The sequence below is a fragment of the Amycolatopsis speibonae genome (assembly GCF_042647925.1).
Lineage (GTDB): Bacteria > Actinomycetota > Actinomycetes > Mycobacteriales > Pseudonocardiaceae > Amycolatopsis > Amycolatopsis speibonae.
Genome location: NZ_JBHRWK010000042.1, coordinates 1 through 54,489 on the forward strand (window position 1 = coordinate 1; position 54,489 = coordinate 54,489).

60 protein-coding genes and 2 pseudogenes (1 of these 62 only partly in view) are annotated in these 54,489 nt (G+C 68.6%); 33 read left to right on the forward strand and 29 right to left on the reverse strand.

Annotated elements, in window-relative coordinates:
* Positions 1–168 precede the first annotated feature (168 nt).
* Positions 169–1,284 (reverse strand): FAD-dependent oxidoreductase, encoded by a 1,116-nt coding sequence (locus ACFOSH_RS25675; protein ID WP_378241615.1) that lies wholly within the window; start codon positions 1,282–1,284, stop codon positions 169–171.
* 89 nt (positions 1,285–1,373) lie between these two features.
* Here ACFOSH_RS25675 and ACFOSH_RS25680 point away from each other — a divergent pair, with 89 nt between their 5' ends.
* Positions 1,374–2,099, forward strand: a complete 726-nt coding sequence (locus tag ACFOSH_RS25680; protein WP_378241616.1) for a TetR/AcrR family transcriptional regulator — start codon at positions 1,374–1,376, stop codon at positions 2,097–2,099.
* 60 nt (positions 2,100–2,159) lie between these two features.
* Positions 2,160–2,582 carry a site-2 protease family protein gene (locus ACFOSH_RS25685; protein ID WP_378241617.1) on the forward strand — a complete coding sequence of 141 codons (423 nt, stop codon included), beginning with the start codon at positions 2,160–2,162 and terminating at the stop codon, positions 2,580–2,582.
* Here the strand turns inward: ACFOSH_RS25685 and ACFOSH_RS25690 are convergent.
* The 3 genes from ACFOSH_RS25690 to ACFOSH_RS25700 are packed head-to-tail and all read right to left on the reverse strand — an operon-like array spanning position 2,509 to position 4,084.
* The gene (locus ACFOSH_RS25690; RefSeq protein ID WP_378241618.1) at positions 2,509–3,264 is read right to left on the reverse strand and encodes a hypothetical protein; all 756 of its coding nucleotides are present in this window, start codon (positions 3,262–3,264) and stop codon (positions 2,509–2,511) included. The two genes, ACFOSH_RS25685 and ACFOSH_RS25690, sit on opposite strands and share 74 nt — an antisense overlap.
* Before the next feature lie 49 nt (positions 3,265–3,313).
* Complete coding sequence (locus ACFOSH_RS25695) at positions 3,314–3,685, reverse strand: hypothetical protein (RefSeq protein WP_005157656.1); 372 nt, start codon at positions 3,683–3,685, stop codon at positions 3,314–3,316.
* Positions 3,686–3,715: 30 nt separating this feature from the next.
* Entirely contained in the window at positions 3,716–4,084 is a 369-nt protein-coding gene (locus tag ACFOSH_RS25700) for a roadblock/LC7 domain-containing protein (protein ID WP_378241619.1), read from the reverse strand.
* Between the two features lie 389 nt (positions 4,085–4,473).
* On the opposite strand from ACFOSH_RS25700, the pseudogene ACFOSH_RS25705 reads away from it, so the two are divergent.
* From ACFOSH_RS25705 to ACFOSH_RS25725, 5 genes and pseudogenes are all read left to right on the forward strand, one after another.
* Positions 4,474–5,189, forward strand: a pseudogene (locus ACFOSH_RS25705) (aldo/keto reductase); the annotation flags it as partial.
* A 323-nt stretch (positions 5,190–5,512) separates the two neighbouring features.
* The gene (locus tag ACFOSH_RS25710; RefSeq protein ID WP_378241620.1) at positions 5,513–5,914 is read left to right on the forward strand and encodes a hypothetical protein; all 402 of its coding nucleotides are present in this window, start codon (positions 5,513–5,515) and stop codon (positions 5,912–5,914) included.
* Entirely contained in the window at positions 5,914–7,293 is a 1,380-nt protein-coding gene (locus ACFOSH_RS25715; RefSeq protein WP_378241621.1) for an FAD-binding oxidoreductase, read from the forward strand. Before ACFOSH_RS25710 ends, ACFOSH_RS25715 begins: the two co-directional genes overlap by 1 nt.
* Positions 7,290–7,952: a DUF6875 domain-containing protein gene (locus ACFOSH_RS25720; RefSeq protein ID WP_378241622.1), complete on the forward strand. Its 663-nt coding sequence runs from the start codon at positions 7,290–7,292 to the stop codon at positions 7,950–7,952. Before ACFOSH_RS25715 ends, ACFOSH_RS25720 begins: the two co-directional genes overlap by 4 nt.
* A gap of 18 nt (positions 7,953–7,970) precedes the next feature.
* Positions 7,971–8,588 (forward strand): dimethylarginine dimethylaminohydrolase family protein, encoded by a 618-nt coding sequence (locus ACFOSH_RS25725; RefSeq protein ID WP_378241623.1) that lies wholly within the window; start codon positions 7,971–7,973, stop codon positions 8,586–8,588.
* Positions 8,589–8,600: 12 nt separating this feature from the next.
* Here the strand turns inward: ACFOSH_RS25725 and ACFOSH_RS25730 are convergent, their stop codons facing one another.
* On the reverse strand, positions 8,601–9,476 hold the full coding sequence (locus tag ACFOSH_RS25730) for an alpha/beta fold hydrolase (RefSeq protein WP_378241624.1): 876 nt from the start codon (positions 9,474–9,476) through the stop codon (positions 8,601–8,603).
* Positions 9,477–9,728: 252 nt separating this feature from the next.
* Between ACFOSH_RS25730 and ACFOSH_RS25735 the strand changes: the two genes are divergently transcribed.
* Positions 9,729–10,562: an SAM-dependent methyltransferase gene (locus ACFOSH_RS25735; protein ID WP_378241625.1), complete on the forward strand. Its 834-nt coding sequence runs from the start codon at positions 9,729–9,731 to the stop codon at positions 10,560–10,562.
* A 15-nt stretch (positions 10,563–10,577) separates the two neighbouring features.
* Here the strand turns inward: ACFOSH_RS25735 and ACFOSH_RS25740 are convergent, their stop codons facing one another.
* A complete protein-coding gene (locus ACFOSH_RS25740) occupies positions 10,578–11,204 on the reverse strand; it encodes a response regulator (protein WP_378241626.1) in 627 nt (208 codons plus the stop codon).
* Positions 11,201–12,370, reverse strand: a complete 1,170-nt coding sequence (locus ACFOSH_RS25745; protein WP_378241627.1) for a sensor histidine kinase — start codon at positions 12,368–12,370, stop codon at positions 11,201–11,203. The genes ACFOSH_RS25740 and ACFOSH_RS25745 overlap by 4 nt, the downstream gene beginning before the upstream one ends.
* A 186-nt stretch (positions 12,371–12,556) precedes the next feature.
* On the opposite strand from ACFOSH_RS25745, the gene ACFOSH_RS25750 reads away from it, so the two are divergent.
* The 4 genes from ACFOSH_RS25750 (at position 12,557) to sigJ (ending at position 15,741) form a co-directional block, all read left to right on the forward strand.
* The gene (locus ACFOSH_RS25750) at positions 12,557–13,102 is read left to right on the forward strand and encodes a GlcG/HbpS family heme-binding protein (protein ID WP_378241628.1); all 546 of its coding nucleotides are present in this window, start codon (positions 12,557–12,559) and stop codon (positions 13,100–13,102) included.
* Positions 13,102–13,824, forward strand: a complete 723-nt coding sequence (locus tag ACFOSH_RS25755) for an ankyrin repeat domain-containing protein (protein ID WP_378241629.1) — start codon at positions 13,102–13,104, stop codon at positions 13,822–13,824. The genes ACFOSH_RS25750 and ACFOSH_RS25755 overlap by 1 nt, the downstream gene beginning before the upstream one ends.
* 60 nt (positions 13,825–13,884) lie before the next feature.
* Positions 13,885–14,703 (forward strand): hypothetical protein, encoded by an 819-nt coding sequence (locus ACFOSH_RS25760; protein WP_378241630.1) that lies wholly within the window; start codon positions 13,885–13,887, stop codon positions 14,701–14,703.
* A gap of 108 nt (positions 14,704–14,811) precedes the next feature.
* Positions 14,812–15,741, forward strand: coding sequence for an RNA polymerase sigma factor SigJ (gene sigJ, locus ACFOSH_RS25765; protein WP_378241631.1), 930 nt, complete (start codon positions 14,812–14,814; stop codon positions 15,739–15,741).
* A gap of 3 nt (positions 15,742–15,744) precedes the next feature.
* Here sigJ and ACFOSH_RS25770 read toward each other — a convergent pair whose 3' ends face one another.
* The 7 genes from ACFOSH_RS25770 to ACFOSH_RS25800 form a co-directional block, all read right to left on the reverse strand.
* On the reverse strand, positions 15,745–16,179 hold the full coding sequence (locus ACFOSH_RS25770) for an ester cyclase (protein WP_378241632.1): 435 nt from the start codon (positions 16,177–16,179) through the stop codon (positions 15,745–15,747).
* Positions 16,180–16,271: 92 nt separating this feature from the next.
* Positions 16,272–16,742, reverse strand: a complete 471-nt coding sequence (locus tag ACFOSH_RS25775) for a carboxymuconolactone decarboxylase family protein (protein ID WP_378241633.1) — start codon at positions 16,740–16,742, stop codon at positions 16,272–16,274.
* Positions 16,743–16,833: 91 nt separating this feature from the next.
* Positions 16,834–17,358 (reverse strand): hypothetical protein, encoded by a 525-nt coding sequence (locus tag ACFOSH_RS25780; protein ID WP_378241634.1) that lies wholly within the window; start codon positions 17,356–17,358, stop codon positions 16,834–16,836.
* A gap of 201 nt (positions 17,359–17,559) precedes the next feature.
* A complete protein-coding gene (locus ACFOSH_RS25785) occupies positions 17,560–17,751 on the reverse strand; it encodes a hypothetical protein (RefSeq protein WP_378241635.1) in 192 nt (63 codons plus the stop codon).
* A gap of 122 nt (positions 17,752–17,873) precedes the next feature.
* The gene (locus ACFOSH_RS25790) at positions 17,874–18,725 is read right to left on the reverse strand and encodes an NHL domain-containing protein (RefSeq protein ID WP_378241636.1); all 852 of its coding nucleotides are present in this window, start codon (positions 18,723–18,725) and stop codon (positions 17,874–17,876) included.
* Between the two features lie 132 nt (positions 18,726–18,857).
* A complete protein-coding gene (locus ACFOSH_RS25795) occupies positions 18,858–19,310 on the reverse strand; it encodes a hypothetical protein (RefSeq protein WP_378241637.1) in 453 nt (150 codons plus the stop codon).
* A gap of 114 nt (positions 19,311–19,424) precedes the next feature.
* A complete protein-coding gene (locus ACFOSH_RS25800; protein WP_378241638.1) occupies positions 19,425–19,856 on the reverse strand; it encodes a hypothetical protein in 432 nt (143 codons plus the stop codon).
* Positions 19,857–19,892: 36 nt separating this feature from the next.
* On the opposite strand from ACFOSH_RS25800, the gene ACFOSH_RS25805 reads away from it, so the two are divergent.
* Both ACFOSH_RS25805 and ACFOSH_RS25810 read left to right on the forward strand, forming a co-directional pair.
* Positions 19,893–20,450 (forward strand): hypothetical protein, encoded by a 558-nt coding sequence (locus ACFOSH_RS25805; RefSeq protein WP_378241639.1) that lies wholly within the window; start codon positions 19,893–19,895, stop codon positions 20,448–20,450.
* 115 nt (positions 20,451–20,565) lie between these two features.
* The gene (locus tag ACFOSH_RS25810) at positions 20,566–21,417 is read left to right on the forward strand and encodes a class I SAM-dependent methyltransferase (RefSeq protein WP_378241640.1); all 852 of its coding nucleotides are present in this window, start codon (positions 20,566–20,568) and stop codon (positions 21,415–21,417) included.
* A gap of 140 nt (positions 21,418–21,557) precedes the next feature.
* Here the strand turns inward: ACFOSH_RS25810 and ACFOSH_RS25815 are convergent, their stop codons facing one another.
* The 4 genes and pseudogenes from ACFOSH_RS25815 to ACFOSH_RS25830 form a co-directional block, all read right to left on the reverse strand.
* Positions 21,558–22,877, reverse strand: coding sequence for an MFS transporter (locus tag ACFOSH_RS25815; RefSeq protein ID WP_378241641.1), 1,320 nt, complete (start codon positions 22,875–22,877; stop codon positions 21,558–21,560).
* 5 nt (positions 22,878–22,882) lie between these two features.
* Positions 22,883–24,046 carry a galactonate dehydratase gene (gene dgoD, locus ACFOSH_RS25820; RefSeq protein ID WP_378241642.1) on the reverse strand — a complete coding sequence of 388 codons (1,164 nt, stop codon included), beginning with the start codon at positions 24,044–24,046 and terminating at the stop codon, positions 22,883–22,885.
* A 23-nt stretch (positions 24,047–24,069) separates the two neighbouring features.
* Positions 24,070–24,672, reverse strand: a complete 603-nt coding sequence (locus ACFOSH_RS25825) for a 2-dehydro-3-deoxy-6-phosphogalactonate aldolase (RefSeq protein WP_378241643.1) — start codon at positions 24,670–24,672, stop codon at positions 24,070–24,072.
* A pseudogene (locus ACFOSH_RS25830) lies at positions 24,669–25,628 on the reverse strand (2-dehydro-3-deoxygalactonokinase). Before ACFOSH_RS25830 ends, ACFOSH_RS25825 begins: the two are co-directional and overlap by 4 nt.
* Before the next feature lie 55 nt (positions 25,629–25,683).
* Between ACFOSH_RS25830 and ACFOSH_RS25835 the strand changes: the two are divergent.
* Both ACFOSH_RS25835 and ACFOSH_RS25840 read left to right on the forward strand, forming a co-directional pair.
* Positions 25,684–26,445: an IclR family transcriptional regulator gene (locus ACFOSH_RS25835; RefSeq protein WP_378241644.1), complete on the forward strand. Its 762-nt coding sequence runs from the start codon at positions 25,684–25,686 to the stop codon at positions 26,443–26,445.
* Between the two features lie 16 nt (positions 26,446–26,461).
* On the forward strand, positions 26,462–27,373 hold the full coding sequence (locus ACFOSH_RS25840) for a LysR substrate-binding domain-containing protein (RefSeq protein ID WP_378241645.1): 912 nt from the start codon (positions 26,462–26,464) through the stop codon (positions 27,371–27,373).
* A 3-nt stretch (positions 27,374–27,376) separates the two neighbouring features.
* On the opposite strand, the gene ACFOSH_RS25845 is transcribed toward ACFOSH_RS25840, so the two are convergent.
* Positions 27,377–28,621: a flavin-containing monooxygenase gene (locus ACFOSH_RS25845; protein WP_378241646.1), complete on the reverse strand. Its 1,245-nt coding sequence runs from the start codon at positions 28,619–28,621 to the stop codon at positions 27,377–27,379.
* 264 nt (positions 28,622–28,885) lie between these two features.
* Here ACFOSH_RS25845 and ACFOSH_RS25850 point away from each other — a divergent pair, with 264 nt between their 5' ends.
* From ACFOSH_RS25850 to ACFOSH_RS25865, 4 genes are read left to right on the forward strand one after another with little or no spacing between them, the layout of a single operon-like run.
* The gene (locus ACFOSH_RS25850) at positions 28,886–29,308 is read left to right on the forward strand and encodes a RidA family protein (protein ID WP_378241647.1); all 423 of its coding nucleotides are present in this window, start codon (positions 28,886–28,888) and stop codon (positions 29,306–29,308) included.
* Entirely contained in the window at positions 29,305–29,985 is a 681-nt protein-coding gene (locus ACFOSH_RS25855) for a DUF1028 domain-containing protein (protein WP_378241648.1), read from the forward strand. Before ACFOSH_RS25850 ends, ACFOSH_RS25855 begins: the two co-directional genes overlap by 4 nt.
* The gene (locus tag ACFOSH_RS25860) at positions 29,982–31,106 is read left to right on the forward strand and encodes a M20 family metallopeptidase (RefSeq protein ID WP_378241649.1); all 1,125 of its coding nucleotides are present in this window, start codon (positions 29,982–29,984) and stop codon (positions 31,104–31,106) included. Before ACFOSH_RS25855 ends, ACFOSH_RS25860 begins: the two co-directional genes overlap by 4 nt.
* A gap of 33 nt (positions 31,107–31,139) precedes the next feature.
* Positions 31,140–32,468 (forward strand): MFS transporter, encoded by a 1,329-nt coding sequence (locus ACFOSH_RS25865; RefSeq protein ID WP_378241650.1) that lies wholly within the window; start codon positions 31,140–31,142, stop codon positions 32,466–32,468.
* 12 nt (positions 32,469–32,480) lie between these two features.
* Here the strand turns inward: ACFOSH_RS25865 and ACFOSH_RS25870 are convergent, their stop codons facing one another.
* Positions 32,481–33,626 carry an 8-amino-7-oxononanoate synthase gene (locus ACFOSH_RS25870; protein ID WP_378241651.1) on the reverse strand — a complete coding sequence of 382 codons (1,146 nt, stop codon included), beginning with the start codon at positions 33,624–33,626 and terminating at the stop codon, positions 32,481–32,483.
* Positions 33,623–34,663: a biotin synthase BioB gene (gene bioB / locus ACFOSH_RS25875; RefSeq protein ID WP_378241652.1), complete on the reverse strand. Its 1,041-nt coding sequence runs from the start codon at positions 34,661–34,663 to the stop codon at positions 33,623–33,625. Before bioB ends, ACFOSH_RS25870 begins: the two co-directional genes overlap by 4 nt.
* Before the next feature lie 80 nt (positions 34,664–34,743).
* On the opposite strand from bioB, the gene ACFOSH_RS25880 reads away from it, so the two are divergent.
* The gene (locus ACFOSH_RS25880) at positions 34,744–35,286 is read left to right on the forward strand and encodes a TetR family transcriptional regulator (RefSeq protein ID WP_378241653.1); all 543 of its coding nucleotides are present in this window, start codon (positions 34,744–34,746) and stop codon (positions 35,284–35,286) included.
* A gap of 240 nt (positions 35,287–35,526) precedes the next feature.
* Positions 35,527–36,285, forward strand: a complete 759-nt coding sequence (locus ACFOSH_RS25885; protein ID WP_378241654.1) for a hypothetical protein — start codon at positions 35,527–35,529, stop codon at positions 36,283–36,285.
* An 11-nt stretch (positions 36,286–36,296) separates the two neighbouring features.
* On the opposite strand, the gene ACFOSH_RS25890 is transcribed toward ACFOSH_RS25885, so the two are convergent.
* Positions 36,297–36,929, reverse strand: coding sequence for an MBL fold metallo-hydrolase (locus ACFOSH_RS25890; RefSeq protein WP_378241655.1), 633 nt, complete (start codon positions 36,927–36,929; stop codon positions 36,297–36,299).
* A complete protein-coding gene (locus ACFOSH_RS25895) occupies positions 36,926–38,011 on the reverse strand; it encodes an S-(hydroxymethyl)mycothiol dehydrogenase (RefSeq protein WP_378241656.1) in 1,086 nt (361 codons plus the stop codon). The genes ACFOSH_RS25890 and ACFOSH_RS25895 overlap by 4 nt, the downstream gene beginning before the upstream one ends.
* A gap of 151 nt (positions 38,012–38,162) precedes the next feature.
* Between ACFOSH_RS25895 and ACFOSH_RS25900 the strand changes: the two genes are divergently transcribed.
* From ACFOSH_RS25900 to ACFOSH_RS25910, 3 genes are all read left to right on the forward strand, one after another.
* On the forward strand, positions 38,163–39,422 hold the full coding sequence (locus ACFOSH_RS25900; protein ID WP_378241657.1) for a helix-turn-helix transcriptional regulator: 1,260 nt from the start codon (positions 38,163–38,165) through the stop codon (positions 39,420–39,422).
* Positions 39,423–39,698: 276 nt separating this feature from the next.
* The gene (locus tag ACFOSH_RS25905; RefSeq protein WP_378241658.1) at positions 39,699–40,523 is read left to right on the forward strand and encodes a L,D-transpeptidase family protein; all 825 of its coding nucleotides are present in this window, start codon (positions 39,699–39,701) and stop codon (positions 40,521–40,523) included.
* A gap of 26 nt (positions 40,524–40,549) precedes the next feature.
* The gene (locus ACFOSH_RS25910) at positions 40,550–41,236 is read left to right on the forward strand and encodes a choice-of-anchor P family protein (RefSeq protein ID WP_378241659.1); all 687 of its coding nucleotides are present in this window, start codon (positions 40,550–40,552) and stop codon (positions 41,234–41,236) included.
* A 200-nt stretch (positions 41,237–41,436) separates the two neighbouring features.
* Here ACFOSH_RS25910 and ACFOSH_RS25915 read toward each other — a convergent pair whose 3' ends face one another.
* The 3 genes from ACFOSH_RS25915 to ACFOSH_RS25925 form a co-directional block, all read right to left on the reverse strand.
* A complete protein-coding gene (locus tag ACFOSH_RS25915; protein ID WP_378241660.1) occupies positions 41,437–43,467 on the reverse strand; it encodes a hypothetical protein in 2,031 nt (676 codons plus the stop codon).
* Positions 43,468–43,504: 37 nt separating this feature from the next.
* The gene (locus tag ACFOSH_RS25920; protein ID WP_378241661.1) at positions 43,505–44,746 is read right to left on the reverse strand and encodes an ATP-grasp domain-containing protein; all 1,242 of its coding nucleotides are present in this window, start codon (positions 44,744–44,746) and stop codon (positions 43,505–43,507) included.
* A gap of 222 nt (positions 44,747–44,968) precedes the next feature.
* A complete protein-coding gene (locus tag ACFOSH_RS25925) occupies positions 44,969–45,850 on the reverse strand; it encodes an EamA family transporter (protein WP_378241662.1) in 882 nt (293 codons plus the stop codon).
* A gap of 58 nt (positions 45,851–45,908) precedes the next feature.
* Between ACFOSH_RS25925 and ACFOSH_RS25930 the strand changes: the two genes are divergently transcribed.
* The gene (locus tag ACFOSH_RS25930; protein ID WP_378241663.1) at positions 45,909–46,379 is read left to right on the forward strand and encodes a MarR family winged helix-turn-helix transcriptional regulator; all 471 of its coding nucleotides are present in this window, start codon (positions 45,909–45,911) and stop codon (positions 46,377–46,379) included.
* Between the two features lie 6 nt (positions 46,380–46,385).
* On the opposite strand, the gene ACFOSH_RS25935 is transcribed toward ACFOSH_RS25930, so the two are convergent.
* The 3 genes from ACFOSH_RS25935 to ACFOSH_RS25945 form a co-directional block, all read right to left on the reverse strand.
* Positions 46,386–47,210, reverse strand: coding sequence for an SAM-dependent methyltransferase (locus tag ACFOSH_RS25935; RefSeq protein ID WP_378241693.1), 825 nt, complete (start codon positions 47,208–47,210; stop codon positions 46,386–46,388).
* Positions 47,211–47,594: 384 nt separating this feature from the next.
* Positions 47,595–48,029: a GbsR/MarR family transcriptional regulator gene (locus ACFOSH_RS25940; RefSeq protein WP_378241664.1), complete on the reverse strand. Its 435-nt coding sequence runs from the start codon at positions 48,027–48,029 to the stop codon at positions 47,595–47,597.
* Positions 48,026–48,850 (reverse strand): alpha/beta fold hydrolase, encoded by an 825-nt coding sequence (locus ACFOSH_RS25945; RefSeq protein WP_378241665.1) that lies wholly within the window; start codon positions 48,848–48,850, stop codon positions 48,026–48,028. Before ACFOSH_RS25945 ends, ACFOSH_RS25940 begins: the two co-directional genes overlap by 4 nt.
* A 107-nt stretch (positions 48,851–48,957) precedes the next feature.
* Here ACFOSH_RS25945 and ACFOSH_RS25950 point away from each other — a divergent pair, with 107 nt between their 5' ends.
* The 7 genes from ACFOSH_RS25950 to ACFOSH_RS25980 all read left to right on the forward strand — a co-directional run.
* Positions 48,958–49,419, forward strand: a complete 462-nt coding sequence (locus ACFOSH_RS25950; RefSeq protein ID WP_378241666.1) for an STAS domain-containing protein — start codon at positions 48,958–48,960, stop codon at positions 49,417–49,419.
* A gap of 12 nt (positions 49,420–49,431) precedes the next feature.
* Entirely contained in the window at positions 49,432–49,806 is a 375-nt protein-coding gene (locus ACFOSH_RS25955) for a hypothetical protein (protein WP_378241667.1), read from the forward strand.
* An 86-nt stretch (positions 49,807–49,892) separates the two neighbouring features.
* Positions 49,893–51,062: a hypothetical protein gene (locus tag ACFOSH_RS25960; RefSeq protein ID WP_378241668.1), complete on the forward strand. Its 1,170-nt coding sequence runs from the start codon at positions 49,893–49,895 to the stop codon at positions 51,060–51,062.
* Positions 51,063–51,072: 10 nt separating this feature from the next.
* Positions 51,073–51,663 carry a nucleotidyltransferase domain-containing protein gene (locus tag ACFOSH_RS25965; RefSeq protein WP_378241669.1) on the forward strand — a complete coding sequence of 197 codons (591 nt, stop codon included), beginning with the start codon at positions 51,073–51,075 and terminating at the stop codon, positions 51,661–51,663.
* Positions 51,664–51,757: 94 nt separating this feature from the next.
* Entirely contained in the window at positions 51,758–52,372 is a 615-nt protein-coding gene (locus tag ACFOSH_RS25970) for a hypothetical protein (RefSeq protein WP_378241670.1), read from the forward strand.
* 471 nt (positions 52,373–52,843) lie between these two features.
* Positions 52,844–54,022, forward strand: a complete 1,179-nt coding sequence (locus ACFOSH_RS25975; protein ID WP_378241671.1) for a DUF418 domain-containing protein — start codon at positions 52,844–52,846, stop codon at positions 54,020–54,022.
* 233 nt (positions 54,023–54,255) lie between these two features.
* Positions 54,256–54,489: the beginning of a hypothetical protein gene (locus ACFOSH_RS25980; RefSeq protein WP_378241672.1), read on the forward strand. Its footprint extends 714 nt past the window's final position; 234 of the gene's 948 nt are visible here — the first part of the coding sequence; the start codon lies at positions 54,256–54,258; its stop codon lies off the right edge, out of view.

Consider the following 54,489-nt stretch of genomic DNA (forward strand, 5'->3'; position numbering starts at 1 on the left):
GTGGACGCGCTGGACCAGCCAGCACACCCCAGCACGCCCACACCCACCAACAAGATCAACAAACCCCACCAAGATCACCAACAAAACCCACCGGTGGATCCAGGTCTGGCGTCCCGAAAGTGGCTTTCGTGACACAACCCTCCACAGTGGACCTCGGCGCCAGAACGGCTACGGTTGCGGCACGTAGGCGGGCAACGCGTCAAGACTGTGCTGCACGGCCTCGGCACCGTACTCGAACATCTGACGTTCGTACTCGCCGACGGCGCCGACGAGGTCCCGGCGTCCCTCTGCGGCCTCGATCAGGCAGCGGCGCAGCAGATCCGCGTCGCGCAGGGCGGTGTTCGCGCCGTTGCCACCGGTCGGCGAGGTGGCGTGGATCGCGTCGCCGAGCAGAGTTACCGGACCGGGAGCCCAGCGCTCGCCGGGCTCGACCACCCGAATGGAGAGCAGAGTGCTGTTGTCCGGATCGGACTGCTCGACGAGCGCCCGCAGCTCCGGATGCCATCCGTCCATTCTGGACAGAGCGGCTTCCTGGGGCGTCGAAGCGCCGAGCGAGCCGTTCGGCGGCAGGATCATCGCCCAGCGCACGTAGTCACGGACGTCGGGAAGGGTCACCTCGGGCGCCAACCGCTCGGCCGCCTCCTTCGGCGGAGTGCGGAACCGCATCGCCCCGAGCAGCAGGCTCACCCCGTCCCCGGCGATCTTCGAACCGAAAGCCTTCGACAGTCCGGAAAAGCGCTCGGTCAGCGTCGTGCGGCCGATGACGAACCGGACGCCCGTGTCGGTCGGAGCGGTCCGCGGCGCAAGCGTGGCGCGAACGGCGGAGTTGACCCCGTCCGCCCCGACGAGCAAATCGGAGGTGACCGGGTCACCTTGTGCGAAGCGCGCGTCGACCTTGCCCTCGCCCAGGACTCCGTACCCGGTCAGCGCGGCACCGGTGTGCACGGTGAGCCCGGTCAGCAGCAGATGCCGGAGGACGTGCCTGTCGACCACGGTCCCGGTCCGGCCGGGGCCGAGTTCGCCGATCGTGTTCAGCCGCGGGTCGAGGATCAGGCGCTCGCCGTAGGCGTCACCGACGATCGCGTCCAGCAGCGGATGCCAGCGTGACGGCAAGCAGCCTCGCACCGCTTCGAGACCCGCCGGGTTCAGCACGAGCCGGTAGCCCTGGAACCGCGCGGTGATCGCCGGATCCCGCTCGTACACGGCGGCTTCGATCCCGGCGCCACGCAGGCCCTGCGCCAAGGCGAGGCCTCCCAGCCCGGCTCCGGCAATCGAAACTCGCATCACAAACCTCCCGAAGACGACGCAACGAACTAAGTTCGTTCTGTACGAACTAAGTTCTACTTGGCGAACTAAGTTCGTGTCAAGCTAGAGTGACCGGCATGGCCTCCGATCCCCGGCAACGCCGAGCAGCCCGTCACGCCCAGCCCGCCGGAGAACCCGGGACACCGCCACGCAAGAAGCCCATCACGGTCGACCGGATCACCGACGCCGCCCTGCAGGTCGTGGCCACCGAGGGCTACGACGCGCTGACCATCCGCCGGGTCGCCGCGGTGCTGGGCGCCGGGCCGTCGTCGCTGTACGCGCATATCGTCAACAAGGACGACATCGACGATCTGCTGGTCGGAAGGCTCTACGCCGAGGTCGTACTCCCCGAACCCGACCCGGCCGAATGGCGGCGGCAGCTCCGCGACGTCTACACTCAAATCCGCGATCAATACCTGAAGTACCCCGGGGTCTCCCGCGCCGTACTGGGCACGGTCCCCACCAACCTGCACACCCTGAAGGTGCGCGAAGGACTTCTGACGATCCTGCTCGCCGCCGGGATCGAACCGCGGACAGCCGCCTGGGCGCTGGACGCCTTGTCCCTCTACGTCAGCGCCTACGCCCTGGAACAGTCGCTGGTCCAGCAGCGGCGAAAGGACCCGGAGCAAGAATGGGTCGTCAGCCGCGAGGAGCTGCTGAGCCGGTTCGCCGCCCTGCCCGCCGACGCGTTCCCGCAGACCCGGCGCCATGCCGCCGAGCTGACGTCGGGCAGCGGCCACGATCGTTTCGACTTCACCCTCGGCCTGATCATGAACAATCTAAGCCGACCTTAGGCGCGGAACCGGTCCATTCCCGCGAAACACCGGTCAACGGCGCCCGGGGAAAGGGATCCGATGTTCCGCACCGCCATCCCGGTCGGCCGGTGGGCCGGAATCGCCGTACGAGTCCACTGGTCGGTCCTCATCGTGCTCTTCCTGATCACCGATCTCCTCGCCTCGGCGGTCCTCCCCCTGGCCGCGCCCGGAGCGAGCGCCGGGTGGTACTGGGTGACCGGCGGGCTCACCGCCGTGGGTTTCCTCGCCTCGCTGCTGCTTCACGAGCTGTCCCACGCCGCGGTGGCGCGGCGGCACGGTGTCGGGGTCAAGAAGATCACGCTGTGGATGCTCGGTGGCGCCGCGGAACTGAAAGACGAACCCTCGACGCCGAGGGCCGACTTCCAGATCGCGGTGGCGGTGAGCCCTCTCATTTCGCCGCGCCGGGCGCTGCGCGGGGCCGCAGCAAGAGCCCGGGCGGCAGTTCCACCTCGAGCCCCATGATCGTCGCGGTCGGCCTGCGGCGGGGCCACCACCCCGTCGTCGTGACGTCGATCAGGTCGTCGGTGAACGCCTTGCGCTGCGCCGGTGTCACCGCGTGCCAGCGCATCTTGAACGCGGGCCGCACCGGCGCGATGAACGGCCGCACCTGTTCGTGGGCACGGGCGAACACGGCTTCGAAGTTCCGGTCCGGCACGTAGCCCAGCTCCAGGTCGATCAACGGCTCCGGCCCCCCTGCCCGGTGATGACACCGCGCGAGGATCCGGGCGATCTCGTCGACCGCCAGCCGCACGGAACCGGGGATCTGATCCTGCCACCAGCCGAGGAAGGGCGCGTTCAGCGACTGAGCGGTGAGTTCGTCCGGCAGCACGATCACCGCCCGGACCGCGGTACCGGTGAGCTCCACGTGGAGCCGCGTCCATCGGCTGTCGGTGTCGAGGAAGAACCGCGGCAGCGGCACCGAGGTGTCGGCGCCGAGCCGGATCCGCTCCTTCACCGCGACGAACGGGTGGTCCGACGGTTCGGGATCCGTCGCGTGACGGCCGTTCCGGCCGTCCGGCAGGACGAACACGAATTCGAGGCGATCTCCGGCAAGCTTCAACCCGGCAGGGAACAGCGAACCGAGACCACCCATGAGCGCCGAGCCGGTGACGAGTGCGTTATGGCTGGACGCGCCTGCGGTCATCGCCGGCTCCCTCCGATCCGGGTGGTCGCCGCCGTACCCGCGCCCGCCTTCAGACCTGCAGTTCCGTCTCGATGCGCTTGAGATAGTGCCGGGCCAGCGCGAGATTCGCCTGGTCCCGGTCCAGCACCAGGTACAGGAAAAGGGAACTCCGGGCGCTCACCGAATCCAGCAGGCGGATCAGGTGGTACTGGCGGTGCAAAGTGATGAGGATGTCTTCGATGCTGTCGTTGAGCGCGAGAGCGGACATGACGCGGAGCTTCGACCTGACGACATCGGTGTTACCCGCAGCCGCGACCTCCAGGTTGAGCCAGTCACCGCCCCCGCTGGTGCCGAGCGACATCCCGCTCTCGTAGTCGACCAAGGCGACGCCGACGGCCCCGGCGATCGACATGGATTCCTTCATGGCGTTTTCGATGTTCATCAAACTCCACTTCTTCGTTTCGATCGACGCCTAAGCGGCCAGGATCGAGCTGATCCGGTCGATGACCGGACGGCATTCGAAAAGAAGGCGGCCGACATTCAGCTGCCGGTCTCCCATGATGACCATGAGTGCCATCCGGTCGATGGCGTACACGGCCATGTATCCCTCACTGCTGAACACCACTGTCTGCCTGAGCGTGCCCTTGCCGGTCACCTCGGCCGCCTGGCGCGCGATCCCGAGATTCGCGGCGGCGAGCGCGGAGACCTCCGCGGGATCGATACTCTTCGCCGCGTCAGCGACGATGGGTATTCCGTCGACCGCGGCTATCACCGTGTCGGTCACTCCGGCGACGTTGTCCCGCAGGGTCCGCAGTTCGGCGATCAGTGCATCGAAATCCACTACTCATACTTCCTGTTTCAGAGGGCCCATCAGGAGATTCCACGACGAACAGCACTCTGACGACCGTTCCGAAAGAATCTTCGAAACGGCACGGAATTCACATCTCAGGGCCACTCCGCGTGAACTCGATTCATTGAAGCCGGGACGGGCAATGATCACTCGATGGGGTTTCTCGACCGCGAAGGACCGTACCACCGGCATTAGCCACCATCTATGCGTTTCCCGCACCCGGCATGGGTATCACGCGATCGGTCCAAACACTTTCCGTGTACGCACCAGGTCGTCAGATCATCCGCCACGGCACCACCCGAAACCAGGACGGTACGCGAATTCCCGACGATCCGGGAAAGGCGTCCGGCGGCGGTCAGTGAAGTCCTCGCACACCTGGTCGCGAAAGTCTCGTAGTGGCGACGAAGTACACGACGCTGCGCCGGCCCGGCGACCCGAATTCCGGCGGCGGCCACCGGAAAGCCTGTTCGCGTCGGTGGAAGCCAGCCTGCGGCAGCTGAACACGGACTACATCGACCTGCTCTACCTGCACCTGTGGGACTTCACGACGCCTGTCGAAGAGATCCTGCGCGGCTGGTCGCCGCTGGTCGCGCTGCAGATCGAGTACAACCTGATCGAGCGCACCGGGGAACGAGACCTGATCCCCATGGCCCGCGAGATGGGGCTGGGCGTCGTCCCGTGGTCACCGCCGGCGGGCGGGGTGCTGACGGGCGAATACAGCCGGGGCGACGTGTCGCCGGTCGAAGACGGCACCCGCAAGAACTTCAACGCCGCCTTGGGCACTCTCACCGAGCGGAACCTCACCATCGTGGATGTCGTGAAGGAGGTCGCCGCGAAACTCGGCCGCACCCCCGCGCAGATCGGGCTGGCGTGGACGCTGCGCAACCCCGGGGTGACGGCACCGATCATCGGGGCCCGCACTCCCGCCCAACTCGAGGACAACCTGGGCGCGCTGGAAGTCGACTTCACCGCCTCGCAACGGGCCCGCCTCGACGAGGTCAGCACGATCGACCTCGGCTTCCCGCACGCCACGCTCGCCCGGGACACGACCCTCGCGATGACCCGGAGCGACATGACCATCGAAGCCCGCCGCTGACCCCGGTTCCGCCCAGTGCGCTAGGCGCAACGAAGGGGGCCTTCACGTACTTCAGGCGACCAACGCGCCCCCGCACCCCCTCCGGACCGGCGCGAGATTCCCGAGTCGACGGGAACGCTTCCCCTACCTCCCGGGAAAGATCCGGACCTAGCCTTGGCGGCACCGGTCGGCCATGTCGGCAACATTCCTTGTCTCCCAACGGACTGGACCCGCGCCGGGATGTCTCGTGAACCACCGCGGGTATCCGACCATGGAGGATGTGTGACTGAACGGGAAATCGACGGCACGGGACTGATCGGCCGGGCGATGACGGGCGTGACGGCATGACCGGCGCCACGAGGACAGGCGTTTTCGCGGTGCTGCGATCGACCCCCGCCCCCGTCCGGTATCTGCTCGGCGGCGTACTGGTCAACCAACTGGGCGCTTTCGTCCAGACGTTCCTCATCCTGTACCTGACTTTTCGGGGCACGTCGGTCGGCTTCGCCGGGATCTGCCTCGCCGCGTACAGCGTCGGGGCGATCTTCGGCGCCATGCTCGGTGGCGAGCTGACCCACCGGTTCGGCGGCCGGGCGACGATGGTGCTCGCCACCGGTGAGGTGATCTGCGGGCACACGGTGAACACCCCGGAGGTGGCCGAAGACGGTCACCTCCGGTTGCGTGAGGTGTGGGAACGCTACGGCCCGCACGCCGCGACCGGCGTCTCCTACCTCGACGAGGTGAGCTAGTGTCCCGCAGCCTCTCCGACGCGGACTGGCGACGCCTCGACCGAGCCGTGGACGGCCGCGTGCGGCGCCCCGGGGGAGTCGGTTTCGGCGAAGCCAGCACGCCGTTCAACAAACGGTTCGCCGGAATCACCCCCCGCGGCGTCGTTTCCGTGGCGAACACCGAAGACGTGCGGCGTGCCATCGAGTGGGCGCGGGACGCCGGCGTCGACGTCGTCGTGCGCTGTGGCGGGCACAGCTACGCGGGCCATTCGGTCAACACCGGCCTCGTGATCGACCTCAGCGCGATGAACACCGTGTCCGCCGACGGGGCGAACGGGCTCGTGACGGTCGCGGGCGGCGCGCGGATGGCGGAGGTCTATGCCGCCATCCAGCCGCACGAAATGGCGTTCGCGCTGGGCAACGGCGCCTTGGTCGGCATCGCGGGCCTCACCCTCGGCGGCGGCTGCGGGGCCACCTCACACGGGCTCGGGCTCACCGCGGACGCGCTGGTGGAGACCACGCTGGTGACCGCGGACGGCCAGGTGCTGCGCTGCGACGCGGACACCAACGCCGACCTGTTCCGGGCGTGCCGCGGTGGCGGCGGCGGGAACTTCGGCGTCAACGTGTCCTTCACCTTCCAGGCGAGGCCGGTCACCGACTGCGCCAGCTACCTGCTGCTGTGGGATCGCGCGGACGCGCCGAAGGTCTTCTCGTCGCTGCAGGAGATCGCACGGGAGGCACCGGACGAGTTCGCGGTCAGGATCGGCGTCAGCAAGGCGGGCGAATCGGAAGGCATCGTGTCGGCCATCGGGCAGCATCTCGGCCCCGCCAAGGAGTTGCGCGAGATCCTCGACCCCGTCCTGTCCCTCGCCCAGCCGATCCGCATGGACCTCGCGGACCGGACCTTCTGGGAGGCCAAGGACGATCTGCTGCACGAGACCGCGGAGGGCGCGTTCGCGGCGCGGACCAGCATCGTCACCGAACCGCTGCCCGAAGAGGCGATCGCCACGATGCTCTCGTTCGTCGACCGCCTGCCCGGCAGCGGAAACCCGGACGGTGGTGGTGCGGCCCTGTTCTCGTGGGGTGGCGCGATCAACCGGGTGGGCGCGACGGAGACCGCGTTCGCCCACCGGAACGCGCTTTTCCTGCTGTCCATGGACACTTCGTGGGCCGAGAGCGACGAGCCCGCCGTGGCCGAAGCCAACCTCCGCTGGCTGGCGGACTTGGGGGACGCGATGTCGCCGTATGTGTCCGACGGCGCTTTCCAGAACTTCATCGACCCGGATCTCGTGGACTGGCGCAAGGCGTACTACGGCGTCAACTACCCACGGCTGAAGGAGATCAAGGAACGGCACGACCCCGACGGCGTCTTCACCTTCGCGCAAAGCATCGGATCATGATCGGCGACGACAAGGTTCTCATCTGGACGGCGGCCGAGGTCGAGAACGGCGCCGTACCGCCGGAACATCTACCGTACACCAGGGAAATCCTGGCCTGGGCGGGACGCTATCTGGTGTCCCCGCATCCGGAACTGGGCCGCAACGGCCCGGTGTGCCCCTACACCCAACCATCACTCCACAAAGGACTGTTCCACCTGGCGGCCTTGACGGCCGCGAACGGCGGGACGGACGTCCGCGACGCGATCGAGAGCCTGCGCTCGTGGTACGAACGGCTGTCGGCCAGGATCTCGCCCGCGGACCGGGAACTGCTGACGATCCTTCTCGTGCTGCCGCGGCTGGACTATCAGGACTCCACCGGACTGGACGGCCTGCAGCGCGAGGCGAAGGACAAGTTCGTCAACGACGGCCTGATGATCGGGCAGTTCCACCCGGTCTGCGACCAGCCCGGCCTGTGGAACGACAAGTTCAAGGCGCTGCGCGCGCCGGTGCCGTTGCTGGCCATCCGCAAACTGGTCGTCTTCGACCTGCCGTTCCTGATGGACGACGCGGTGCACGCCGAAAGCTACCTCCGGCGGTTCGCCCCGGACATCCCGCCCCGCATCCGCGACCAGCTGGTCAAACGGTTGGTGGGCACCGAAAAGTCCTTGCAGACCGCCTGAACACCCGGGGGAAGACAGATGCGGCACTATCTCATGGTCCGGCCGGCGTACTTCGACGTCGAGTACTCGATCAATCCGTGGATGGATCCCGGCAAACCCACCGACACCCGGCTCGCGATCACCCAGTGGGAGTGGCTGCGTGACCTTTACGTCGAGCTGGGGCACCGGGTGGACCTGCTCGATCCGGTGCCGGGTCTGCCGGACATGGTGTACGCGGCCAACGGCGCCACCGTGGTGAACGGGCGGGCACTGGTCGCGCGCTTCCGGATCTTGGCGGGTTCAGGCTTCCGCACCGATCCCCGGGCACACGACGAGGCCACGGAGTTCTTCGGTCTGCCGGTGGTGGGACTGACCTTGACCGACCCGCGCTACTACCACCTGGACACCGCGCTGACCGTCCTGGACGACGACCTGATCATGTACCTCCCGGAAGCGTTCGCCGAAGACAGCCGTCGGCTGCTCAAGGAGCTGTACCCGGACGCCGTCATCGCCTCGTCCGCCGACGCCGCGGCGTTCGGGCTGACCGCACGACTACGGGAGCGCGGCTTCGAGCCGATCGGCGCCGACCTGTCGGAACTGCTCAAGGGCGGAGGAAGCGTCAAATGCTGCACACTGGAACTCCGTCCCGCCGCCTGAGGACGACAGCGCCTAAGCCCGGTCGTCGTGCCGCGCGAACCAGGTTTCGAGCAACTCGGTGACCCGTTGAGGCTCTTCGCGATGCGGCCAGTGCCGCGTTTCGAGCCAATGCAGTTCGGCCTCCTCGCACCGGGCGGCGCTGGGTTCGGCGAGCTGCTTGCCCAGCGCACCGTCCCGGCGTCCCCAGATGACCTGGGTCGGTACGCGGACCGGCCGGTCCAGTTCCGCACGCGCGGCGCGGTCGAACGGCGACATCGTCCGGAACATCGCGCGGTACCAGAACAGCGGCCGGGCGATCGCGCCCGAATTGCGCCAGGCGGCGCGGTGCCGGTCCACGTCGGCCTCGCTCAGCCCGGCACCGTGTTTGAGCATCGTCGCGAGGACAGCGCCACCACGGGCACCGAGGATCGTCTCGGCGAGGCCGGGGATCTGGAACGCCACCATGTACCAGCTCCTCAGCAGCTGGACGGGGTTACGGGCGAGCGCGTCGGCGAACACCCGCGGATGCGGGCAGTTGACGATGGTCAGCGAACGGACCAGATCGGGCCGCTCGATCGCCACCATCCAGGCCACCGCGCCGCCCCAGTCGTGCCCGACCAGGTGCACCGGCGCCGCCTCCTGACGTTCGATGAGGAGCACGATGTCCTTGACCAGCTCAGGCATCCGGTAATCGGCGACCGTGGCGGGTTTGGACGACAGGCCGTAACCCCGCTGATCCGGCGCGAGCACCCGATACCCGCGCTCGGCGAGCGCGGTCATCTGCGGCTCGAACGTGAACCAGAGGTCGGGCCAGCCATGGAGGAACAGCGCGGCCGGACCGGCTTCGGGACCATCGGTCTGGACGTGGAGCAAGACGTCGTCGACATCCACGAACTGCGGCTGGAACATGGGGGCTCCTCGCTCGGGCAGGTTCAGGTGACTCCGGCGAACGCGCCCTGCGCCTGGGAGCGGCGGAGCGCCTTGCCTTCCGGCTGAGAGCCAGCGTTCCACGCGCGACGGTGAACAGCCACGACAACATCCGGACCACAACCCCCGCGACGGCGACATTCGCGCCCGAAGTCCTCGCCGTGGGGTGAACCCGACTCGCTGGTAGCATCCCTTTCGACGTTGAGTGACCGTCTGATTACCTGTGGGGTTTGCGTGGGCCAGGACCGTGGGAACGTCGATCTTCCTTCGAACCGGATCGACACGACCGTGCCCAGTGTGGCGCGCGCCTACGACGCGGCCCTTGGCGGCAAGGACAACTACGAGGTCGACAGGCAACTCCTCGCACAGCTGAACCAGGCCGTGCCCGAGGTCAACGTCATCGCCGTCAGCAACCGCGCGTTCCTGACCCGCGCTGTCCGCTTCCTCGCCGGCAAGGCCGGGATCGACCAGTTCCTCGACTGCGGCTCCGGCCTGCCCACGGCGGAGAACACCCACCAGGTCGCGCAACGGATCAATCCCGACGCGCAGGTCGTGTACGTCGACAACGATCCCGTGGTGCTCGCGCACGGCCGCGCGCTGCTCGAAGAGAACGACCGGACACGCCTCATCGGCGCCAACATCTTCGAGCCCGACGAGGTCCTGAAGAACGACATCGTCACCACCACTCTCGACTTCAACCGCCCGATGGCCCTGATGCACGTCGCCACGCTGCACCACCACAGCGCGGCCGAAGGGATGCCCCCGGCGCAGGTCCTGCAGACCTACATCGACGCGATCCCCTCCGGGTCCTACGTGGTGTTCTCGCATTTCTTCGACCCGGAGAACGAGCACAGCCCCATCGCCCATCGTGTGCAGGCGATCCTGAACCAGAGCATCAGCCGGGGCTTCTTCCGTACCCGGAGCGAGCTCGAAGAAATGCTCGACGGCCTCGAACTCATGGAGCCCGGCATCGTGGTCAACGACCAGTGGTGGCCCACCGGCCCCCGCTCGGAACCGATGCCGGCGGCGGGCAACTGCATCGTGGCCGCCGTGGGCCGCAAGCCCTGACCCGGACACACGCCTTCAGTTGCGGATGATCCTCCGTTCCGTGGCGACGGCCACCGCACCGGCACGGCTGTCGACGCCGAGTTTGTCGTAGATGTGGACCAGGTGTGTCTTCACGGTCGCTTCGGAAATGAACAGGCGTGTGGCGATCTGACGGTTGATCAGGCCTTCCGCCAGTAGCTGCACGATCTCGGTCTCACGAGGGCTCAGCGCGGGTGCCGGTGCGCGCATGTGCCCGAAAAGCCGGGCCGCGACCTGGGGTGCCATGGCTGTCTCGCCGCGCGCGGCCGCGTGGATGCCACGGAAGAGATCCTCGGGCGGTCCCGCCTTGAGCAGATAGCCGGTGGCACCGGCGGCGACCGACCTGGTGATGTCCAGTTCGGCGTCGTAGGTGGTGAGCACCAGCACCTTCGGGGCGTCCGGCAGGGCGGTCAGGCGCTCGGTGGCGTTCACGCCGTCGGGGCCGTCGCCGAGCTGCAGGTCCATCAGCACGACGTCCGGTTTCCGGGCCTCGGCGAACAGCACGGCCTCGTCGGCGCCGGTGCATTCGCCGATCACCTCGAAGGCGGGCTCCCCGGCGAGCAGCGCGGCGATTCCCGCCCGCACCACCGGATGGTCGTCGACGATCAGCACGCGGATGGTCATCGCACCTCCCTTGTGGGCACGGTGACGGCGAGAGCGGTGCCCTCTCCAGGAGCGCTCTCGACGACCATCTCACCACCGAGCTCGGCGAGCCGCTCGCTGATCATCCGCAGCCCGTTTCCCCTGTCGCCGCTCGTGCGCGCCGAAGCCGGATCGAAGCCGACACCGTCGTCGCGGATGTCGAGGACGACCTTGTCGGCCAGGTAAGTCAGTGTGATCGCGGCTTTTTCCGCCCCGGCGTGTTCGCTCACGTTCGCCAGCGCGCCCTGCGCGACCCGGAGCAGACCTGCCTCCAGCCGGGGCGCCAGTGGATACGGATCTCCGCTGGTCTGGAAGCGCACCTCGTGCATGGCGGCGAAACCGATCTGCTCGGCGAGGTCCTTCAAGGATTCGGCGAGATCGGTGGCGTCGAGCCTCGGCGAACCCAGGTCTTGGACGAACCGGCGCGCTTCGGCAAGCGTGTCGCCTGCCGCGTCGACCGCGCGGGACACGTGTGCCTTGGCCAGTTCCGGGTCCGTGTCCCACGACCTCTGTGCCGCCTGCAGCAGCATCCGCATACTCGAGAGCCCCTGCGCGAGGGCATCGTGGATCTCCCGTGCCAGGCGCTCCCGCTCGTTCATCATCCCGGCCAGGCGCTGGCTCTGCGCGAGGTCGACCCTCGCCCCGAGCAGGTCCTTGACGAGGTTGCCCAGCTTCTTCCGGTCCCTGTCGAGTTGCAGGAACGTCATCGTGGCCATCAGCGCGACGGCGATCGGTGCGAGCACGATGCTCGGATCGAACTCGCTCGCGATCCTCAACTGGGCGAGGATGGTCGCGACGGTCAGCAGGACGACCACCACGATCACGGTCCGCGGGCGCAGTACCTGCAGGCAGACGAAGAACAACGGCACGGCGCACCAGGCGAAACTCGGCGCGGCCACGACGAGCGCGAGCCAGACCCCGATCACCGCGGCCAGCCACACCTGATGCCACCGGCCGAGCACGGCCCAGCTCAGTACCCCCGCCACGTAGACCAGCGCGAGCGCGCCGGTGAGCGAGAGGATCAGCGGGGTGGCGCCGCTCGATCCGTGCGCCGCGACGAACCGGGCCACCGACGCGGCCAGCAGCAGGAAGAACCCGGCGTGCATGGCGGCGTTCAGCCGGGTGACCACCCCGGTGTGCGGCTTCATCTCGGTCCTCCCTTCGTCGCCGATGATCGTAAGCGGGGAGGAGGGCTGTCCCACATCAATCGTTCGGTTGATGCCCGCACCGATCGCACGGCGTCCGATCAAGGTCCACACACCTGATTCGCCGGGCCCTGCCAGGCAGGAGAGTCGTAGGAGAACGAACACCCCCTCCACGGCAAAGGAAATCCGATGAACGCCAAGCTCCCCCGCACTCGCCTCGTCCTGGGTATGACGGCCGGTCTCGCGACCGTCGCCCTCGCCACCGGGCTGGGTGCGGCGCAGGCGCAGGACCGCAAGCCGCAGCCGCCCGCCCAGCCGGCGATCGTGCAGACCAGCGTTCTCGGCGTCGACGCCGCCACCCGCGCCGCGCAGGCCGCGCTGGACGCCGCCGAGAAGGAGGGCCAGCGGGTCACCGTGGCCGTGCTGGACCGGTCGGGCGACGTGCGGGTCCTGCTCAAGGGTGATGGCGCCGGGCCGCAGACGGAGGAGTCCGCCAAGCGCAAGGCCTTCACCGCGGTCTCCTTCGGGCAGGCGACGTCCGCGCTGAACAAGAACGCCCAGGGCACCGGCCCGACCGTCCGCGACATCCCCGGCACGCTCTTCCTCGCCGGTGGTGTGCCGGTCGCCGCGAACGGCGGCCCGATCGCCGGGATCGGGGTCGGCGGCGCGCCCAGCGGCGACCTCGACGAGAAGTTCGCCGCGGCCGGCCTGCGCGCCATCGGGGAACTTCGCTGATGATCGGGGAAAGGGCGATCGTGGCGCTGCTCGCCGCCCTCGTGCTCGGTGCCTGCTCCCCGCAGGCACCGGGCGCTCCACCCCCGTCCGCGCCGAGCGCTCCGACCCCGCCGGTCGAGTCCCGGCCGCACCGCCAAGGAGTCCCCGTGAATCAACTCTTCGAAGCCGACGTGAACCTCGTCAAGCAGGCCGTCGACGCCGGCGCCGACCTGGAGACACGGGACGATCACGGCCGGACCCCGCTGCTCGTCGCCGTCACCGAAGACCGTGTCGAAATCGCCGAAATCCTCGTCAAGGCGGGCGCCGACCCGAACGCGCTCGACGGACGGCACGACACGCCGTGGCTGGTCACCGGTGTCACCGGCAGTGTGCCGATGGCGAAGCTGCTGCTCGAGGCGAAGCCGGATCTGACCATCACCAACCGGTTCGGCGGCGTCTCACTGATCCCCGCCTCCGAACGCGGGCACGTCGAGTACGTGCGGCTGGTGGCGAGCAGCGGGATCGACGTCGACCACGTGAACGACCTGGGCTGGACCGCCCTGCTGGAGGCGGTCATCCTCGGCGACGGCGGACCACGTCATCAGGAGGTGGTCCGAGCGCTCACCGCCGCGGGCGCGGACGTCGGCCTCGCCGACAAGAAGGGCGTCTCCCCGCTCGCCCATGCCCGGTCCAAGGGCCAGACGACCGTCGCCCGGATCCTCGGAGAGGCGGGCGCCAGCTGACTCGACTATTTTCTGTTATGCCAATTGACACAAGTCGCCGTGGCTGGCTACGGTTCAGCCGTGGATCAAGCACGAGGACGAGGCAGGCCGCGGAAGGACCCCGCGACGCTGGCCCGATGGACACCTCCCGAGGGTTGGTCACGGCTGGTCGCCTGGATCTCCCCGGAGGAGAAAAAGGCACTGAAGCACGTGGCCGTCGAAGCTGACGTCCCCGTGGCGGAGTTGATACGGGCGCTCGCCGGCGGGCTGGCCCGCGGCGTCATCACCCCTGAGGAACTCATCGGGCACGTCGTGAAAGGGAAGACCGTCATGGAGAAGATCCCCACGCTTTTCGAGCGCGACGAGCGCTTCCACGTCATCGACAGACCTCGCGCCGAATGCGCGTGGGTCTTCGACGGCGCCGGGGTGGGGACCGAGAAACTCGACGGCACCAACATCCGGTTGACCGTCCGCGCGGGCCAGCTTGTCCGGGTCGAGAAGCGGCGTAACCCGAGCAAGGAGCAGAAAGCCCAGGGCATCGTGGACGGCTGGTACGTCGACACCGACAGCGGATCCGCCGACGACAAGTGGATCCTCGCGGCGGCCGGGAACACCGACGTGTCCGGGTGGCCGGACGGTGAGCACCCCAGCGAGGCGCTCGGCCCTCGCATCCAAGGCAACCCACTCGGGCTGGACGACCACCGGTGCATCCCCTTCAATTTCCAGGCACCGGCCCTGCCCGAGGCGCCGCGCAGCTACGGCGAACTCCGTGACTTCCTCGCCACGTTGGACAGCCAGTTCTCCCCCGGGCACCCCGCCGAGGGCATCGTCTTCCACCACCCGGACGGGCGTCGGGCCAAGATCAAGCGCAAGGACTTCCCCCGCGCGGTGACCGCCTAGCGCTGTCCTTGACGGCCTTCGCCGGATGTGTGGGGTGGGGTGACCTCACATCCGGCGGCGCTCTCTCGTCGTACCTGGGACAGTGCACGCGACCGGGGGGCGAATCCCATGAACGATCCATCCGAGCAGACACCTGGCCCGCTCGACCCGGGCTTGAAGGCGATCGTGAGCGAACGGCGTCAGCTGATCGGGCTCGCGTACCGCCTGATCGGTTCCCTGTCCGAGGCCGAGGACGTGGTGCAGGAGACCTACACCCGCTGGTACGCCTTGTCCTCCGCCCAGCGGGAAGCGATCGCCTCCCCCGGTGCTTGGCTGACGACGGTCGCCGGCCGTATTTGCCTGGACCTCCTCGGCTCGGCACGCGCGCGACGGGAACGCTATGTCGGCGAATGGATCCCCGAACCGCTGCCGGGGCAGTTCGAATGGACGACCGGATGGCCGCCCGCCGTCGACCCGGCCGACCGGATCACCCTCGACGAGTCGATCAACATGGCGTTCCTCGTCGTGCTCGAGTCACTGACCCCGGCCGAGCGAGTCGCGTTCGTCCTGCACGACGTCTTCCGCTTCGCCTTCGCCGAGGTGGCGGAGATCGTCGGCCGCAGCCCGGCGGCCTGCCGCCAGCTGGCCTCCTCCGCCCGTCGCCGCATCCGCGCGACAAGCCTCACCCCGGCCCCGATCGCCCGGCAGGCCGATCTCGTCAAGGAATTCAAGAAAGCGTGGGAAGCCAAGGACATCGGAGCGCTCATCGGTCTCCTCGATCCCGATGTCAAAGCCGTCGGCGACGGCGGAGGGCTCGTCAGCGCCGCGCTTCACCCCTTCGAAGGCCGCGAACAGGTCGCGTCCTATCTCATGGCGGTGGCGCACAAGGCGACCGGTTTCGAGCTTCTGGAGCGGACCGTCAACGGCCGGCCCGGCCTTGTCCTCCAGCAAGCCGGGCTGACCGTCGCGGTGTTCGCGTTCCACGTCGCCGACGACCACATCCGGCACATCTGGGGGGTTCGGAACCCCGAGAAGCTCCGGCCGTGGACAGAGGTGTGACCGCTACGCCGCGAGGGCGCCCAATTGCCGCAGCTGGGTGAGGACGTCGACGACACCCCAGATCTCGGTGATCCGCCCTCCGGCGAACCGGAGAATGAAGATCTCGCTGTAGTGGACGGCCTTTCCGGTGGCCGGGAGCCCCCTGAACTCGCCCCGATGGGTACCGGTGACGGTGTTCCGGCAGACGACCTTGTCCCCGTCGGCGAGCACGTCCTCGGCCGTGACCCTCAGGTCGGGGAACGCGCGGAGCAGCACCGTCCACACTTGTTTCAGCGCCTCCGCCCCCGTCGTTTCGATCGGCACCGGCGCGTGGAACACCACGTCCGGGTCGACGATCTCGTCGATCGCCGACTCGATGATCTGGAAGCTGCCGGTATTGGTCGCGTCGTGAAAGCGGGTGAACGTCGCCAGATTGTGCGCGGTACCGGTGGTGGTCATGGTCTCTCCGAACTTTGTCGGTCGGTGGATCGCACGGTGCGGGGCCGGGCTCCGCGTCCCGGGGACACGGAGCTCGGCCCATCGAACAGCGGTCAGCCGAACTGCCCGGCCCGGTAGTCACCGGCGGGGTTCTGGACGATGGCGTTCACCCGGTTGAAGGCGTTGATCAGCGAGATCACCGCCACCAGCGCGGCGAGCTGGTCCTCGTCGAAGTGTTCGGCGAGATTCGCCCACGCCTCGTCGGTGACGCCACCGCCGTCGGCCATCCGGCAGGCCTGCTCGGTCACCTCCAGCGCGGCGCGCTCGGCGTCGGTGAAGACCGTCGCCTCCCGCCACGCCGCGACCAGATTGATCCGCACGTCCGATTCGCCCGCGGCGGCGGCCTCCTTGGTGTGGATGTCGAGGCATACCGCGCAGCCGTTGATCTGGCTCGCGCGCATCCGCACCAGCTCCTGGATCGTCAGCGGCAGAGATGAGCCGGCCAGCGCCTTCCCCGCCGAAATGATGGTCTTCAGGAACTTTCCCCCGACCGGGTTGCCGAAGTAGTCGAGCCGGGCTTCCATCGCGATCTCCTTTGTCGTTGGGGTGTTCTGCCCAACCGACGACGCAGCCCCGCGAGATGTGAGCCCGGCCCGGACAGTTCCCGGCAAGCGCCTAGCACCGGAAGGTGTACGCACCACTGCCGGACCGCCCCTTGGCAGACACGTAACTGGCCTTCGCCGCCGTGTGGTTACCGATCGCCAGGTAGGTCCGCACCGCTCCGACCGGGCAGTCCGCCACCGCCTGGGAACTCTGCTGGAAACCCGGGCCGTTGCCGAAGTTGCCGATCCCGGCGATGGCGAGCGACCCGTTACGCACCTCGTAGAGCTCCACCTGCGCGGTGAGATTGTCCATCGGTACCGGGCAGGTCGTCGCCGACTTTGCGGTGACGACCGAAGGCAGCTGCATCCCGGGAATCGAAACCAGGACCAGATCGATCGTGGTCTGGATGGTGCAGACGATATCCGGGAGGACCGCCGCGGTGCGCGCCGTCTTCGCCGCGACCGACAGGTGACTCACACCGTCCGGCCCCCGCGGCACAGCGGCCGAAGCGCTGGAAGGCGCGGCCGTTACCGCCATGGAAGCCATCGCGACCACACCGACGGACAACCCTTGGAAAATCCGTTTCAACCGAACCATCAGGATCTCCTGCCTTACCCGCCATTCACGGCAGGAACAATGGAAACCGAATTGGCGCCGCCCCCTTGCCCGCGACCGCCGCATTGAGCATTCCAAGCCGATGACAGGAATTACTAGGTGATTCCGCGTGAATAACCAGGCGGAGCCCAAGATCGAATCACCACAACGGTGATTCGCGCCGGGACCCCGGCCTGCCAGGCGTCAGTCCGGTGGCCGCAGACGCCGTTCCGCGTCCTTCACGCGCACCGCCCTCGCCTGCTCGTTGTCCTTCTCGGTCCCCTCGCGCACTTGGCGGTAAAGCACCTCGCCCGCGTCGCCGGACAGCACGACGGCACGGGCCGGGCACAAAACGCGAAACGCTCGGCTGCCGCCGTTCGAAATCGGTCCCTTCACGATGACTCCTTCCTCCAGGGATTCTCGCCCGGTTCGCCACTTTTCCTACGCGGTCTGGGCCGTCTCGGGCACGGAGGTGTCCTCGCGGCGGGTGGACCGGCGGCGTCGCCACCGCCCGCCGATCACCAGACCGCCCGACGCGAGCAGGCCGAGACCGCCGAAGAGGTACGTCGTCGGCCGCAGCACGAGGCCGGTGGGGTCAGCACGGTTCCGATCGCCCGGACCCGGTTGTTGCCGGAGTCCGCGACGTAGATCGCCCCGCCCGGACTGACCGTGAGCCCGCGTGGCGCGTTGAGGGTCGCTTGGCAGGCGACGCCGTCGTCGCCGGTGTACGAACCGCCTGCGTAGACGGCTTTCTCCGGGATCAACTCGCCCGCGAAGGAGGTGGTGCCGGCGACCGCGTGGATCTTTCCGGTGGCCGGGTCGATCGCACGGATCCGGTGATTCGCGAAGTCCGCGAAATAGAGCGTGCCGTCGGCACCGACCGCGAGCCCGGCCGGTTGGCCGATCTCCGCGGAAGTGGCCGTCACCGGTGGCGCCCTGGTACCCGTGACGCCCGCGATGGTCCAGACCCGCCGGGTCTTCGGATCGATCGCGACGATCCGGGCGTTCAGGCTCACCGCGGCGTACACGGTCCCGTCCCGGCCGACCGCCACCGCGTCGGCGGGGACACCCCCTTTTCGCCCGGGTACCGCCTCCGCGATCGTTTCGCACTCCCCCTTGCCGGGCCGGATCGCGCAAACGCCGGTGTCATCGCCGTTGGCGACGTACAGCGTGCCGTCCGGCACGGCGGCGATGTCCTGCGGGCCGGTCCCGTTCCGGAGCGGCGAAAGCACCGTGCGCAGCTGATTGGTGGACCGGTTCACGGCGAGAATCCGGGTGGTGGACCCGACTCCGTCGATGACGTAAAGGACCGTCGCGACCGAGAGGGAGCGCGGCCGGACCCCGCAGCGGGGTTTCGTCGGGCGGTACATCGCCGGAGCCACGTTGCCTGGTCGTACCCACGACGGTGCGGACTGTCCCGTCGTCCGTGTCCACGGCGATGTCCCGGGCGCGTCAAGGTCGACTTCGTCCCGTTCGTGCACGTCGCGGTAGAACGAGCCGTCCTAGGTGTCGGAGAGTTCCCAGTCGTCGGTCAGGCGATTCCCTCCTGATCGAGCGCACCCGGTTGTGCTGCTGGTCGGTGACGTACACGGTGCCGTCCGGTCCGGAGGCCACCCCGGCGATGGCCGACAGACTCGCCTCCATCGGGTCGCCGCCGTCGCCGAAGGGCACTTTCCGCCGGTGAGTGGTGTCAGCCGAGCCGTCACCGGGTCCAGGCTGTACACCACCTTGCCCATCCCGCCCGCCGCGACGACAAGCACCTTCCCTTCCGGGGTGACCGAAAGGTCCACCGGATCCCGGACCTCGGCGCCGCCGACCGGGGTGAAGGTGTTCTTGGCGACGTCGACGGCGATCGCGTCCGGTTCGACGAAGGTGCCTGTCGCCGGATTACCGTGGTCGTTCGGTTTCGGGAAGAAATCCGACCCTGAATCGCCCGCGTGGGGGCGGCCTGCCACGGTGCGCATCGTTTTGGTCTTCGGGTCGACCGCACGGACGCGGTAGTTCAGCAGGTCGGCGATGTAGAGCGTGCCGTCCGGACCGACAGCGATGCCGAACCCTCCGAATCCGCCCTAGGAGAACGTGGCCTTCGTCGCCTCCCCACCGTCACCGCCGAAACCCGTCTCCCCGGTGCCCGCGAAGGTGCGGATCGTTCCCGCGCGCTGATCGATCGCGAGAATTCGCGTCCCGGTGGCGACATAAACGGTGCCGTCCGGTGCGACGGCCACGGCGCCGGGACGGGTGAGCCCGGCCGCGCGCGGCGAGCCGCCCTCCTCCCACATCGACATATCGCCACCGCCTGCCACCGTGTCGACGGTCGTCCGATCCGGCTCCCGGACCGGAGGCGGCCGTTCGCTCATCGGCGTCTCTGGAGACGACGTCGCGGCACCCTGCTTCCGGTCCGGGGTGTGTTCACCTTTTCCGTTTCTCCGGTCCGCGAACACGCCCCGCAGCTCTCGCACGAATCCGCCCAACTCCGCCCGTTCCAGGGCAACCATTTGCATGGCCACCCGCTCCCGAGAAACACGTAAGCTGGCTTTGTGGCACGGGATTCCGAGAGCCTTCCGACTGTGGTCCAGATCGCCCGCACCGTGGTGCCCGCCATCGCGGCGGCGGCGCTCGGGGTCACGGCTCACGTTCTCGGCGGAGGGGTGATTCCCCACCTCGGCATGGCTCTGGCCATCGTCGGCCCGGTCGGCTGGGCGGGCACCGTTGCCGTCGGCCGGTTCCGGGGGCCGATCGCCGCGATCGGCGCTGTCGCGGTGGCACAGGCGATCCTGCACGACGTGCTGCTTCTTCCCACGCATCTGACCCACCATCGGATCGCCCCGGTTCCGGACGGAGTCGATCCGTGGTTCGCGCTCGGCATGAACGCGCTCGCCATAGTGCTTCTGGGTCTTCTGCTCACGCACGCGGATTCCGCGCTGCGTACCCTCCACGGCTTTGTCCGACAGGCTCTCGGCAGGGTCCCGGCGACGGCGGACCGGGTCCATTCGCCGCTGCGGTCACCGCTTTTCCGTTGGGACGGAACGAATAGCGCGACTGAGGTCCTGTTGCGGCGCGCCCGGCCACGACGCGGGCCTCCTCTCTTTCACTGAGGTTTCTTAATCACCCGTTACACCGAAGAACTGTGACGAACCACGGCACCGCACGCATCGCCCTCATCCAGTCGACGGCGATCCGTGTCCGCGACCTTCAGCGAAGGGTTTTCCCATGCCAGAAAGACCCGACTCGACCGTCACGATCAAAAAGCCTTGGGAGATCGCCATCAGCCAAGGCAAACGTCTCGCCGTCACCATGGAAGACCTCCTGCAACGCGCCTTGGCGACCGCGGGTCTCCGGCAGCCCGATTCGACGATCGCCGCCGACGCACAGAACTACTGGCGGCGGCCGAGCGGATCGCATTGGGCCGCCGACTCCCATTGGCGGGACGCCCCGGCCTTCCAGGACAACGACCTGTGGGACCGGATCGGCGCGGACCACCTCGCCCTGTTCGAAGCCGGAACACGCCTGACGTCGTTCACCCGGCCTTGGGACCGGGTGATCGAGTGGGGCTGCGGCGGGGGTGCCAACGCGGTGCATTTCGCACCCCGTGCCAAGGAGTTCATCGGAGTCGACATCTCCCGTGACTCGCTCGAGGAGTGCGGCACGCAGATCGCGAAGGTCTGCGACACGGCCTTCCGGCCGGTGGCCGTCGAGGTCGCCGCCCCGGAATCCGTGCTCGGGGACGTCGACGGCGGCTGCGACGTCTTCCTGTCCTTCTACGTATTCGAGCTGATCCCGTCGCCGGAATACGGCGAACGACTGCTGCGCATCGCCCACGACCTCCTCGCCCCCGGCGGTCTCGCTCTGATCCAGATCAAATACGAAACCGGCGACTGGCTCACCAAACCACGACGACGCTCCTATCGCCGTGGCTTGGCGAGCATGACGACCTACCCGATCCACGGGTTCTGGGAACTCTCCGAACGCTGCGGCCTCATTCCGCGAGCGGTCCGGCTGGTGCCGCGGAACGAACTCGACGAGCGCTACGCGTACTTCTTCCTCACCAAGGAATCCGCGTGACGGTGTAGCGGGCGGGCCGTATCGACGGCGACTGAACCGCCACCCTCGGGTTGGTCGTGAGTGGCACCTTTGCCTTACCCTTCGATAATCCCACTTGCCACTCACGACCACCCTGACCGACGTCCGGCCCCAGGCGGGCGCTACGCCGTGGTGACGCCGGTCCGTTCGGCGACGCGTTCGACCTTGCCGACCAGGAAGACGTAGGAAAGGATCCCGGCGATCGTGATCACCGTCATGTAGGCGAAGCCGGGCGCGAAGCTGTCGTCGGTGACGATCAGGCCGATGACGATCGGGGTGGCGATCGACGACAGGTTCCCGATGAAGTTGAACATCCCCCCGGTCAGCCCGAGCAGCCGTCGCGGCGCCAGCGCGGAGACCAGCGACCAGGTGATCGACGCGAGACCGTTCCCGAAGAAGGCGACCGAAAGGATCACGATGACGAGCGTCGTCGAGTCGGTGAACCCGGCTCCGACCATCACCGTGCTCAGCACCAGCCCGGCGATGATCGGGCCTTTGCGTGCCACGCTGAGCGACGCGCCACGCCGGACCAGGAAGTCTGACAGCACACCGGAAGTCAGCACTCCGACGAGAGCCGCGATGAACGGCAGCGAAGCCAGGAAGCCGGATTTGATGTAGTCCATGTCCCGGTACTCGACGAGGTACGTCGGGAACCAGGTGAGGAAGAACCACAGCGTCGAGGTCAGGCAGAATTGGCCGAAGTAGATGCCCCACAGCTTTCGGCTGCCCAGCACGGTCGCCAGGTCCGCCCGCGTGATCCGCGCCCGCTCGGGCCGCTCACGCGCCAGGTCCACCAGGCCCCCGCCGGAGCGGATCAGGTCCACCTCGGCCTCGTTGGCAGGCGAGTCGCGCGGCTCCCGGTATTTCGCGTACCAGAGCACCGCCCAGAGAACGCCGACCAGGCCGGTCGCGATGAACACCCAGTGCCACGAAAGCATCGCCTGCAGCCAGGAAAGCACGGGCGTCAGCAGAGCCAGGCCGATGAACTGGCCCGAGGTGTAGAAACCGATCGCCGTGGCGCGTTCGCGTTCCGGGAACCAGACGGTCGCGATCTTGCTGTTGATCGGGTAGGCGGGCGCCTCGAAGGCACCGACCATCAGCCGCAGCGCGATCAGTGCGACGAATCCGCCGATCACGCCCATGAACAGCGTCGCGAGTGACCACAGGATCAGGCAGGCCGGATAGAGCAGCCGCGGCGGGATCTTGTCGACCAGCCAGCCGCCGGGAAGCTGCAACGCGGCATAGGTCCAGCCGAAAGCGGACAGGAGCAGGCCCTGTTCCGCTTTGGACAGCTCGAGTTCGCCGGCGATGGCGGGCATCGCGATCGACAGGTTCGAGCGGTCCAGGTAGTTGATGACGACGGTGATGAACAGCATCCCCGCGATCAGCACGCGGTACCGGGACGGGCGCGTGGCTGGTCCTGTGTGGACGGACGTCGTCATCGCGCTCACCATTCCGCGAACGAGCCGTCGGCGTGCCGCCACACCGGGTTCCGCCAGCGATGTCCTTCCGCCGCGCGTTCGGCGACGTACTCCTCGTTGATCTCGATCCCGAGCCCCGGCCCGTCGGGGATGACGACCTGTCCGTCGTCGTAGGCGAACACCGACGGATCCGTGACGTAGTCCAGCAGATCGTTGCTCGTGTTGTAGTGGATGCCGAGACTCTGTTCCTGGATCGTCGCGTTGTAGCAGCCCGCGTCGATCTGCAGGCAGGCCGCCAGCGCGATCGGCCCGAGCGGGCAATGCAGGGCCAGGCCGACGTCGTGGGCCTCGGCCATGTGCGCGATCTTGCGCGCTTCGGTGATGCCGCCGCAGTGCGACGGATCCGGCTGGATGATGTCGACAGCGCCCGAGGCCAGCACCGCTTTGAAGTCCCACCTCGAAAACAGCCGTTCACCGAGCGCGATCGGGATCGGCGAGTTGCGCAGGACGTCCGCGAAGCCGTCGATGTGTTCGGACAGCACCGGTTCCTCGACGAACATCAGCCGGTACGGCTCCAGTTCGCGCAGCAGGACCTTGGCCATCGGCTTGTGCACGCGACCGTGGAAGTCCACCCCGATGCCGACGTTCGGGCCCACTGCCTGGCGAACGGCATCTACGTTGGCCACGCAGCGATCCACCTTGTCCCAGGTGTCCAGATAGGACAGTTCCTCGGTCCCGTTCATCTTCACCGCGCTGAACCCGCGGTCCACCACCTCACGCGCGGCGCGGGCGGTCTCGGCGGGACGGTCACCGCCGATCCACGAGTACACCTTGATCCGGTCGCGGACCCGCCCGCCGAGCAGTTCGTGAACGGGCACGCCGAGCGCCTTGCCCTTGATGTCCCACAGGGCCTGGTCGATCCCGGCCAGCGCGCTCATGTGGATACCGCCACCGCGGTAGAACCCGCCGCGGTAGAACCCGCCGCGGTAGAGGACCGTCCACAGATCCTCGATGCGAGAAGGGTCTTTGCCGATCAGGTAGTCGGAAAGCTCCTCGACGGTCGCGGCCACCGAGGCGGCGCGGCCCTCCAGGACCGGCTCACCCCATCCGGTGATGCCCGCGTCGGTTTCGATCTTCAGGAACGACCAGCGCGGTGGCACCTGATATGTCGTCATTGACGTGATCTTCATCGTTTTCCCATCCGTGCGACGGTTCAGCCGTTGGCCTGCTGCCAGACCCGGCACAGTTCGCGAGCCCGGACGGCGACCGCGTCCGCGCTGTCACCCGTCCGGTAGAGGCAGGAACCCAGTCCCGCTCCGGCCGCTCCGGCGGCGGCCCAGGCCGCCAGGTTCGTTTGGTCGATTCCGCCGACAGGCAGCAGTTCGACCTCGCACGGCAGCACCGCGCGCCACGCCTTCATCCCCCCGATGCCGACCGCGTCGGCGGGGAACAGCTTGAGATGCCGGGCGCCCGCGGCCAAGGCGGCGAAGGCCTCGGTCGGCGTGGCCACGCCCGGATACGGCGTCATGCCCTCGGCCAAGGCGGCGGAGATGACGGCGGGATCGCAGTTGGGCGCCACGATCATCCGCGCTCCCGCCGCCCGCGCCCGCCCGACGTCTTCGGTGGAGAGCACGGTGCCCGCGCCGATCGCGCACCACTCGCCGAACGCGTCGGCGAGCAAACGGACGCTCTCGAACGGCTCCGGCGAGTTCAGCGGCACCTCGATGGCGGGAAATCCCGCGTCGACGAGCGCCCGGCCGACGCCGACGACCTCGGCCGGGGTCACTCCGCGCAGGATCGCGATCAAACCGGTCACGGCTTCAGTGTCCTTTCGAGACGGTCTTCGAGCAGTCCGGCGGCGGTCGCGGTACGCCACAGCCCCCGGGCGGTGATCTCTTCCGGCAGCACCGTCGCCTCCGCTCCCCGCTCGGCGAGCGCGAGGGCGTAGCGGCGGCAGAGTCCGACGGCACCGCACAGCACCAGCGGGGAATCGGGGTCACGCAGCAGGTGCGCGACCTCGTCGGCGATGAGCACGCCCGAGAGGTAGTCGGGAAGTGCTTCGGGAGCCAGCACGCCGTCGAGCACGAGCGGGCGGGCACCGAACGCCTCGGTGGCGAGCCCTCGCGAGCGCCGTCCCGCCGCCAAACCTCGCGAGAACGCCTCGTCGTCGGACACCGGGCCGGTGGCTGTACGGGCGAGGATGCCGTGCGCGATCAGCAATCCGTACAGCTCGCCGGTCATCGCGGTGGCGAAGTCCGTCACGAGCCCGTTCTCGACGCGGACCCATTTGCTGTGCGTACCGGGGAGCACCACCGTGACCGGCCCATCGACGTCGCCGAGTGCGTCGAGGACACCGACCAGCTGCGTTTCCTCACCACGGATCACGTCGCCGGGGCTCTCGCCGGACGGGATCCGCAGGCCGGGCACGACGTGGAGCACGCCGTCGCGGTGGGACACGGGCACGAGCGAGGTGGAGTCCGGCCTCGCCGGGACGGTGCGATAGCCCGCGTCGACCCAGCCCTGCGCACTGCCCACCATTCCTCACGCGATGGCCGGGAGCGTGGGCCAATCACCGCGGATCTCCAGAAAGGCCGACTCGTAGACGGCCGCTCTGTCACCCGGATCGACATCTTCGGTGATCGCGAGCAGTCCACGCGAGCTCCGGCGGGCGTCGAGGATCTCCCCCTCGGTGTCGAGCAGCCAGGCGCGCTGACCGGAGGTTCCCCAGTCGAGCGCGATCAGGCCGGGTTCGGTGTCCGTCACGAGCGACATCGTGCGGTCGCGTTCCCGATAATGCGATCGGCGTCCCTATATGTAGGATTTCGGCATGTCCGACCCAGCGCCGCCCGGCACCCAGACCCTCGCCCGCGGCCTCGCGGTGATCCGCGCGGTCGCGGGCGGCGCGACCGACCTCCGCACCCTGGTCGAGCGCACCGGACTGGGCCGCAGCACCACGCACAGGCTGGTCCAGCTGCTGGTGAGCGAGGGTTACCTGCGCAGCGGACGAGACGGCTACACCCTCGGTCCCACGCTCATCGAGCTGGGTTTCCAGGCCTTGCACGGCAGTCCGCTGCCGGTGGTCGCCCGGCCGGTGCTGGAGGAGCTGGCCGCCCAGTTGCGCGACACCGTGCACCTGGCCGTCCGCGACGGCGATTCGGTGCTGTACCTGGACAAGCTGCCTGGCTCACGGGGCGCGGAGATGCGCTCCCGGATCGGGCACCGGATGCCCTTGACCCGCACCGGTGTCGGGATGGCGCTCCTGCTGGATTCCGGGCCGGAATGGCGGGATCTGTATCTGGCGGAAACGCCGGTGGAGCCGGGCCGGGTGCGTCCGGAAGACCTCGACGCGTTCCTGGCCCGCATGCGCGAGTACGCGGAATCCGGGGTGGCGTTGGACCTGGAGGACAACGAACCGGGCATCCGCTGTGTCGCGGCGCCGATCCGGGACGCCACCGGTGCGATCGCCGGGGCCATCAGCGTTTCGGCGACGCGGCCGTACATGCCCGCCGCCCGGATGCGCGGCCTGAACCGCGTCATCGGCGGTGCGGCGCGGCAGGTCTCCGCCGGCCTCGGCCACCGCGAACGCTGAAGGGCAGGATGTCTCCATGAACGAACCGTCCTTCACCCTCGTGCAACTGCGCTATTTCGAGGCGGCGGCCCGGCATCTGAGCATGACGGCCGCGTCGAAGGAGCTGGTGGTCTCGCAGTCGGCCGTGTCGACCGCGATCGCGCAGCTGGAGAAGGAGATGGGCGTGCAGTTCCTGCTGCGCCACCACGCCCGCGGGCTCAGCCTGACCACGGCGGGCGAGGCGTTCTACAAGCGGGTGCTGAACTTCCTCGCGCACGGGGCCGAGCTGGTCGAGGCGGCGCGGCAGTCCGGCACCGAGCTGGTGGGAACGCTGACGATCGGCTGTTTCGCCACTCTCGCGCCGTTCCGGTTGCCCAGCCTGCTGGCGAAGTTCGAGGCCCGGCATCCCCAGGTCCACGTGTCCCTGCGAGAAGGGGAACACCAGGCGCTGAAGACGGCCCTTCGATCGGGCGGTACCGAACTCGCCCTGCTCTACGGCTACGACCTCGACGACGACATCGACCGCGAGGTCGTGGGCAGCGCGGCTCCGTACGCGCTGGTGCCCGAGGGCCACCGGCTCGCGCGGCGGAAAAGCCGCAGGGTGTCACTGCGGGAGCTGGCCGAGGAGCCCATGGTGCTCCTCGACCTGCCCCACAGCCGCGAATACCTGCAGTCCGTCCTGCGCGACGTCGGGGTGGAACCGCGGATCCGGCACCGCAGCACCGGTTACGAGACCGTCCGCTCGCTCGTCGCGTCCGGCCACGGCTTCGCCCTGCTCAACCAGCGCCCGCCGGACGACACCACGTACTCGGGCGCGAAAGCCGTGCCGCTCACGCTCACCGACGCCGTCCCGGCGCTGGAGATCGTCGTCGCCTCGATGCGCGGGGCCCGGCTCACCCGGCGGGCGCAGGAGTTCCGGGAGCTGTGCCGCACCCACTACACCCGCTGAAGCTCACCGGTACCGCAGATAGGCGCGATGGGTCGCGATGTGGTCCGCCACGAGCTTGGCGTCGTGCCACACCCCCCAGATGAAACTCGAACCGCGGCGCGCCTGCCAGGGCAGGCCCAGGAAGTACACGCCGGGTTCGGCGGACACCCCTCGCCGGTGGTCCGGCTTGCCGTTCTCGTCGAACGCGTCGACCCGCAGCCAGCCGTAGTCGACGGCGAAGCCGGTCGCCCAGACGATCGAGCGGACTCCGGCGGCGGCGAGGTCGAGCTCCAGGATCGGGTCGGCGGCACGGTCCGGATCCGGCCCCAGCACCCGGGCTTCCGGCTCCTCGGGCAGGTCCAGGCCGTTGCGGGTGGCGTAGGCGTCGGCTTCGTCGAGCACCGCGAGATAGCCCGCGTCGCCCCGGGCGAGGTTCGCCGCGAGGTCCGGCGCGAAGCGGAGAACGCCGTCGTCGCAGGAAGAGGTCAGGCCGACGAGTTCGATCCCCATCCCGGCGAGGGCCCGGAAATCCACCGTGTGCCCGCCGCGCGCACCGCTGACCGCGATGGTGACGTGCTCCGCCCCCTGCGGCGGGGTGTCGGCGTCCCACTTGCCGAGAACGCCGAGCCACCAACAGAAGTCGCGACCGCGGTACCTGCGCGGCGGCCGCTCGTGAGGGCCGACGGAGAGGTACACGCGCCGTCCCGACCGGCGGAGTTCTTCGGCGATCTGCACGCCTGAGGACCCGGCCCCGACCACCAGAACCGCGCCTTCCGGCAACTGCCCGGGATTGCGGTAGCCGCTGGAATGGACCTGGGAGATCCCGGCGTCCGCCGGCACGATCGGCGGGATCACGGGCCGCTGGAACGCCCCGGTCGCCGCGATGACGTACCGCGTCTCGATGGTCCCGTCCGAAGTCTCCACGTGGAACCCCGGGCGGCCCTCGTTCTTCCGGACGGAGGTCACCTCGACCCCGGTCCGGATCGGCGCCGCGATCTTTTCCGCGTAGGCCTCGAAATACTCGGCGACCCGCTCCTTCGTGGGGAAGTCCTCGGGGCCGAGGCCGTCGAACTCCAGACCGGGAAAGCGGTCGTGCCACGCGGGACCGTTCGCGACCAGCGAGTCCCACCGCTCCGAACGCCAGCGCTCCGCGATCCTGTTCCGCTCGACGACGAGATGCGCGACCCTGTGACCGCTCAGGTGTTCGCTCATCGCCAGACCGGCCTGGCCCCCGCCCACGACGAGGGCCTCCACCTCTTGGCTCGGCATCCAGACCTCCACTCCGGGACTTCCCGGTTCGTCTTCGCGTCTCGTATGTCTCCTTGGATCGTGGCGGTGAAGCGTTGCCTGTGTCCAACAGATGTTTTCGTCCTTCAAGATCTGATTCACAGATCCAAGGCCAAGTGACTTGCATCTGAATTATCGATGCATTGCTCCTGAAACATCTTCTGTACAGAACACCGGCCCGCCGTCACGCTGTGGCGACGGGGCCCGTGACCGGCGGGCCGTACCCCCTCCAGGGAAGGCCGAGCAGTGACCGTCCACCGGCGCATCCGCCCGTTCAACACGCGCGACACCTATCCCGAGCAGAACCTCGACAACGACCTCTGCCAGGCCGTCGTCGCCAACGGCACGGTCTACGTCCGCGGCCAGATCGGCCAGGACCTCGACACCAGCGAGTCCGTCGGGATCGGCGACGCGGCCGCGCAGGCCGAGCGGGCGATGGCCAACATCGCGCTGTTGCTCGAAGAAGCGGGCAGCCGGATGGAGCACCTGGTCAAGCTCACGATCTACCTGATCGACCCGCGCTACCGCGAAGACGTCTACCGCGTCGTCGGCCGCTGGACCAAGGGCGTGTACCCGATCTCGACCGGTGTCGTGGTGTCCGCGCTCGCCCGCCCGGAATGGCTGTGCGAGATCGACGCCGTCGCGGTGATCCCGGAGGAGGGGAAATGACCTTTTCGATCGTGGCCCGCGAGCACTCCGGCGGCATCGTGCGCTTCGGGATCGCGGCCAGTTCGTCCAGTCCCGCCGTCGCCGCCCGCGTCGCGCATCTGGTCCCCGGCGTCGGCGCGGCCGCTTCCCAGAACGTGACGGACCCCCGGCTCGGCGGGCGTCTGCTCGACCGGCTGGCCGAGCACGGGGACGCCGAGCGGGCGTTGTCCGAGGTGACCGCGGCGGCGTCCGGCGTCGAGTACCGGCAGCTGACCGTGCTCGGGCCGACCGGCCCCGGGTTCGCCTACAGCGGAGACCGGACGCTCGGCACCCACGCGACAGCGACCGCCGATGGTGTCGTGGCGGCGGGGAACATGTTGGCGGGCGAGCATATCCCGCAGTCCATTGTGGACGCTTTCCTGTCCTCGACCGGTGAGCTGGAGCAACGGCTCGTTTCGGCGCTACAGGCAGGTCTCGACGCGGGCGGGGAAGAAGGCCCCGTCCGCTCGGCGGGGTTGGCCGTGGTGTCCGATGTGGACTGGCGGATCACCGACCTGCGGGTGGACTGGGCCGACGACCCCGTCGGCAAGCTGGCGGAGCTGCTCGACGTGTGGCTCCCCCAGCGCGACGACTACGTGACCCGCGCGCTCGACCCCGGCACGGCGCCGTCCTACGGCGTTCCGGGGGACGAAGGATGACGACGCCGAAGGCCGCGGCCCGCGCCGAGGTCGATCGTCACGCCGACGCGCTGATCCGGCTTTCGGAACGGCTGCACGCCGACCCCGAGACGGCTTGGGAGGAGTATCGCGCCGCCGCGATGGTGCCGGAACTGCTCGACCGGGCCGGTTTCGCCGTCACCTCCGGCTATCTGGGCCTCGAAACGGCGTTCCACGCGAGCTTCGGCGACGGCCCGGCCCGGATCGCGCTGTGCGCCGAATACGACGCGCTGCCCGGTCTCGGCCACGCCTGCGGCCACAACCTCATCGCGGCGAGCTCGGTCGGCGCCGCCCTCGGCCTGGCCGCCGTCGCCGACGACGCCGGGCTGACCGTCGAGGTCTACGGAACGCCCGCCGAGGAGGGCGGCGGCGGGAAGATCGAGCTGCTCGACCGGGGCGCGTTCGCCGACGTCGACCTGGCGATGATGGTCCACCCCGCGCCCGTGGACGTCGCCGAGGCACGCCCGTTCGCCGTCAGTCACTCGAAGGTCTCCTATCGCGGCCGATCGGCGCACGCCGCCGCGTATCCCGAAGCGGGGATCAACGCGGCCGACGCGTTCACCGTCGCGCAGGTCGCGATCGGGCTGCTCCGGCAGCATCTTCCGGCGTCGGCACGCGTGCACGGAGTCGTCACCCACGCCGGCGACGCGCCGAACGCGATCCCCGAGCACGCGACCGGCCGCTGGTACGTGCGCGCCGGGACGCTCGCGGAGCTGGCCGAGCTGGAGCCGCGCGTGACGCGCACCTTCGAAGCCGGCGCGCTGGCCACCGGCTGCGAACTGACCATCGAGCCGGAAAGCAAGCCGTACGCGGAATTCCGCGCCGACGAGACCGCGCTGGCGGCCTACCGCGCCAACGCGCTCGACCTCGGCCGCGTCTTCGCGCCGGACGGGACGGCGTCCCGGATGAACCGGGCGTCGACCGACATGGGCAACGTCTCCCAGGTCGTGCCCGCCATCCACCCCTACATCGGCATCGGCTCGCTGCCCGCGCTCAACCACCAGCGCGAGTTCGCCGCGCACTGCGTCGGCGGCGAGGCCGAACGCGCCCTGCTCGACGGCGCGATCGCCCTGGCCTGGACCGGAGTGGACCGGACGGCCTGATCGTCATCGCGTGACATGGTTCAAGGAGGCATCATGACCACACAGGACTCTCCCCCGGGCGAAGTCGTCGCCACCGCCGAAGACCCCGCGGCGCTTCGCCGCAGCATCGCCGCCGGAGCCGTCGGGGTGTTCGTGCACTGGTTCGACTGGGCCGCCTACGCCTATCTCGCGAGCACCATCGCGGCGGTGTTCTTCCCCGCGGGCGACGCCACCGCCGGTCTGCTCGCCGTGTTCGGCGTCTTCGCGGTCTCCTTCGGGATCCGGCCAGTCGGGGCGCTGGTGTTCGGGCCGCTCGGCGATCGGATCGGCCGCAAGCGAACCCTCTCCATCGTCATCTTCGTGATGTCGGGCGCCACCCTGGTGATCGGCCTGCTGCCCGGGTACTCGACGATCGGGATCGCCGCTCCCGTCCTGCTGGTCTTCCTGCGCCTCCTGCAGGGTTTCGCCGCGGGCGGCGAATTCGGCAGCGCGGCGAGCTTCCTCGCCGAATACGCGCCGCGCCGCCGCCGGGGTTTCGGCGTCAGCTGGCTCGAAGTCGGTTCCCTGCTGGGATTCCTCGCCGGTTCGCTGGTGTTCCTGCTGCTGTCGATCGGTCTCTCGGAAGCCCAGCTGGCGTCCTGGGGCTGGCGGATCCCGTTCCTGCTCGCGGCGCCGCTCGGGGTCATCGGCTTCGTCATCCGCACCAAGATCGAGGACACCCCGGAGTACCGCGCGCTGGAGGCGACCGGCGAGGTGCCCCGCAGCCCGGTGCGGGAACTGTTCCGCACCAACAAGAAGCAGCTGCTCCAGGCGGCGGGCCTGATGACCATGATGCATGTGCCGTTCTACGCGGTGCTCACCTATCTGGTCACCTACCAGACCGACTACCTCGGCCATTCCTCCGGCAGCGCCGCCTTGCTGTCCACCGTGATCTCGCTCTTCGCGCTGGTCCTCGTGCCCACCTTCGGCCGTCTCTCCGACCGGATCGGGCGACGGCCCGTCCTGCTCGGCGCGGGCATCGCGCTCTTCGTCCTCGCGACCCCGGCGTACCTCCTGATGCGCACCGGCCTCACCGGGACGTGGATCGGCGGGCTCACGCTCGGCGTCGTGCTCGCCGCGATCCTCGGCACCTACGCGGTGTGGTCCGCGGAGATCTTCCCGACCCGCACCCGCCAGGGCGGGCTGTCGATCGCCTACAACCTCACCGCGGCCCTCTTCGCCGGCACCGTGCCCTACCTGATGACCGTCCTGATCTCCACGACCGGTAGCACTCTCGTGCCCGGCCCGTATCTCATGGTCGCCGCCGCGATCGGGCTCGTCGCGGCCTTCTCGATGCGGGAGACAGCCGGAAGGCCGTTGCCGCAGACGGAAACCCTCGATTGAAACGCCGACCACTCAGGCGCTGACGGATTCCGCGTGTGACAAGCGAGCCGCGAGCCGCGCCGCCCGCTCGGCCTGCTCGGGATCGACGCCCGCCCTGGCGACGAGCCGCAGCCGGGAGACGCCGTCGGGGACGCTCGGCGGGCGGAAGCAACCGACCACGATGCCTTCGTCGAACAGAGCGTCGGCGGCGGCCACGGCACGGTCGGCGGAATCCGCGGGAATCGACTGGACCGCGCCGGGCGCGTGCGGGACCCCGGCGGCGTCGGCGATCACCGACGCGATCCGGTGCAGTTCGCCTGCCCGTTCCGGTTCCGCCGCGATGATCCGGCAGGCTTCCGCGGCTCCGACGGCCGCCGCGGGGGCGAGCCCGGTGTCGAAGATGAACGTCCGGGCGGTGTTGACCAGATGCTCACGCACCAGCGGCGGACCGAGTACGGCACCGCCCTGTGTGCCGAGCGCCTTGGACAGGGTCGCCGTCACGACGACGTGCGGCGCGCCGGACAGTCCGGCGGCGTGGACCGCGCCTCTCCCCTGGCCCGCCACCCCGATCCCATGTGCCTCGTCCACGACCAGGAGTGCGTCGTAGGTGATACACAGCGCCGCGACGCGCGCCAGGTCGGTCGCGTCCCCGAGTACGGAGTAGATCGACTCGACGACGACCACCGCCCGGGTCTGCTCGCGCTCCCGGAGCAGCGTCTCGAGCGCGACGAGATCGTTGTGCGGGCAGATCCGCACGGGTGACCGGGACAGCCGGGCACCGTCGATCAGCGAGGCGTGGACGTGCTCGTCGGAAACGATCACCGTGTCCGGGGAACCCAAGGCGGCGAGCAGACCGACGTTGGCCGCGTAGCCACTGGAGAACGCCAGACACGATGGCTGCCCGGTGAGGCGGGCCAGTTCCCGTTCCAGTTCCACGTGGCCCGCCGTCGTTCCGGTCACGACCCTCGACGCGCCCGCACCGGCGCCGTACGTCTCGATGGCCCGGATCGCGGCCGCGCGGACCCGAGGGTCGGCGCCGAGTCCGAGGTAGTCGTTCGACGCCAGATCCAGCAGGCCGCCCCGGGATCCCGGGTTGCGCCGGACGTCGGTCCTGCGCACCAGGCCTGCCCGCCGCCTGTCCTCTTCGGCACGGACGAGCCACTCCAGCAGAGCGCTCATGCGTTGGGGGCGACAGCCGTGCCGGCACCGCGTGACCGGACCAGGACGTCTGTCCGATGTGGACTTTCGTCGGCACCGAGGATCTTGAATCCGGCGTCGGCGATCATGTCGAGGTCGGCCTTCGCGGCCTGTCCCTCGCTGGTGAGATAGTCCCCGAGGAACAGGGAATTGGCCACCTGCAACGCGAGCGGCTGCAGCGAGCGCAGATGCATCTCGCGGCCGCCCGCCATGCGGATCTCTTTCGTGGGACAGGCCAAGCGCGCGAGCGCGAGGATCCGCAGCGAGCGCAACGGCGTCAGCTCCCAGGTGCCCGCCAGCGGCGTGCCTTCGAAGGGCATCAGGAAGTTGACGGGAATCGAGTCGCTGTCGAGGTCACGCAGGGCGAAGATCGCGTCGATCAGTTCGTCGTCGCTCTCCCCCATGCCCACGATCAGCCCGGAGCACGGGGAAAGCCCCGCCTCCTTGGCCTTCTCGACGGTGGCCACGCGATCTTCGTAGTCGTGCGTCGAGCAGATCTCCGAGTACCGGGACTCGCTCGTGTTGAGATTGTGGTTGTAGGCGTCGACACCGGCGTCGCGAAGCCGCTCCGCCTGGCCGTCCCGCAGAATTCCCAGGCAGGCACAGACTTCCACGCCGGAGTGGGCGGATTTGACGGCCTCGACGACGCCGGCGACCCGGTCCACGTCACGATCGCTCGGCCCGCGCCCGCTCGCGACCAGGCAGACCCGGGACGCGCCGCCCTCGATACCCGCCGTCGCCTGCTTGACCGTCTCGTCGGCCGAAAGCCACGAGTACTTGAGGATCTGCGCCGACGAACCGAGCCGCTGCGAGCAGTACGTGCAGTCCTCCGGGCACAGTCCGGACTTGAGGTTCACCAGGTAGTTGACCTTGACCCGATCCCCGAAGTACGCGCGCCGGAGCCGTCCGGCCGCGACGACCAGGCCGAACACCTCGTCGTCGGGGGTATTCAGGACCGCGCGGGCGTCGTCACGATCGAGGACACCGCCTGCCAGCTGGCGCGAGGCCAGGTCATCCATCGTTTTGAACACCTTTCAAATCGTAGATGGGCGCCGAGGGCCGCGCAAGGTGCCCCGACGGCGGCGGGCACAATGGCCCGGTGAAGGTGACGCGAGCGCAGATCGTCGACGGCGCGTACGAGCTGCTCCGCGAGCGTGGGCTGAGCAGCCTGTCCATGCGGCGGCTGGCCCTCGATCTGGGCGTGCAACCCGGCGCGCTGTACTACCACGTCGCCAACAAACAGGAACTGCTCGCCGTGGTCGCCGCCCGCGTCCTCGCCGACTTCCCGGCGTCACCCGCCGATCCCCGCAGTGCCGCGCGAGACCTGCGCGCGGCACTTCTCCGGGTCCGCGACGGCGCCGAGGTCGTGTCCTTCGTGCAGGCGTACCGGCCGGATGTCCTGACACCGACACGGGCGCTGAACCGGTTGTTCGCCGAACAGTTCGCCGACCGCCAAGCCGAATGGGCCGCCCGCACGATCGTCCACTATGTACTCGGCTTCGTCGCGGAAGAACAGAACCGGGCCGAACTCGTGCGCGCCCGCATCGTCGACGACGAGCCCGCCCACGAGCGGGAATCGGCGGAGGCCTTCCTGTTCGGCGTCGACGCGATCCTAACCGGCCTCACCGCTCGCGCCGGATGAAAAGCCTCGTGAATGGCGAAAACGGTCAGGGGCCAAGGGTGTCGCCCGTCCGGTCACGCGTGTCGCCCGTCCAGTCACGTGTGCCGCCCATCTGATCACAAGTGTCGTCCCGCTGGTCACGCGAAAGTACCGGCTCAGGCCACCTGCCTCGTGAGTGGTAAGTGCCGTTCTAACGGCACTTACCACTCACGAGGATATTCCGTGGCGGGCGCTTCCCGTCCTGTGGAACCATCCACGGCCATGGGGAAGCCTCTCGAGGATCTGTGCGCGGTGCTGCGCGAAGTCGAAGACCCGGACCGGTTCATCCGGCCGCAGGACTTCGACGAGCACGTCGCGCGCGAACGATTCGACGCGCTGGCCCGGCGGCTGGGCGACGACTTCGGGCCGGTGGCCGAGGCGCGGGCACCGGACGGACAGGTCCAAGGGCGGCTGTCGCTCGCCGACCCCGCCGTCGAAATCGTGATCGGCAAGTTCGGTGACACACTCTGGACGTCCGACACCATCCCCCGTGCGGTCCGGGACGTACTCATCCGGGACTTCAGCTTCGGCTTCATCGCACCGTTGAGCGCTCTCGACAAACCGGCGCCGGGCGCCGAGGCGCACCGGCCACTCGACGCCCGGACACCGGCCGCGCTCCAGGAGCAGATCCTGGACCTGCCGTCTTCCCCTCCGGAACTCGCCGCGCTGAGGGATTGGCTCTGCCGCGAGCTCGAAATCCCGCGGCGGGTGGGTCCCGGGAAATCCGAGACCCACCCCGAGCAGCAGCTCCTCACGGAGGCCGAACGCCTCCGAGCTGTCGTGCTCGCCGGACGCGAAGGGCGCGAAGCGAAGCGCTGGCTGATGATCGACGACGCCATCCTCGCGGCGCCGAACATCATCGGCCCGCTGCCCGCGATCATCCGCCTGTTCGGGGTCCGCTTGCCCGCGGCTCAGGACCTGCTCTTCGAACGGCGTGCGCTGCTCCCCGAACTCCGGCCATACGCTGGCGCCTTTCTCTGAGCCGGCGAGACTCAGTGGCCCCGGGCGATCCATTCGGCCAGGTGTGGCGCCTCGATGCCGATGGTGGTCCCGTCGCCGTGGCCGGTGTGGACCCGGGTGTCGTCCGGCAACGCGAACAGCCGCTCCTTGATCGACGAGATGATCGTCGGGAAGCTGGAGAACGAACGTCCGGTCGCCCCCGGCCCGCCCGAGAACAGCGTGTCGCCGGAGAACAGGGCCTTCGCCTCGGGCAGGTGCAGGCAGACCGAACCGGGCGAGTGCCCCGGGGTGTGGAGCACTTCGAGATCCGTGCCCGCGACGGCGATCCGCTCGCCGTCCTCCACGCTCCGGAACTCGCGCCCGGGGTGGGTCATCTCCCACAGTTCCCGGTCGGCGGGGTGCAACAGGACCGGCGTGTCGAGACGCTCACCGAGCTGCGGAGCGACGGTGACGTGGTCGTTGTGCCCGTGCGTGCACACGACGGCGACCACGCGACGGCCGCCGACGGCCTCGGTGATCGCCTGCTCGTCGTGCGCGGCGTCCACGATCACGACCTCGGCGTCGTTCCCGACGAGCCAGATGTTGTTGTCGACCTCCCACGAGCCGCCGTCGAGTTCGAAGACGCCGCTCGTGACGACACGTTCGATCCGCGGGTCCCCGCTCACAGGATCACCACCGAGCGCAGCACTTCACCCGCGTGCATGGTGTGGAACGCGTTCTCGACGTCGCCGAGCGCGATCCGCTCGGTCACGAACCGGTCGAGCGGCAGCCTGCCCTGCAGATGCAGGTCGATCAGCATCGGGAAATCCCGCTCCGGCAGGCAATCGCCGTACCAGGACGACTTCAGCGCGCCGCCGCGGGAGAAGAAGTCCAGCAACGGCATCTCCAGCCGCATGTCCGGCGTCGGCACGCCGACCAGCACCACGGTGCCCGCCAGGTCGCGCGCGTAGAAGGCCTGCTTCCAGGTCTCGGGACGGCCGACCGCGTCGATGACGACGTCGGCGCCGAAACCGCCGGTCAGTTCCTGGACAGCGGCGACGACGTCGGTCTCCGTGGCGTTGACCGTATGCGTCGCGCCCAGACCTCGCGCCCACTCCAGTTTCCGCTCGTCGCGGTCGACGGCGATGATCGTCGCCGCGCCGGCCAGGCGAGCGCCGGCGATCGCGGCGTCGCCCACTCCCCCGCAGCCGATGACGGCCACCGAATCGCCCCGGCCGACGCCGCCGGTGTTGACCGCGGCGCCGAGACCGGCCATCACACCGCAGCCGAGCAGGCCCGCTACCGCGGGATCCACGGCCGGGTCGACCTTCGTGCACTGTCCGGCGTGGACGAGCGTCTTGTCCGCGAACGCGCCGATGCCGAGCGCGGGCGTCAGCTCCGTGCCGTCGGTCAGCGTCATCTTCTGTGCCGCGTTGAAAGTGTCGAAGCAGTACTGCGGCCGTCCCCGCTTGCAAGCGCGGCACTGCCCGCACACCGCGCGCCAGTTGAGGACGACGAAGTCACCGGGCCGCACGGAGTCGACGCCGTCACCGACGCTCTCCACGGTGCCCGCCGCTTCGTGCCCGAGCAGGAAGGGGAATTCGTCGTTGATGCCACCGTCGCGATAGGTCAGATCGGTGTGGCAGACCCCGCAGGACGCGATCGACACGACGACCTCGCCGGGTCCCGGGTCGGGGATCACGATGTCCGTCAGCTCGACCGGCGCCCCCTTCGACCGGGCGATCACCCCGCGCACCTGTTGTGGCATTCCCTGATTCCTCCGCTCGGCGACGAAGACATGCGCGGCGGCGCATGCCTGACGCGAGGCTAAACCGGGACGGAACTGACCGCGACCTGACCGTCGGTCGAGGAAAACCTGGTCTTTCGGCCAGGTCGGGGGAAGAGCTAGGCTGACCATGATGCCCGAATCCGTCGACCTGCCCGCGCTGCGCGACGTCGTCGAGGGCCCGCTGGCCGAGATCGCCGTCCGGTTCTCCCGGCTACTCGCCGAGGACTGGCCGCACCAGGCCCTCGTCATCTTCACCTTGGAATGTACCGGCAGGCCGCGCAAGGTCACCGGCGCGAAAGAGATCACCGACAAGGTGGCCATCCGCGAACTCGAGGCGCTCAAGTCGCTCGTCGAACCCGGCGGGCACCTGACCACGACGGCCACTCTCGGCGGCGCCCCGCGCCCGGTCTGGGCCGTGCGGGATCCGGGCGGGACACTGCTCGTGCTCGTTCCGCGACCCAGCCGCAAACGCTTTCCCCAGCCCGCGCGGCTGGCGGAGATCTTCGGCATCGTCGCGACGTCGATCCGCCAGCAAGTCACCCAGGCCAGCCCCGACTACCTCGCCGAGTCGCGCGCGGCGTCCAGCGAACGCGCGCGCACGATCGTGGAGATGGCCGCCGCACACGAAACCGCGCTCGTGACGATCCTGACCGCGTTGCGCTCCACCCGGTTGGACGACCACCGCGCCCGCCTCGTCGCGACCGACTCCGCCTCCGCCGCGCTGGTGGCGCTGAGGTCGGCGCACCAGGCGGATCTCGCGCTGTCCGAGGAACCGGCGCACATCGCGTTCGGCAGGCTCCGCCGGGAAGTCCGGCAGGTGATGCGGCACCACGACGCCGAAGTCGAGTTCGTCGCGCCCTCGAAGGACGGGCGGCCGCTGCCCGGCGAGGTCGCCCACGCCGCCCGCGCGATGACGTGCACCGCGGTGCTCGCGTTCACCACCCAGCCGGATCTGAGCCGCCTCCGCATCGCGTGGACGAGCGACGAAACGGCCCTCCACCTCGACGTTCGTGACCAGGAATCCGGCAGCCTCGACGTCGCGGGCCTGCGCCTGCAACTCGACGGGCGAGCGAAGGCACTCGGCGCCACCGCCGAGGTGGACGCAGTTCCCGGCTGGGGCAGCCGCGTCACCGTCGTCCTCCCTTTCGAGCCGAAGTCGGACAGGACCGGCGAGGCCGTGCTCGCCGACCTCAACCGCCGCGAACTCGAAGTGCTGCGGCTCGTGGCGCGGGGACAGCGCAACAAGACCATCGCCGCGGCGCTCGGCATCACCGAGAGCACGGTGAAGTTCCACGTCGCGGGCGTGCTGAGGAAACTGGACGTCGGCTCCCGAGGCGAAGCCGCCGCCTTGGCTCTGACCGCGGGGATCGCCGCCGGACACTCCGCGTGATCACCGCGCCAGGCCGCACTGTCGTTTCCCACCGAATGGCCGCAGGCACAAATACGCAGAGTATGTTTACTTCCGGCGTTACAAAAATCGCCCTTTCGCCTCGATCGAGTGAACTCGGGCAAACGCCCGTGAACTGCGGAAACTCCGGAAAACCGCAGGCAGATTCGCTCTGAATAGGCACCGCACACATTGATCAGCGCACGACCTTGCTGTTAGAGATAGCCGTCCCGGATTCGCATCCCGTTGCGAATGACCCTGCGCATGGACAGGCATTGAATGACCCGACTGCAGACCTCTTGCGGTGGCGCGCGCCCTCGTGCGGCTACCGCGCTCCTCGCACTGGCGCTGGTGGTGCTGCCGCTGGCCGGCTGCGGCGCCACCCAGGCCGAAGGCGGCGGGGCGGCCGCCCCCGTGGCCCCGCACTCTTCGTCGCCCGAAGCGCTGGCCGCCTTGCCCGAAGCGAACACCTTCGGCGAACTGAAATCCGCGCCGGCCGACCCGGCCCACGAGCTCCCCGCGGGCGGCGAAGTCCTGCACCCGAAGGCGGACACGGCCGTCTACAGCGCCCCTGGTGCCGAGCCGATCGCCCGGCTCCCGGAAACCCAGATCGGCTCCCCGACCTGGGTCCCGGTGATCGCCCGGCAAGGCGACTGGGCGCAGGTGCTGCTTCCCACGCGTCCCAACGGCGCGACCGGCTGGCTGCACGCCACCCCGGAAGCCGTGGAATCGGCGCACAACGACTTCGAGGTCCGCGTGGACCTCGCCGGATTCCGCCTGGAAATCCTCGAAGCCGGTAAACAAACCGGCTCGTGGACCATCGGCACCGGCAAGCCCGAACACCCCACTCCCGCCGGCCGCGCGTTCATCCTCGCCTCGATCAAGGAGAGCGTGAACACCTACAGCCCGATCGTGCTGCCGCTGAGCAACCATTCCGATTCGCACGAGACCTTCGGCGGCGGACCCGGCACGGTCGGCCTGCATACCTGGCCGGACAACAGCTTCGTCGGCAAAGCCACCAGCGACGGTTGCATCCGGGTCACCCGCGAGGCACTGAACCGCCTCGTCGAGTTGCCGCTCGGCACCGTCGTGCACATCACCTGAATATTCGAACCACGGAGGTAATTCCCTTGTCCCCACGCACAACCGGCGTGCTCGCCTGCACGGCGGCGGCCTGTCTGGTCCTCACCGCCGCCCCCGCCATCGCCGCCCCGGCCGAATCCGCGTACGCCATCGCCGCGTCCGGTCTGGTCAAGATCCCTCGCACACCTTCGGTTTCCGGGCAGGGCAAGGAATCCCTCGCCTCGGTGGCGCTGCCGACCGAAGGCCCGTCGCTGGTCGGCGCGAAGGCGCTGAACGCCGCGGTGAAGCCGGGACACGCCGAATCCAGCGTCGCCGGGCTCGCCCTGAACCTCGGCCTGCTGCCCACCGGTGCCGCTCTGCCCGGCCTGAGCGCCGAGGTGATCGAGTCCGAGTGCCGGAACGGCAAGGGTTCGGTGTCGATCGCGAACCTGAAGGTCGGCGGCAAGACGATCAAACTCGACCAGGTCGCGCCGAACACCACCATCCCGGTGGCCTCGCTGCTCGAACTGACGGTGAACAAGCAGACCAAGAACGCCGACGGAACCCTCACCGTGACCGCGGTTTCGGCCAAGCTGCTCGGCAAGACGCAGACCTTGGACATCGCTTCGGCCACCTGCGCCAAGTCCGCGGACGAAACTCCGGAGCCGCCGACCAAGCCGGGCGACAAGCCCCAGCCCGGCGGCAAGGCGCCCAAGCCCACCCCGGTCCCCGCGCACCTGGACGTCACCGGCTGACGTTCCGCTGCGGGTCGGGTCAGGGGTCCTTCATGTACTTCAGGCGACCAAAACGACGGCCCAGTGGGTCGTGAGCGGCGGCGAAGGTGGCGCTGAGAGGCCGCGTGAAATGTCACCCAGGGTGAAAGGTGTGTGGAAATAGGGACGTTGAACGTCCCTATTTCCACACACCCAGCGCCTGAGAGCGGCCCACGACCCGGCTAGGTCTGCGGGGTCTTCGAAGCCTGCAGCGTGCCGCCCGGCAGCCGGTTGGCTCCCCAGCTGCGTTCGATGTAGTCGACGATCCGCGTGATGTCCTCCGCCGGCACCTTCTCCGGTTCACCGTGTTCGAGCGGGTCCGTGTGGAAGATGTAGAGCCGCGAGGCGAACTGGTCGAACGGCAGCGAGGCCTCGCCGAACCGCTCGCCGTTGCCCGCCGTCGAGACCACGACGCCGTCGCCCCAGTCCTGTCCGCTGTCGTTGTTCGGGTTGTAGAAGTACACCCGGGTGACGTCCTGCGGATCGGCGGTGACCCGCAGGATGGTGATCGCGTGCCAGCCGACGTAACGGGCCGCGCTGTCGGTGACGGCGACCCCGGCGGGCTGCGGGTGGATCAGCGGCTGCCCGCCGTTGTAGGCCGGGTGGTAGCTCACGTGGAACTGCCGGAAGAACGTGTCGAGCCCGATCAGGTTCCCGGTCTCGACGTCGACGTTGATCCGGAACCCTCGTGCGGCCCACCAGCCGTGGAATTCGGGGTTGACCCAGCGGTGCGGATCACCGGGCCTGCCGATGCAGCGGCGCCCCATCTCGGCGTAGATCCGGTCCAGGTGCGGCACCACGAGCAACGACACCGGATCCAGATCCGTCTGAGGGGTGGTCGCGACTCCTCCGGCGCTGTCGTTCGACGAGATCGGCTGGCCTTCGAAATGCATGACGATCTCGTCGTCGCGGGCCGCCCAGACCACGATCTGCAGCAGGTAGTCCGGGTCGTTGTAGGCCCACATCGAAAGCGCGCGGGCCGACTGGCAGGTCGGGTTGTCACCCTGTCCGACGCCCAACGGCAGGCCCAGCATCGACAGCACGCCCGCGATCAGCCTCGCCTCGGGTCCCGGCTCGTCGCCGAACACCGTCGTCAGCCGCTCGCGCGCGCTCTCGGACAGTTCCAGCCCCAGCTGACGCCACAGCGCGGGCACCATCGGCGGCGCGTGCAGGATGCCGCGGTCGAGGAGCAGCGCCAGCCCGTAGACGCACTGGGCGGTCTGCGTGTGCACCGCCACCTCGATCAGCCGGTGGATCAGGTCGCGGTGGCGCAGCAGGCAGTTGCGGCCGGTGTCGGACAGGCCGAGTGCCTCCCCGAGCAGGTAGTCGCTCTTGTGCCGCAGGAACCGCAGCAGCTCGGCGTGATACGGCGAGACCAGCCCGGTGTCGTGCATCGCCCTGGCGAACCCGGTGGCCTCGTACTGCAGGCCACCGTCGTCCATCGCCTCCAGCCGGGACCGGAAGACGTCGACGCCCGGGTCCTCCCGGCAGGCCTCCGTGGTGCCGAACAGCGCGCTGATCAGCCTGTCGATGCCCTGCCCGGGGGCGCTGGCGAGATCGACGTCCGGATCCCCGCGGTAGACCGCGATCCGCGTGATCAGCGACTGCACCTGCTCGACCTGGATCGGACGCTGCCGCAGGATCCGCCAGATCTCCTCGACCAGCTTGTCCAGCACACTCTCGTAGCCGATCTCGTCGGCGACGTGCCGGAACAGATCCCTGATCAGTCGCGCGGTCCGGCCTCGCCGTCGTTCCGCCTCGGTGGGCGGGGTGAACAGCAGTTCCAGGTTCAGCGCGAGCACCTGGGACAGGAACTCGCGAGCGTCCTCGGCGGACATCGTCGGGTGCGCGTAGTCACCGTGGGCGACGGCGAGCGTGCGCAGCTCGCTGCACGCCTCCATCACCACGGTGTCCGCGTCGCCCGCGTGGAGACCCGGCCCGACCAGCGCCGGGATCAGGATCTCCGGGGTGGCCCAGTCCGTCCCCTGGAAGAGGCCCGCCTCCTCCAGTACCCGCGCTCTGGCCTGGACAGCCGCGGCGCCGCCCGGCTGCATCAGGACCCGCCGCAACGCCTCCAGGATCCGCCGCAGCTTCGTGTGCTTGCCGAAGTCGCGGGTCTCGGCCATCACCTTGATGGCGTCGTCGAGCGAGGCCACGCGTTTGTCCAGCGTGGCGGCCGCGCCTTGAACATCGACGGTCGGTTTCAAAGGCATCCCTCGGGTCGGTCTCCTGCGCGCGCGGGGCTGCCCGTCAGACGTAGAAGTCGAACTCTTCCTGTTGCTTCAGCAGGTCACGCATCTCATAGGAATCATCGCCGAAGAAGTACAGCAGACCCCAGTGGGTACCGAACGCGGTCCGTTTGGTGACCGTCTCCTCCAACGGCGCCGTGAGGTCGTGTGACTCGTAGTAGTCGTGATCCTCGGTTTCCGGCGGAATCCGCAGCTCACTGACCACGCGGCGGCGCGGGTAGACCCCGAAGCAGCCCGCGACCCCGGTGGCGTCGTCGACCTCCTGGGGGAAGAACGCGTCGATCTCCTCCTCGGTCGTCTTCGGGTCGAAGGCCAGCGCCAGTCCCTGGTAGGCGTTGAACCCATAGGCTCGTTCGAGCAGCTCGAACACCTTGAAACCCGGCGGCCGGTAGGCGACCTCGCCGAAGTACATCTCACCGTCGTTGGTGACGAAGTACTCGGGGTGCACGAAGCCGAACTCGATGTCGAAGGTCTTGATCAGCTTCTCGATCTGCGCGGTGATCTGCGGCCGGTACCGCTCCAGTTCCGGAGTGGCGGGCACGAACACCGAGTAGCCCAGCGTGACGTACTCGGAGATGTTGAGGAACTTGATCTTCCCCTGGTGGATCCACGCCTCGACGGCGAACTCCCAGCCGTCGAGATGCGACTCCATCAGGACCGGGAACTCCTCCTCCGGGATCGCGTCGACGTCGTCGGGTGTGCGGACGACGCGGTGCCCGAGGCAGCCGGCCTTGTCGAAGGCCTTGAGGTGGATCGGGTCGTTCGGATCACCGTCGAGTTTGAGCAGCGTTTGGTTGACCCGCTTGAGAAAGCGGATCACGTCGTCCCGGTCGTGCGCCTCCTCGAAGATCCCGACCCGGATCCCGCCGAGCTGCGCCCGCCGCTTCATCAGCGACTTGTCCCGCAGCAGCATGGCCTGACCGAACAGGCGCGGATTGTCCATCAGGACGGCGTTGATCGCGCCCGCCCACTCAACGGTTTCCTCGAACAGCGGGATCGCGACGTCGACGCCTTCGCGTTGCAGCGTCTCGGCGATCTCCAGCGAGCGGTCGTTGAGCCGCTCGAAATTCCAGGGCAGATAAGGAATATCGTGTTCCACACAGTACTTCTCGGCCCAGTCCGGCGCGACGACGACATAGCGCCTGTCGAACCGGTCCAGTGCCTCCACAGCGTTGAGGCTCCATCCTAAAAGAGCTACGTACCCTTTGTTCGGATCCTTCGTGGCCGCTTCGAGTCGCGTCATAGACCGTTCCTCCGTGTCGGCGTCGTCAGCTCCTCGCCGGCATGGCTGCCCAGACCCACACCTGGAGAGTGACACCACCCGCCGACAGGAAGCTGCAAGTAACGCTAGGCGACATCCGGCCGGTCCGCAGAACGCACGATCGTTCACGAACGAGTCATATGTCACGTGCTGCCGTAAGTCCACAGTAGACAGACGCATCGGGAAGAAGTCCCGTGCGCGGACTCAGCGACCGCGCAGTTCCAGCGCGACCGCGCCGAGTACCAAAGCGCCGCCGACGAAAGCGCCCACCCACAGCGGCTCGTCGAGCAAGGTCGCGCCGATCGCGGCACCGACCAGTGGCGTGACGTAGGCGTACGTACTGACCAGCGAGGCAGGCGCGCTCTCCAGCAGGCGGATGTAGAGCATGAACCCGACGAGCGAATCGAAGACGAGCAGGAAGACGGCGGCTGCGGCCGAAGTCCAGCCGACCTCCGCCCATCGGCCCGGATCGAGCTGGCCGAGCGACAGCGCGACCACCAGCAGCACCGTCCCGCCGGCGAGCAACTGGACCGCACTGGCGACCACCCGGTCGAGCGGGCGGTCGACGTTCGCCGTCAGAAGGCTTCCCGCGGCCCAGAGGATCGGCGCGACACAGAACGCCACGACCGCCCAAGGCGCCCCGCCGATGGCACTGCCCGGCGCGGTCAGCACGACGAGCACGATGCCGCCGAACCCCGCCACGAGGCGGATCCACGACGCGACCGCCGCCCGGACCCCGGTCAGGCTACCGAGAAGCACCACCCACAGCGGAATCGCCGCGGCGAGGATCGCCCCGAGGCTGGCCGTCACCGCGGTCAACGCCACCGTGGCGAGCCCTTGCCCGCCCACCAGCAACAACACCCCGGCGGCCGTCAGGGTCCACACCTGCCGTCTCGTGGGCCGCGGACGCCCGCGCGCCACACCGGCGAGCACGATCCCGGCGAGCAGGAAGACCAGCGCCGCTCCCCCGACCGGCGGGATCGTGGCGACCATCAGCTTCATCGCCGGGATAGCCGAACCCCAGCACACGTAGAGCGCGAGCAGCAGGAGCACGGTGCGATCGGCGGGTACGGCTGTCGTCCCCATGACAGTATGCTGTCATCGACGACAGCATACTGTCAACGCGGAGACAAGGAGCGTGACGGTGAGCGGAGCAGTGGACGCATACCGGCTGCTGATCGCCGACGTGTACGAACTGGCGGGCCTGAGCCGCCGGATCGGCGAGCGCGAGGCCGTCGGCGAAGGGACCACCGTCGCGCGCTGGCACGTCCTGAGCGCGGTGTCGGAGGAACCGGCCGCCGTACCGGAGATCGCGCGCCGGCTCGGGCAGGTGCGCCAAGGCGTGCAGCGCGTCGTCGACGACCTCGTCGAGTCGGGTGACCTGTTCCGGCAGCCGAATCCGGGCAACCTCCGGTCGCCCAAGGTCGGCGTCACCCCGGCGGGCCGCGCCTTGCTCGACCGGCTCTGGGAAGTCAGCGAGCACTCGCGTCAAAGGGTCACGTCGACCGCCGACCTCGACGAGGACAAGCTGCAGGAGGCCCGCGACATCCTGCGCCGGCTGATGCTTTCCTTGCGGGAGCTGGAAAGCCGCCAGAACGACGACCGGGCCACCTGACGCGACTCAGCGAGTGCGGGCCACGCCTGCCAGACCGCGCGAACGAGCGGCTTCGGCGTCGGATTCGGCGGTGCCGGGCCGCCATTGGGGCAGCCACACCAGACCGGGCTCGACCAGTTCCAGATCCCCGAAGAACTCGGCCACCTGCTCACGCGACCGCATGATCGCGGTGTGGTTGGTCCGCCGTCCGTACTCCTCGGCCACCCGCTTGCCCGCGTTCCGGGTCTCGACGTCCTCGGGCGCGACATAGATGTGCGACACCGCCAGGAAGCTCCCCGGCGGCAGCATCGCGCGATGGAAACCGAGCACCGCGTGCGGGTTCTGCTCGTCTGGCATGAAATGCAGCAGGGCCACCAGCAGGAGCCCGACGGGCTGGGTCCGATCGATCAGGCCGGTGTCCAGCACGCGTTCCCACAGCTGGGCCTGGTCGAAGAAGTCGGCGTCCAGCGCGGCGTGCCGGGCCGGGTCCGCGGTCTGTTCGAGCAGGATCTGCGCGTGCGCGCGGGCGATCGGCTCGTTGTCGATGTAGACCACGCGGCATTCGCCCGGTGCCACCTCGTCGGCGACTTCGTGCACGTTGCCCTGCGTCGGCAGCCCGGAGCCGATGTCCACGAACTGCCGGATCCCCTGCCCGACCATGAAGCGGACCGCGCGACCGAGAAACGCCCGGTTCGCCCTGGCGAAGTCGCGGATCTCCGGCAGCACGGCGAGCTGCTTCTCGGCGAAAGCCTGGTCGACGGCGTAGTTGTGCGTCCCGCCGAGCAGGTAGTCGTACACCCGCCCCACCGAGACCTTGTCCACCGCCGCACTCAACCGTGCGGCCTCATCCATGCTCATCTCGATCCCCCAAGATCTTCGCAAGCGGCGCGTCAAGTACCGGCACAGTACCGGATCCGGGATCAGCCGGGCGCGGTTTGCCGCAGGCGCAGGCAAAAGCAGGCACCCCGGGCGGGTACCGGGTGCGTACCAGGCGTCTCCGCCGTTGACGCGGGCGAGATTGCGGACGATCCACAGTCCCAGCCCGGCCCCCTCGGCCCTGCGCTCACTGCCCGGTCCGCGCCGGAATCGCTGGAATCCGATACCGCCTCGCGGCTCGGTCACGCACTCGACACCAGGATCACGATCGAACAGGCCATCGGCGCCTTGGCGGAACGCCCGCACGTGACCGCCAACGACGCCTTGTCCATGCTCTACGGCTGAGCCCGGCGGGCGGGACTACCGCCGCCCCCGCAGCATCTGCTCACCGGCGTCCACATAGGACTCGAAGAACGCGGCGACCTCCGAGAGGCGGGACCTGGCGTGGTCGTCCTCGGCGCTGTCCGTACCGTCCCGGAGCACCCGGATGAAGGCCCGCGTCCGTTCGTGGCTGGCGGCCAGGAGTTGTTCGAACCCGCCGACCGCCTCGATGAGGAGGCGGCGGCTGCCCGGCTGCGGGATGGTCCGGGCGAGCCCCCAGGAAACCAGGTCCCGGACGGCCGTGCTCACCGCGCCTTTGCTCAGTTCCAGTGCCGCGCCGAGTTCGTCGAGCGACGCCGGGGCGGCGTTGAGCAGGAGCCTGCCGTAGACGCGACCGGTGGCACGGGGCAGGTTCCACGACGCGAGGAAGTCGCCCATGGCCGTGACGAACCGCGCGTGCTCATCGGCTGTCACGACGGGCGCCCGTCGATTCGCGTGCCCCAGCCGTCGATGATGTCCCGGACGGCCCGTGTGGCCGCGTCCGGCGCGTCCAGGGTGACGACGTGGCCCGCGCCGGGGACAACGTGCTCGGTCACGCCTTCGACCTTCGCCCAGCGCGGCATCGCGGTCGCGATGTTGCCGGTACCGTCGCCGCCGCCACGAATGAGGCCCAGCGGCACCGGCGTACGGTATTCCGGATCAGGGTCCACGAACGACACCGTGGCCCGCCAGACATCGAGGAACACGCGCTTGGGCATGCGCGCGAAGACGGCTTCCGCCCCGGCGATCCCCTGAGGCGTGACGGCCGACGCCTTGGCCATCAGGCCCGGAAGCCGCGAGGCGGGGACGATCGCCAGTGAAGGCGCGGCGAGTTTCAAGAAGAACCGCTCGGCCGCGGTGAGCGGACCGGTGTTCCAGGTGGAGTCCACGACGATGAGGCCGGACGCGCGTCCGGGGAGTTCGCGGACGAGCGCCTGCGAGAGGTTCCCGCCGAGCGAATGCCCGACGAGGATCGGCCGGTCGAGACCGAGATGATCGAGGAGGGCGATCAGATCGCCGAGTGTGGTCGCCGCGGTGAATCGGGCACCCGGCGCGAGTTCCGACCCACCGTGACCGCGCTGATCCCAGCTGACGACCCGGTGGCCCGCCTGGTGCAGGGCGGCCGCCTGCGCGTCGAACATCCGGTGGTCCATCCCGGCGCCGTGGGTGAAGACCACGGGCCGCCTCTCCCCCGCGAGATCGCCATACCGCAGTACGGCGCCTTCCCTGGCAAGCTCGCGATCCAAATTCACCATTTACTAAATATAGCGTATCCGAGTCGCGGGCCGACGCCGGGATCGCCCGGGTTATGATCTTCTTTCGCGCAGCGGCAACGAACGCTCAAATCCGAGGAGACGACGTCATGTCCCCCAACGGGTCACTTCGCTCTCCCGCGCGCGCTTCGGCACGCGAGCTCGACTACTCCCGGATCCCCATGCCACGCGAGGGTTTCGAAGAGACGACCTGGCAGGGTGACGCGATGATCGTGGCACTGCGCGGAGATTTCGACGCCACGCGGAAGGACTCGCTGCGCGCCTGCCTCGCCGACGCGATCGCCGCCAGACCGCGGGCACTCCTGATCGACGCGACCACGATGACCTTCGGCTCGGCCAGCACCTTCTGGGAACTGCTGACAGCACACTCGGACGCACAACGCGACGGGGTGCCCTTCGCGGTCCACACCGCCGCGTACGCCATCCTGCGTCCCTTGCGCACGCTGCGCCTCAACACCAGCCTGGTGGTGCACCGGCGACCGGCCGACGCCCGCAAGTGGCTGAGGACCGCCGGCGACGGAATCCGGTGGACCGGGATCGAGCAGGTGTGATCCCGTAAGCTCATGAGCCTGACCGTGCACGTGTTCGTCCTCGAAGACGACAAGACGCGGGTGCTGGACACCCCGGCATGCTGTGAAGACCTCGCCGGGTTCGAGAGCTGGCGCGGCACGGTGTGGGGCTCGGCGGCCACCCGCGCCCTGGGTGCCCGGTTCTTCCCGGTCCTGGACGGCGGCGACCTCACGGTCCGGCCCGATCAGGTGCCCGATTTCGTCGTGGAGACCAAGATCCTCCGCGCCAACCTCGACACACTGGTGCCCGAGACGGACCCCGACCACAGCCGCCAGTGGTACCTGGAAGCGATTTCGTGGCGGTTGGCGAACATCCAGATCGCGGCCGGACGCGCGCTGGGCGCCGGCGGCGGGATCCTCATCTGGTAGCCGTCCGCGCTTTCGGCGGGCAAGCAGTTCTCTGCGTCTGCGGCGCTCTGGCAGAATGGGTTTTCCGTGAAGCTGGGGGCTGGTTCATGAAATTCACGACGCCGGGAAAACCGGTCGATGTGGCGACGGTGTTTCCGGAACTGGCCGGGTCGGCGCGCACGACTGTGCGTTTGCACCCGTGGCGGGGCGTGGCCACGGCGCGGGAGTCTTCCTTGGGCGGGCCGCTGTTGTGGCCCGCGGACGAGGCGTGGCCGATGTGCACGATCGACCATCCTGATCCTCGCCCGTTGACCAGCGCCGAGGGGCAGGAGCTGGAGCGGCGCAGAAACGAGCTGCACGACGCGATGAATGCTCTCGCGCGAGCCGGTGACCATGCCACCGTGGGAGCGTTCTATCGCGAATACGAGGCGCTGGAAGCCGATATCCGGAAGGCGCGGCGCGAAGAGTACGCCGACGATCCGGCCGCGACGCTGCCCATGGTGCCGATCGCGCAGTTCTACCGACGCGACCTGCCGGAGTTGCCGTTTCCCGACGGCACCGACGTGTGTCAGGTGTTGTGGTGCCCGACCGATCACGAACCCCATTACGGTCCCCTGCCACAGGTGTGGTGGCGCGACGCCGCGAAGGTGACCGAGGTGGCCACCGCACCGGATCCGGATCGGCTGCTCAGCGATGACGGCAGTCTCCCGGTCCCGTGCCGGATCTCACCGGAACGCGTGGTGGAGTTCCCCGGCTGGGAAGACTTGCCTTCCGACGACCTGCGAGAGCGGCTCGAGACGTGGGAGAAGGGGCAGGAATGGAGATACGGCCGGCACCTTTCGGTCGCCCCGGGAACGAAGGTCGGCGGGTGGGTGTCCTGGATCCAAAGCCCGGTCCGCCCCGAATGCGATCGGGACCATCGGATGGACCATCTGCTCACCGTGGCCAGTTCCGAATGTGGTTCCGACGCCTGGCAGGCCTGGATGCCGGTGGAAACACAAGCTCGGACGACCTTCGCCAGACGAGTACGGTTCGCGATGGTCGATGGCAGCACCAGCCACACCACGATCGGCGAGGACGAGAAGTTCGACCCCGCCGCGTGGACCATGTTCGGCAAGGCTGTGGTGCCGGAGTCGGTCGTGGAGTCCACCATCCCCCTCGACGATGACGAACCCGAGGGGCTGGGCCTCATGCTCGGCGACATAGGCGACCTCTACCTCTTCGTCTGCGCTACCTGCGCGGAACGGCCCATCGCGGTCGAGTTCCAATGCACCTGAGGGGAACAGGATGTTCGAGCTCGCCGACGACGCGGACGAGCCCTCGGTCGTCGCGCGGTGGACTCGATCGCTCGACGACGACTTCGGGGTCGCCGACACCCTTGACGTGATTTCGCGCGAGGGAGTTCGCTATCGGGTGTTCCTGCTCTACTCGTCACTCCAGATCGACCTCTCGTTCTGGCCACGGGAACTGTTCCGCGCCACTGAAAACGGCTTCCGGCTCGTCTTCGGTCAGGCCAACGAGCCGACGAGGTCCCCGGAACCCGCCAGCGAGCAGACGATCGGTATGGCCTGGCTTTACGCGCTACACGCCCGCTCGGCGATCGCCCGCGAGCGGACGTGGCAAGCCGTCACGATGCTCGACGAGCTTCGCGACCAGATCATCACGTTGCTGTGCCGGCGGCACGGTTTGAACCCTTGGCACGGTCGCGAGGTCGACCGTCTGCCCGCGCCCGATCTGGAGGCGTTGAGAGCCGCTCGGGCGACCTCGGTCGACTTGACGGAGCTCGAACGGTCTCGGCAGGCCCTGCTAAGGCAGTATCTGACCGCCGTCGAACACCACGACGCCAAGCGAGCGGCCGCCCTTCGTCGCGCGCTCTGAGCGCGGCCGGTCGATTCCCGCATCCTCGCGATCGACGACTTTCGCCGCGGATTCGTCCCTCCCCCGTAACTGGGCGATCACGTAGCATGAGTCCATGGCGGGGGACGAGCCAAAGAAGAACGATGACGAGCCGGACTACAAGAAGTGGGGCATCATCGTCGGCACGATCAGTGCCGTTTTCGCCATTCTGGCGGCCGTCAATACGCTGACCGGGTTCAATCCTTTGAAGGATCTCGGGCCCTCTCGCACCAACGAAGCGTCGGCCTCACCACCGCTCGCCGCGGTCACGAGCGCGCCGCGGACGACCAGGACCACCACGGCGAAGCAGACCAGTGAACCGACGACGACCACCGACGACGACAATGTGGAAGAGGAGACCACCACCCGGGCCGTCCGGACGACCACGCCGCCGTCGCGGCCCGAGTTCCAGGTGCGCTCCTCGCAGTGGAACGGGCCCTGCAACGACACCGCGTGCTCGATGAGCGCCGTCTTCCGCAACAACGGCGGTACCGGGACCGGAAGCGCGACGTTCTTCGTTCTGTGGCCGGACAAGTTCACTTATCTCGCGCAATGTTCCGTCGTACTGTCCAGAACGGCACAGAGCGATTTCACCAGTGCCGGATGCGTCGCGAGCAGCGCGCAGCTCCAGAACTATTTCCGCACGCACCGCGGCGGAACCGTGCGCCTGTACGTCAAGGTCGAAAGCTGACCGCTTCCGCCACCCGGTGCGTGGCGAGGTGGCGGTGAGGCGTGGGTCGGGGTGGTCGCCTGAAGTCCGCGAAGGGCCCCTTCCCTACCTTCAGCGTAGGCAAGGAGGCCTTCACGGAGCTTCCCCGCGAAACAAACCCCAGCCGGAATCCAGTAGACACCCTCGGCCCTGAACTGCCGTAGTCCCTCCGAAGGATACGACGACCCCCGGAAGTGTGACAGCCGATCAGCTCAGTCGGCAGCGCCGGAACCACGGTTCGTGACCGGATCATTTCGAACGCCCCTGGCAGGGAGGCTGCTGGGCAAACGACGGAATCGCTTGTCCCTCCTTGGTTCTTACTCCACCGTCGAAGGATCACTCAACGGAATCGCGTGCGCGAGCGCGGCGCCGGCGGAATACTACGAAGTGACCACGGCAAGATCATTCCAACGGCCGAGGGTGCCAGACGCGGACGATGGCACGCTCGACGGTATGACGCACCGGACTTCGGCCGTCGCTGCCGCCAAGACTTCCGGCGGTCGGCGAATCTCTTCTCTCGACCTGCTCCGAGGGGTGGCGATTCTCGGCACGTTCGGGACGAACGTGTTCCTTTTCGCGCATCCCGGCGGGCCCATGGGGTTCTTCCAGGACTTCACCGGCGCCGCGACGACCTTCACCGAACGAGCCGAGATCGGCCTTCGCTTGCTGAGCAACGGAAAGTTCCTCGCGCTGCTCACGATCCTGTTCGGCGTGGGCCTGGAGTTGCAGTACCAGTCCTCCCGGCGGCGCGGCGTTCCCTGGCCGGGCAGGTATCCGCTCCGGGCGGGCATTCTCTTCCTGGAAGGATTCGCGCACTATCTGCTCGTGTTCGAAGGCGACGTGCTCATGGCTTACGGGCTCACCTCGCTGCTCGTCGCGTATCTCGTCGGCCGGAGCGATCGAGTCGTGCGCAACGTCATCGTGGTGGTGGGTGGCGTGTACGCCACGCTGCTGCTCGCCGTGACCGCGCTGCTCGTGGCCACACCGGACATCTCCGGCGAGCCGCCCCCGGTGGATCCCTCCGCGACAGCCAGCTGGCCCGCTCAGGTCTCCGTACGGCTGAACGATTTCCTGCTGTTACGAGCGGAGATCATCCTGATCGTGCCCTCCGCCGTCGTCCTGTTCCTGCTCGGTTCCCGCTTGCGCAGGGCCGGCGTTTTCGACGACACGGCCGAAGGCAGGCGGCTCCGTTTTCGGCTGCTCATACTCGGCTTCGCCGTCGGTCTGCCGCTGAACGTGCTGACGGCTTTCAGCGGGCCGGACTGGCTGCTCGTCGACAGGTACCTGTTGCCACCGCTCGTCGCCCTGGGCCTGCTCGCGCTGGTCACCCATCTCGCCCTCCGGATGCGCGACACGCCAGGGATCGTCCGAAGTGGACTGATGTCGGTCGGTCGCACCGCCCTCTCCTGCTACGTGCTCCAGAACCTGCTGGCCGGCATCCTCTGCTACGGCTGGGGTTTCGGACTCGCCGAGCGTTTCGCGGACGCCCGGCCCTGGTGGATCGTCGGACTCTGGGGATTCGTCGGACTGGTGAATGTCGCCTTCGCCGCCGTGTGGCTTCGCTACTTCGAACGCGGCCCGCTCGAACTGCTCATGCATCGCCTCTACACACCACGGCGACGGACCGATTGAGAATTTCCGCCCTGTCGAAAGCAACCGGGCCCGATTGCCCGATAGGGCATATTTTGGGGAGACAGCCGACCGCGAACCACATGAGGAGCACTAAGTCCCTATTCCCTTCCCCCTCCCCGGAGTACAAAGGATTCGAGGAGGGGGAAGGGAAGCGCCACCCCTCTTTCGTGGACAAGCCATGTCAAAGGTGAGGTGCAGCCGTGCTCGAAGTCGAACTCGACATCTTCTCAGGTATGCCTAATCCGACCTGGACCCTCTCGGGGAGAGAGGAGCAGGAACTCATCGAAAGAATCTCGGCCGATCCGGCCCAGGTCTCGCCGTCGGCCACACTCGACGAACAGTTCAGCCTCGGCTATCGAGGGCTGCTCGTCCGGCTGGCCAAGACGGACGACGGCCCTTGGAACAAACTCACTTCCGCTTGGGGAACACCGCTCCCCGGCGAATTCCGGATCGGCAGCAAGCCCGCG

Coding starts and splice junctions, on each gene's coding strand:
- ACFOSH_RS25675 (WP_378241615.1), bottom strand. CDS start 1,284: ATGCGAGTTTCGATTGCCGGAGCCGGGCTGGGAGGCCTCGCCTTGGCG.
- ACFOSH_RS25685 (WP_378241617.1), top strand. CDS start 2,160: ATGTTCCGCACCGCCATCCCGGTCGGCCGGTGGGCCGGAATCGCCGTA.
- ACFOSH_RS25690 (WP_378241618.1), bottom strand. CDS start 3,264: ATGACCGCAGGCGCGTCCAGCCATAACGCACTCGTCACCGGCTCGGCG.
- ACFOSH_RS25695 (WP_005157656.1), bottom strand. CDS start 3,685: ATGAACATCGAAAACGCCATGAAGGAATCCATGTCGATCGCCGGGGCC.
- ACFOSH_RS25710 (WP_378241620.1), top strand. CDS start 5,513: ATGACCGGCGCCACGAGGACAGGCGTTTTCGCGGTGCTGCGATCGACC.
- ACFOSH_RS25720 (WP_378241622.1), top strand. CDS start 7,290: ATGATCGGCGACGACAAGGTTCTCATCTGGACGGCGGCCGAGGTCGAG.
- ACFOSH_RS25725 (WP_378241623.1), top strand. CDS start 7,971: ATGCGGCACTATCTCATGGTCCGGCCGGCGTACTTCGACGTCGAGTAC.
- ACFOSH_RS25730 (WP_378241624.1), bottom strand. CDS start 9,476: ATGTTCCAGCCGCAGTTCGTGGATGTCGACGACGTCTTGCTCCACGTC.
- ACFOSH_RS25740 (WP_378241626.1), bottom strand. CDS start 11,204: ATGACCATCCGCGTGCTGATCGTCGACGACCATCCGGTGGTGCGGGCG.
- ACFOSH_RS25745 (WP_378241627.1), bottom strand. CDS start 12,370: ATGAAGCCGCACACCGGGGTGGTCACCCGGCTGAACGCCGCCATGCAC.
- ACFOSH_RS25750 (WP_378241628.1), top strand. CDS start 12,557: ATGAACGCCAAGCTCCCCCGCACTCGCCTCGTCCTGGGTATGACGGCC.
- ACFOSH_RS25755 (WP_378241629.1), top strand. CDS start 13,102: ATGATCGGGGAAAGGGCGATCGTGGCGCTGCTCGCCGCCCTCGTGCTC.
- sigJ (WP_378241631.1), top strand. CDS start 14,812: ATGAACGATCCATCCGAGCAGACACCTGGCCCGCTCGACCCGGGCTTG.
- ACFOSH_RS25770 (WP_378241632.1), bottom strand. CDS start 16,179: ATGACCACCACCGGTACCGCGCACAATCTGGCGACGTTCACCCGCTTT.
- ACFOSH_RS25775 (WP_378241633.1), bottom strand. CDS start 16,742: ATGGAAGCCCGGCTCGACTACTTCGGCAACCCGGTCGGGGGAAAGTTC.
- ACFOSH_RS25780 (WP_378241634.1), bottom strand. CDS start 17,358: ATGGTTCGGTTGAAACGGATTTTCCAAGGGTTGTCCGTCGGTGTGGTC.
- ACFOSH_RS25790 (WP_378241636.1), bottom strand. CDS start 18,725: ATGTACCGCCCGACGAAACCCCGCTGCGGGGTCCGGCCGCGCTCCCTC.
- ACFOSH_RS25800 (WP_378241638.1), bottom strand. CDS start 19,856: ATGCAAATGGTTGCCCTGGAACGGGCGGAGTTGGGCGGATTCGTGCGA.
- ACFOSH_RS25810 (WP_378241640.1), top strand. CDS start 20,566: ATGCCAGAAAGACCCGACTCGACCGTCACGATCAAAAAGCCTTGGGAG.
- ACFOSH_RS25815 (WP_378241641.1), bottom strand. CDS start 22,877: ATGACGACGTCCGTCCACACAGGACCAGCCACGCGCCCGTCCCGGTAC.
- dgoD (WP_378241642.1), bottom strand. CDS start 24,046: ATGAAGATCACGTCAATGACGACATATCAGGTGCCACCGCGCTGGTCG.
- ACFOSH_RS25835 (WP_378241644.1), top strand. CDS start 25,684: ATGTCCGACCCAGCGCCGCCCGGCACCCAGACCCTCGCCCGCGGCCTC.
- ACFOSH_RS25840 (WP_378241645.1), top strand. CDS start 26,462: ATGAACGAACCGTCCTTCACCCTCGTGCAACTGCGCTATTTCGAGGCG.
- ACFOSH_RS25845 (WP_378241646.1), bottom strand. CDS start 28,621: ATGCCGAGCCAAGAGGTGGAGGCCCTCGTCGTGGGCGGGGGCCAGGCC.
- ACFOSH_RS25855 (WP_378241648.1), top strand. CDS start 29,305: ATGACCTTTTCGATCGTGGCCCGCGAGCACTCCGGCGGCATCGTGCGC.
- ACFOSH_RS25860 (WP_378241649.1), top strand. CDS start 29,982: ATGACGACGCCGAAGGCCGCGGCCCGCGCCGAGGTCGATCGTCACGCC.
- ACFOSH_RS25865 (WP_378241650.1), top strand. CDS start 31,140: ATGACCACACAGGACTCTCCCCCGGGCGAAGTCGTCGCCACCGCCGAA.
- ACFOSH_RS25870 (WP_378241651.1), bottom strand. CDS start 33,626: ATGAGCGCTCTGCTGGAGTGGCTCGTCCGTGCCGAAGAGGACAGGCGG.
- bioB (WP_378241652.1), bottom strand. CDS start 34,663: ATGGATGACCTGGCCTCGCGCCAGCTGGCAGGCGGTGTCCTCGATCGT.
- ACFOSH_RS25885 (WP_378241654.1), top strand. CDS start 35,527: ATGGGGAAGCCTCTCGAGGATCTGTGCGCGGTGCTGCGCGAAGTCGAA.
- ACFOSH_RS25895 (WP_378241656.1), bottom strand. CDS start 38,011: ATGCCACAACAGGTGCGCGGGGTGATCGCCCGGTCGAAGGGGGCGCCG.
- ACFOSH_RS25900 (WP_378241657.1), top strand. CDS start 38,163: ATGCCCGAATCCGTCGACCTGCCCGCGCTGCGCGACGTCGTCGAGGGC.
- ACFOSH_RS25905 (WP_378241658.1), top strand. CDS start 39,699: ATGACCCGACTGCAGACCTCTTGCGGTGGCGCGCGCCCTCGTGCGGCT.
- ACFOSH_RS25915 (WP_378241660.1), bottom strand. CDS start 43,467: ATGCCTTTGAAACCGACCGTCGATGTTCAAGGCGCGGCCGCCACGCTG.
- ACFOSH_RS25920 (WP_378241661.1), bottom strand. CDS start 44,746: ATGACGCGACTCGAAGCGGCCACGAAGGATCCGAACAAAGGGTACGTA.
- ACFOSH_RS25925 (WP_378241662.1), bottom strand. CDS start 45,850: ATGGGGACGACAGCCGTACCCGCCGATCGCACCGTGCTCCTGCTGCTC.
- ACFOSH_RS25935 (WP_378241693.1), bottom strand. CDS start 47,210: ATGGATGAGGCCGCACGGTTGAGTGCGGCGGTGGACAAGGTCTCGGTG.
- ACFOSH_RS25945 (WP_378241665.1), bottom strand. CDS start 48,850: ATGGTGAATTTGGATCGCGAGCTTGCCAGGGAAGGCGCCGTACTGCGG.
- ACFOSH_RS25950 (WP_378241666.1), top strand. CDS start 48,958: ATGTCCCCCAACGGGTCACTTCGCTCTCCCGCGCGCGCTTCGGCACGC.
- ACFOSH_RS25955 (WP_378241667.1), top strand. CDS start 49,432: ATGAGCCTGACCGTGCACGTGTTCGTCCTCGAAGACGACAAGACGCGG.
- ACFOSH_RS25960 (WP_378241668.1), top strand. CDS start 49,893: ATGAAATTCACGACGCCGGGAAAACCGGTCGATGTGGCGACGGTGTTT.
- ACFOSH_RS25965 (WP_378241669.1), top strand. CDS start 51,073: ATGTTCGAGCTCGCCGACGACGCGGACGAGCCCTCGGTCGTCGCGCGG.
- ACFOSH_RS25970 (WP_378241670.1), top strand. CDS start 51,758: ATGGCGGGGGACGAGCCAAAGAAGAACGATGACGAGCCGGACTACAAG.
- ACFOSH_RS25975 (WP_378241671.1), top strand. CDS start 52,844: ATGACGCACCGGACTTCGGCCGTCGCTGCCGCCAAGACTTCCGGCGGT.